The following is a 57,077-nucleotide window of genomic DNA, read 5'->3' as shown; positions in this document are numbered from 1 at the left end:
CCGCCCAGGCGATTCGGCCGTCGGCAATCGCGTCGACGAGCTCCGCGTTGGTGTCGAAGGTGACCACCTGGGCTTCCGCGCCCGACTGCTTCACCGATTCAGTGGCACGCATGGCTACTGGGGCCTGCAGCGCGAAAACGGTGTCGAAACTGGAGTCCTGGCTAAGCTTCGAGCTGATCGTCGCTTGCACCGAAGTCAGGTCTTGGCCGTTGACGTAGAGGTGCTCGACCTCGCCGTCGTCAAGCCCCTGTTTCACTCCGTTACAACGCGCTTCCTGCGAAGAATTTCCCTGCTCGTGAATGACGCAGAGAACCTTCTTCTTCCCTTCCTTTTTGAGACGTTCGCCCGCAGTCGTGCCGGCGATGGTCTCGTCCTGGCCGAAGAAACCGCTGAGCCCGTATTTCGTGTAATCGTCCATACCGGCATTCAGACCCACCGTCGGGATTCCCGCGTCGACGGCGTTCTGCGCCGCGGGTCCGATGGCTTCCGCATTCGGCATGGTCACCGCAATGCCGTCGACATTGGAATCGACTGCGGAGCGAACCAGGTTGGCCTGGTTCGGCGCTTGCGGGTCAGAGGAATACCGCAGCTCGATATTGTCTTTTTTGGCTGCGTCCTCCGCGCCCTTGCGCACAAGATCCCAGAAGGTGTCACCGGGTGCGCCGTGCGTGACCATCGCGACGACGTACCGCGGGGTGTCCACCCCGCCGGCGGTGCCGTCGGAATCGTCGTTGCGCGGCGCCCCACCGGTGGCCGAGCACCCCGCCGCAGTCAGTCCGACAACTGCAACGATAGACGCTGCCTTGAAAAGTCTTCCGATTTTTAACACCCATACAGTGTGCCCCGCGCAGCGAAGGAAACCCGCATTCCAGAGCGACTTGACCGATTCAGAAGACTGCTCGCCGCATGCGCGAACTTAGATATCGGAAAGGCCCGGCCCGATCGGCACATCATCGACGATCGGCGTGAGTTCTGCCATGGCCGCCTTCATGTCGGCGATGTCCGCCTCATCGCCCTTGGAGTGGCGGAACTGGTCGGTGGTCACCATCGCATTGCCCATATTCGTGGTGCAGAAGAACAGGCGAAGATCAGCCGGCGGGTTCTTGGCGCACGCAAAATAGCGTCCCTCGACAGTGAATTCGAGGTTGTCGAACGACACGACCTCTTCCCCGTTCTCCCGTTGCTGTCGCTGATAGTCCTCCGCGAGGACAGTCCGGAAATCATCGGCTGCCTGCTTCGGGTCGTCCGGACACACGCTGTACGCGTCACCCTCTTCGAGGTAAGCGGCGCCGACTGAATATTGCCACTGACCTGAGCCGTCCTGGTAGAACTTGTTCCAGCCTCCGTCCATATCGTTGCTGAAGTTCGGGTCATGCGGCAGCTGGGTGAAGAACTCAGGCATTTTGTCCTGTAGTGCGTTGATGCTCACTTCTCTGGCGCACGCTTCCGGGGCGGTCTCCTCTAATGTCGCCGAACCGGTCGCATTTTCCTGCGCAGGATTTTCGTGCCCATTCTCCGGCGCAATTGCCGAACCGTCCTCGTTCGCCGCGCCACCGTCATCGCTTGAGCAGCCCACCAGCAACGCCGACGATGCCACAAGTGCTAGTACGGCCGTGTTCACTCTTCGCATGCATCCCTCTTCGCTTGTGCTCAACGTACGGGCCTGTTTTGCCCGCAAGATTACACACGCGGGTCAATCTGGGAGGCGAAGTTTATGAAAGCGTTGTGCAACGTGGCTGCGACGCCGGCAGCATGGCTGCGACGCGGTTATGGTGTCCGGTCTTAGGACTCTTCGAGGCGCTTGAGTTCGGCCTCAGGGTCGAAGTCCGGCTCCGGCCACTCCAGGTCAAGCTCGCGCAGTGCTTTCAGCAGCAGGGTCTTGACCACGGTGCGGCAATAGTCCTTGTTGTCGGAAGGCACACAGTACCACGGGGCGACGTCGGTGGACGTGCGCTTGAGCGCGATCTCGTAAGCCTCCTGGAACTCGTCCCACAGCATGCGGTCTTCGATATCACCCGGGTTGTACTTCCAGTGCTTGTCCTCGCGTTCAATGCGCTCGCGCAGGTTCTCGCCCTGAAATTCCTTGGAGATATGCGGCATGACCTTGATGATCTTGGTGCCCTTCGCCGCTGCTTCCGCCTCGAAGTCCACAATCGCGCCGTAGCGGCGCTCGATCTCTTCCGGCGGTGCCATTTCGCGGACGCGCTGCACCAGCACATCTTCGTAGTGGGAGCGGTCGAACACACTCACCATGCCCGGTTCAGGCAGGTGCGGTGCGATCCGCCACAGGAAGTCGTGCTTCTTCTCTTCCTCGGTGGGTTTACCGAAGGCCGTGATCTGCACGCCCTGCGGGTCGAGCACATCGCCCACGACATTTCGGATGATCCCGCCTTTTCCGGAAGTATCCATTCCCTGGAGCACGAGCAAGATAGATCCAGTGCCCTCAACGCCGGCGCGGGCATTGGCGTACAAGCACTCCTGGAGATCGGCGATCTCTTCGTCGTACTTTTCAAATGCCTCGTCGACATTGCCCTTTTTCACACCAGGCGTGAAATCCGGGTCCACATCCGCGAGCACGAAATCTTCATCGACGCGGAGCGCCTCAGCTTCCTTGATCGATACCTTCGCCATGGCTCGGTGTACTCCTATTTATCGGCAGACGGGGTTGTTGTCTCGGGCGCATCCGGCTCCGGGGCAAGCTCGGCTACAGCAGTGGCGGAATTCAGTTCTGTTTCCTCAGTGACATCAGGCGCGACGACACCACCGGGTGTTTCAGACTGAGTATCGGTCAGCTCGACATCGCTGTCGGTGCCGGTGGCGGTGTCAGTATCGGTGTCGTCGTCGATACCGCTGTCTTCCCCGTTCACGATGTCGGGGGCATCGGCGGCATTGGCCTGGATGATGTCGTCGAGGACGGCGTGGATATACGGCGAGGCGTTATCGCCGGCGTACTCGGTGGACATCTCCATGGCGTTGGCGATGGAGATCGGCGGGGCGACCTCGTCGTTGTACAGGATCTCCCAGGTACCCACGCGCAAGATAGCGCGGTCGACCGCCGGGATGCGGTGCAGCTCCCAATCCTCCGACAGGAATCGCTCGATATAGTCGTCGATCTCGTCGAGGTTCTCCGCCGCGCCGGCGATGATCTCTCGCGTGTAAACAGCGATGGGTGCGACAGCGTTCACGGGGTCCTGTGCCAGTGCGGCACGTTCCTCGACGATGGCGACCGGGTCAAGGTCGCGGGTCTCCGCTTCGAAGAGGATGTCTACTGCGCGGCGGCGCGCACGGTAACGCGCACCATGACGTTTGTAATCAGGCATGTTCGCAAAAGAAGAATCAGGGGCAGGAACGATCAGGTGAAGTGAAAAATGAGGTGGACTCGGGGCTGAGTCCACCACAATCGGAGCAGTTGGAGACTGCTCCCGTCAAGGCACAAGGCCTTGCATAGGTCGTTTAGTGTATAGGTCGTTTAGTTGCTGACGCGGGAGAGGTACTCGCCAGTGCGGGTATCCACCTTGAGCACGTTGCCGGTCTCGATGAACAGCGGGACCTGGATCTCAGCACCGGTCTCCAGGGTCGCCGGCTTGGTGCCGCCGGAGGAGCGGTCGCCCTGCAGGCCCGGATCAGTGTGCTGGACCTTCAGGTCCACGGAGATCGGCAGCTCGGCGAACAGTGCCTCGCCGTCGTGGAAGGAAACCTGAACACGCATGTTCTCCAGCAGGAACTTAGCAGCGTCGCCGAACTTGTCAGCGGGGAGCTCGAACTGCTCGAAGGTCTTGTCGTCCATGACGACGTAGCTGGTGCCGTCGTTGTACAGGTAGGTCATGTCGCGGCGGTCCACCGTCGCGGTCTCAACCTTCACACCGGCGTTCCAGGTCTTGTCCACGGTCTTGCCGGAGACGACGTCCTTGAGCTTCGTGCGGACGAACGCGGGGCCCTTGCCCGGCTTGACGTGCTGGAACTCGATGATCTGCTGCAGCTTGCCGTCAACCTTGAGCACAAGGCCGTTCTTGAAATCAGCGGTCGTTGCCACGATATTCTCCCTTAATTCGGCTCGGTGGGTGATTCAAACACAGCTATGCTACACCACCGCCAACCGCCGACCACTAACTCTGGCGGATTGATTGACGATCAGTGGTGGCGGAGAGCTCACCGCTACAAAACGGTGAGTTCCTTCGGTGCCGGGGTGATCACCTTCGGCGCACCGGAGGTGATGATGAGAGTGTCCTCAATACGCACACCGCCCTTACCCGGCACATAAATGCCAGGTTCAATGGTGAGCGTCATGTTCTCCTCCAGCACGCCTTTGCCGCGCGTCGATGCCGCCGGACCTTCATGCACGTCGAGCCCGATACCGTGACCCGTGGAATGCACGAAGTAATCGCCGTACCCAGCAGCGTCGATAATGTCGCGGCACGCCTTATCGACGTCGACGAGTGCGCGCCCCGGCGTCGCCGCCGCGACTCCGGCCTTCTGTGCCTCGAGCACGATCTCGTAGATCTCCCGGTTGAAATCCGACGGCTCGCCGATACAGAACGTGCGCGTCATATCTGAATTGAAGCCGAGGTAATGGGCACCGAAATCAATGGTGACCAGGTCCCCGTCGGTCAGCTCCCGGTCGCCGGCGGCGTAGTGCGGCAACGCCGAATTGGGGCCCGAAGCGACGATGGTGTCGAAGCTGACGCGCTCAGAGCCCAACAGGCGCATCCGGTATTCGAGATCAGTAGCGACCTGCTTCTCAGTCCGGCCGGCGCGCAGCTCACCAGCGTCGATAAGCTCGCGCAGCGCAGTGACCGCGATATCTGCTGCTTCCTCAAGTTTCTGGAGCTCGAAATTGTCCTTGGTCAACCGGATCTGCTCAACAACGCCCTTGACGGGCACGAGCGTGACCGACTCCGGGGTGGCTTTGTTCAGGCTGTCGAGTTCATCCACCGTGGTCCGCGAAGGATCGAAGCCGACTCGCCACCCTTCCGGCACTGTCGCCAGGACAGCCGGACCGGCATCACGCTGAATGATCGCCTCGATATCCGGAACCTCCTCCGCGATCTGCGTGGTGTACCGGCCGTCGGTCGCGATCGCGGAGGACAGATCCTTATTCATCAGCAATGCGCCGTTGGAACCGCTGAAGCCGGAGAAATAGCGGACATTCGTCGGTTCCGTGATCACAAATGAGTCGATCCGCTGCGCGGCGAGTTTCGCCGACAGCTTGCGGCGGCGGGTGAGAAAACGGGAATCAGCGAAGCTCATTAGTGAACGTCCCTCCTCAAGAAGTAATCGAGCGCCATCTCGTAGCCTGCGGTGCCCAACCCGGCGATGACGCCGGTGGCAATCGGTGAGAGGTACGAGTGATGGCGGAACGGTTCGCGCGCGTGCACATTCGAAATGTGCACCTCGATGAAACCGGGGGTGCCCTGCAGCTCGACGAGAGCATCGCGCAGCGCCACCGACGTGTGGGTGAACCCTCCCGGGTTGATGATCACGGGCCAGGAGTGATCGGCTGCCTCGTGAACAGCATCGATCAATTCGCCCTCGTGGTTCGACTGGATGAATGCGATCTCGACCCCAGCCTGCTCGGCACGCTCGCGGAGGCGCTGCTCGATATCGGCCAGCGTCGTCGTGCCGTACACATCCGGCTGCCGCTTGCCCAACCTGTTCAAGTTGGGGCCGTTGAGTACCAGAATCTTCACGGTGGCCTCCTCACCGAGGGAGTTGATGTCAGAAAAGCGTCACGATGACAGTTCAGTGTACGCGGATCGGAGCTCCTCGATCCCCGCATCCTCGATTCGGGTGGTGCTGCCAATGTCATCCAGCACAACGAAACGGATCTGGCCGTTGCGGTTTTTCTTGTCGTGCGTCATGCCCTCGAAGAGCTCGTCGAATGCGTCGGCGTCGTAGGTGGTCGGCAGACCGATTCCTTCGAGGATCTCGCGGTGAAGCTCCACCACGTCGTCGTCGATAAGCCCGCGATTGCGCGCGAGAATAGCGACGAACATCATGCCCACCGCGACGGCATTGCCGTGACGCCAGCGGTAATTCTCGCGCTTTTCAATTGCGTGGCCGAGCGTGTGGCCGTAATTGAGGATCTCGCGCAGCGACGATTCCTTGAGGTCCTGGGCCACGACGGAGCCCTTCACCGCGACGGAACGCTCGATGAGCTCTGCGATTTTCTCGGCCGGGCTGCTGCCACCGGCGCGGTAGATATCCAAGATGATCGGGTCAGCGATGAAGCCGGTCTTGATGATCTCGGCCGAGCCTGCGATGAATTCCTCCTCCGGCAGCGTCTCCAGTCGGTCGAGGTCAATGAACACCGAATCCGGCTCGTGGAAAGCACCCACGAGGTTCTTGCCCGCGGCGGTATTGATACCGGTCTTGCCACCGACGGCCGCATCGACCATGGCCAGAAGCGTCGTGGGAACTTGGACGACCTTGATGCCGCGCATCCACGTTGCAGCGACGAAACCAGCCAGGTCGGTCGTCGCTCCCCCGCCCAGGCCCACGACAACGTCCTGGCGGGAGAAATTCTTCTCGCCGAGGGTGTCCCACAGCTTTTCTGCGACAGCGAGCGACTTGCCGTCCTCCGCATCCGGAATCGGGGCCAGCGTCGCGCTGATGCCGTTGCCCTCCAGCCGCTGTTGGAGAGATTCCGCCGCCGCGGTCAGCGGATCCTGGTGAACGATCAACGCCTGACGGGCACCGATCTCAGCGATGCGCTGCGCCACCTGGTCATCCAGGCCGTGATCGATCCGGACGGTATACGGCGATGGTCCTGCGACCTGAATATCAGCCATGGCGGTTCTCCTTGGTTGAGAGGCGGCGTTGTGTGTCTGTGCCACTGCTGGACTGTGCTGGACTGCCAGCTGGGCCAGGTTCTCCGCTAGCGGGTATCGATGAGAGCGAGAATTTCGGCCACGAGGCGCTGCGGCGGGCGCGAATCGGTGCGCACCCGGTGCATCGCCACCTCGCGGTAGTACGGCTCGCGGGACTCCAGCAGGGCGCGGTAGTGCGCCTCCGGATCGTCGGCCTGCAGCACCGGGCGGGAATCATTGCCCGAGGTGCGGCGCACGCCCTCCTCGACCGAGACATCGATCCAGACGACATGGTGCGCCTGAAGGAGTTTGCGAGTGGATTCGGTGAGCACCGCGCCCCCGCCAAGGCTGACCACGCCGCCGGACGCGAGCGAGCGTGCGACGTATTCTGCCTCGACCTCGCGGAAACGTTCCTCACCAAGCTCGCTGAAGACCTCACCGGTCGGCTTGCCTTCGCCCTTAGCAATCAGATCGTCGGAATCGACGAGTGGCAGGTTCATTGCGCGGGCGAGACGTCGCCCAATCGTGGATTTTCCGGCACCCGGCGGGCCGACGAGGACGACGCGGGGTGAGCCGTGGACGACGGGTTCCTCCGGGGCGCCGAACGCGGCGGCGTCGCCGTGGGAGCCGACTGGCTCGCCCCCGCCGGGCAAGATCTGACTACGTTGACGCGTGCTCGGTGCCGGGGTACCGGAGGTGGCCGGGAAGCGTGCCGGACGCTGATGGCCCGTTACTGAATTAGTCATTTCCGTTTCCTCCGAATGCGAGACGCTCAGACACGTAGTGCTTATACGCTTCGACGTTCCGTTTCGTTTCCTCAACACTGTCTCCGCCGAATTTCTCCAGCGTTGCGCGAGCTAACACGAGTGCGACCATTGCCTCAGCGACGACACCGGCAGCGGGCACCGCACACACGTCGGAACGTTGGTGGATGGCTGTGGCCTTCTCCCCCGTCGCCATGTCGAGCGTCTGCAGCGCGCGGGGCACGGTGGAGATCGGTTTCATCGCCGCGCGCACGCGCAGCTGCTCACCGTTCGTCATGCCACCTTCGAGCCCGCCCGCACGGTTGGTGGCGCGATGGACACCATTCTCATCGCGGAGAATCTCGTCGTGCGCCTCCGAACCGCGGCGGCGCGCTTCCTCGAAACCATCGCCGACCTCGACGCCCTTGATCGCCTGAATGCTCATCAGGGCCGCCGCGAGTTGCGCATCGAGGCGCGTCTCACCGGAGACATGGGAGCCGAGCCCGATCGGCAGACCGTCCACGATGACCTCGACAATGCCGCCCAAGGTGTCGCCCGCCTTCTTCGCCGACTCGATTTCGGCGATCATGGACTCCTCCGCGTCCTTGCCGAAGGCGCGCACGGGAGATTCATCGATCGCGTCAATGTCGCTGAACTGCGGGGACGGACCATCGTACGGATCCGAGGCACCGATGGAGATCACGTGAGAGTAGACCTCCACACCGAGCACCTCCCGAAGAAACGAGCGCGCGACAGTCGCGGCCGCCACGCGGGACGCAGTTTCGCGTGCCGACGACCGCTCCAGCACCGGACGTGCCGCATCAAAGCCGTATTTGACCATGCCGGAGAAATCCGCGTGGCCCGGGCGCGGGCGCGTCAGGGCTGCGCCGCGGCCGGAGTTCATGGCCTTGGCCACGTCGGGATCGTCGTAGTCCAACGCGTCCGGCGACATGATCGTCGTCCACTTCGGCCACTCAGTGTTACCGATCATGATGGCGATCGGACTGCCAATGGTCTTGCCGTGGACCACGCCGGTCAGCAGGGTCAATTCATCCTGCTCGAACTTCATGCGTGCGCCACGGCCGTAGCCGAGCCGGCGACGCGCGAGCTGGTGACCGATCTCATCCGCGGAGACAGTGACCCCAGCTGGCATATTCTCGACCAGTGCGACAAGCGCCTGACCGTGGGATTCACCTGCGGTAGTCCAACGAAGCATGCAGGCATTGTCTCATATTGATGTCAGGAAAGTGCTAGCAAACCCCACGATCCAAGCCGCAGCAAGCATAGATGGCCCGTGGGCCATGGCCTTCGCCTTGTTGATTAGTAGCGCTACCACGGTGAACATGCTGGCAAGAAGCATGGCCGCGAGCACTGCGCCCGCCCCTCCAACCAGCGCCATCGCTACCCCCAGGGGCACCGCCAGCTTCACGTCTCCCCCGCCGATCCCGCGGCCTGAGAACAGGTACGCCCCGGGCCAGATGAATCCGAACACACCGACCGGCATGGCCACGCACGTAAGAAGCGCCGCTCCAACTGCCGGCAAGGTCCACGCATCAGGCAGCCGCCGTTGCTCCACGTCCACCACCACGAGCACCACCGTCCACACCGCGACGAGAGCGCACATGATCACGGTGACCACGATCGCTGTCGCCGAGCTGACTGCTACGACCCCAGATGAATCCCCCATGAGCCTTACGCTAAAGCCACCACACCACAGTGCGCACGGCAAGAATGCGCACTGTAATGCGCAGTGCTTAATTTATTGGATCCGTTGACTCAGGCTGTGTCTGATCAACGGTTCATGCGCGTCAACGGTTCTTGCGCGTGACCCCGGTGGGTGCGACCCATCCGACGTGGCGGAAGAGCGCTTCGCGCATCTCTTCGCGCGGGGCAGGCACACCAGTGAACTGCTCGAATTGGGAATACGACTGGCAGGCGAGCATGACGAGCCCGCCGACGGTCAGGTGGCCGTTCGACGCAGCCCTGGTCGCCAGCGGCGTGGGCCAGGGGTTGTAGATGACGTCGAGAAGCGGAGCGTGCCCGAGCTCTTTTTCCCGTCCCTCGAGCGCGGCGGGAGGAACCGTGGAAATAATGAGGTCCACGCTCATCGCCAGCGGCTCGAGGTCACGGTTGAAATCAATGAAGTCCGCCTCCACGCCCCTAAGCAGCGGGAGCAGCTCATCCGAACGGTCGGAGCGATTGAGCACCGTGACCTTCTCCGCCCCGTGCTCGGCCAGCGACCACAGAGCGGGTCGCGCGGTTCCGCCGCCGCCGATCACGAGAGCATGCCCGATCGCAGTTTGCTTGCCGACGAGCTCATCCAGCGCCCCGGCGATTCCCTCACAGTCAGTGTTGTCGGCGCGCCACGTACCGCCGTCGCGGACGAGCGTGTTCGCCGAACCGATCGCCTGTGCGCGCTCCGAGACATCATCGGCGAATTCGAGGGCCGCGAATTTCCCCGGCATCGTCACTGAGAAACCGCGGTACTCTTCCCCCGCTCCGCCGACGATGCCGGGAAGCTGCTCGGCATCGCACTCGATGCGTTCGTAGGTCCACCCCTCAAGCCCGGCCGCTTCGTAACCGGCACCGTGCAGGACCGGCGACAAAGAGTGCTCGACCGGGCTGCCGAGGACGGCTGCTTTACCGCCGCCGGCGGGAATCGCTGTGCTCATGTGCTCGTGCTTCCGCTTCTAGAGCGCCTGTCTGACGCTGCCCGACCTAGCGCTGTGAATCGAGGATGCCGGAATCGTACGCCTTCTGGACGTTAGCCTGGTGCTCCTCGAAGGTGTTGCTGAACAGGGTCGTGCCCTTGTCGTCGACGGTGACGAAGAACAGCCACTCGCCTTCCGCCGGGTGCTCCATCGCCTGGATCGCTTCCTCGGACGGGGATGCGATCGGGGTCTTCGGCAGGCCGTCCATGGCGTATGTATTCCACGGCGTGACCTTCTGGCGGTCTGTGTCGCCAGTAGCCAGCTCAACCGATTCGAGGCCGTAGTTGACGGTGGAGTCGAACTCCAGTCGCATCGGCTCCTTGAGGCGGTTGAGGATCACGCGGGCGACCTTGTCGAATTCGCCTTCCGGCGCCTCGCGCTCAACCAGGGATGCTGCAGTGAGCAGATCGTACGGGCTCAGGCCCACGGCCTTGGCGCGGCCGACGATATCGGTGCCGTTGTACTTGTCCGCCGAGCGAGTGATCAGGTCCTTCAAGATCGTCTCTGCGTCTGCACCCGGGTCCACGATGTACTCGCCCGGAGCAATGAGACCCTCGAGGCGCTTCGGGTCCCCCTTGTGGGCGTTGACCCGCTCGATCGCCCATTCCGGCACACCGAGGCTGGCGGGATCGGAATTCGCCGCAACGTCGTGGAGGTCTTCCACCTTGACGCAGTCCTTGTTCTCGCCGTCGGAGCCGCACGAGACATTCGAAATATTGGTGTAAATACCGAACCGGGTGTCGCCGCCGACGACCTTGACGTCCATGAGCGTCAAACCGCCAGGGATTTTCAGCATGTCCACCTTGTTGGCGGGATCGAGCAGCGCGGCCACTGCCTCTTCGGCGCTCATTTTCTCCTGCAGGCGGTAGAAGCCCGGCTGGATACTGTCCGCATCCGGATTGGTCATCGCCGCATTCTGGAAGGCTTTGTCCGAGCGGACGATCCCCTTCTCGGCGAGCGCGGGGCCCATTGCAGTAAGCGAGGATCCTTCGGGGATCTCAACGACCTGCTCGACGCCATTGCCGGCACCTTTGAAGTCGCTTCCAGTGGAGTTGCTGCGTGCAAAAGCAATGTAGACGACGGCGCCAATGATCAACAGGATCGATGCGACCAACACCGCGACACCGCGGGTGCGCCCCCCAGACGTAGTTGCCGAGCTCACGTTCAGGTCTCCTTGGGTTCTGGCGACGTGCCCGCACCGTGTGCGGCAGACGTATCTGCCTGCTCCGGCGCGCCCATGTCGCGGTAGTTGTTTCGTCCGTCCAGCCAGGACTGGAGGATGGCCACTGCCGCGGCCTGGTCAATGACAGATCGTCCAGCTTTCTCACTCACACCGGACGCGCGCAGCGCGTGCGTCGCCTCCACGGTGGTGAGCCGCTCGTCGGCATACCGGACCGGTACATCGCTGCGGCGCGAGATCCGGAAGCCGATTTCCTTCGCGTGCTTGACGCTGGACGAACCATTTCCTTGCAAATCGCGCGGAAGCCCCACGACGACTTCAACGGCGTCGTACTCCTCGATGATCTCCAGCAACCGTTCAATATCCGCGCCGTCGCGGTCTTTGAAACCCGTGACGCGCTTGACTGTCTCCACCGGGGTGGCCAGGCGTGCATCACGGTCAGAGGAAGCGACGCCGATCCGGACGGTGCCCACATCGAGACCGATGCGGCGGCCGTTCCCCGGGTCGTCGACCCCGGGGGTATCCGGATGAACTTTCATCGTTGGCGGGTTCCCTTTTCTCGTGCTGGAAGTGCCGTCGTTTCCACGGTAGTGCCACTCGGCACGGTCGTGGACCATGGACAGGGCGTGTCACGTAATCAATTCGTGACCTTCCTGAACCCTATCCTATATCTGGGCGATGCGGTCCCGAAGGGCTGCGAAGCCGGCATCAATGCCTGCGGCATCCGAACCAGAGCCCTGCGCGAGATCCGGCTTACCGCCGCCCTTACCACCGACATATCCGCCGAACAGGCCCACGAACTCGCCGGCCTTAACGCCCTCGTCGACAGCTGCCTTTGTCGCAGCCACAGCGAACGGCACCTTGCCATCGGCATCCGCGGCCAGCACGATCACTGCCGGGGAATCGCCGAAGCGGCCGCGCAGATCCGTGGCGATGGTGCGCATGTCGCCGCCGGTCGTGCCGTCGGGAAGCTTCACGCTCAGGTAGCGGAATGCCCCGACTTCTTCTGCCTTATTCACCAGCTCACCAGTCTGGTTGGCCAGTTCCTTCTTGCGCAGATTCTCGATCTCCTTCTCAGCGGCGCGGAGGCGCTCGGTGAGCTGGGCGATGCGCTCCGGAAGATCCTCAGACGGGGTCTTCATCTCGCCGGCGAGCATGTTCGCGATAGCGGCTTCCTTGGAGAAGTACTGGAAGGAATCCATGCCCGAGTACGCCTCAATACGGCGTGCACCCGATCCGACAGACGACTCGCCGAGCACGGCCACCGGACCGATCTGCGAGGAGTGGTCCACGTGCGTGCCACCGCACAGCTCGATGGAGAACGGTCCGCCGATCTCCACGACGCGCACCTCGTCGCCGTAGTTCTCACCGAACAAGGCCATTGCGCCCATTGCCTTCGCCTCGTCCAGGGAGGTCTCGAAGGTGTTGACGGCGAAGTCCGCGTCGACCGCCTGGTTGGCGATGGTCGCGATCTCCTCCAGCTGCTCGGGGCTCAACTGGTCGGTGTAGTTGAAGTCGAAGCGCAAGTAGCCCGGCTTGTTCATCGAGCCAGCCTGCACAGCGGTCGGGCCGAGCACCTGACGCAGCGCCGCGTGAATCAGGTGCGTCGCGGTGTGCGCCTGACGGGCACCGTGGCGCCACGTCGGATCGACCTCCGCGCGGACGGTCTGGCCGACGTCGAGGCCGCCGTTTGCCACCGTCGCCTTGTGCACCCAGAGTTTCTTGTTGCCGACTTTCTGGACATCGTGCACGTCGAGGACCGTGTCGCCGACGATGATGCGGCCGCGGTCGGCGAGCTGGCCGCCGCCTTCGGCATACATCGGGGTGACATCGAGAATGACCTCGACCTCGTCGCCCTGGGCAGCCTCCCCGACCTTCTCGCCGCCACGGACGAGGCCCAGGACCTTTCCTTCGTGGCTCAGCTCGGTGAAGCCGACGAATTCGGTCGGGTGACCGTCGATCCACTCACGGTAGAGCGACTCGTCAATATTGCCGTGCTTCTTGGCCTTGTTATCGGCCTTGGCGCGCTGCTTCTGCTCGTCCATCGCGGCGTGGAAGGCATCCATGTCCACGTCCAGGCCAGCCTCGGCAGCCATCTCGAGAGTCAGGTCGATCGGGAAGCCGTAGGTGTCATGCAGCTCGAAAGCCTTCTCGCCCGGAACCGTCTTCTGGCCGGCAGACTTGAGCGCCGTGGCCGTCTCGTCGAAACGCGTGGTGCCAGATTCGAGGGTCTTCAAGAAGGCCTTTTCCTCGGCGATGGCGACGCGAAGGATGCGCTCGCGGTTGTCCGCGATCTCCGGGAAAGACGGTGTCATCGTGTCCATGATGGTGTTCATGAACGTCTCCAGCGTGTTGCCAGTGGCACCCAGCAGGCGCGCGGAACGCACGATGCGGCGCATCAGGCGGCGCAGGATGTAGCCGCGGCCTTCATTCGACGGGGTGACACCGTCGAGAATGATCATCATCGCGGTGCGGGAGTGATCGGCGATGACGCGGAAGCGCACATCGTCTTCCTGCTTGCCGGCGCCGTACTTCGTGCCGGTCAGCTTTTCGGTGGCCTGAATCACGGGTGCGAGCAGGTCTGTCTCGTAGACATTGTCCACGCCCTGCAGCAGGCAGGCGAGGCGCTCGATGCCCAGGCCGGTATCGATATTCTTCTTCGGCAGCTCGCCGACGATCTCGAAATTGCCCTTCTTATCGCCCTCGCCGCGGATGGACTCCATGAACACGAGGTTCCAGATCTCCATGTACCGGTTGTCGTCGGCGATCGGGCCGCCGTCGGCGCCGTATTCCGGGCCGCGGTCGTAGTAGATCTCGGAGCACGGGCCGCACGGGCCGGGGATGCCCATGGACCAGAAATTGTCCTCCATGCCCATGCGCTGGATGCGGTCAGCGGAAACACCGACCTTGTCACGCCAGATCTCGGCCGCTTCATCGTCGTCCGTGTAGACGGTCACCCACAACCGCTCTGGGTCGAGCCCGAAACCGCCATCGGCCTGCGACTTCGTCAGCAGGTCCCACGCGAGCGTGATCGCGCCTTCCTTGAAGTACTGGCCGAAGGAGAAATTGCCCGCCATCTGGAAGAAGGTGTTGTGGCGGGTGGTGATGCCCACTTCCTCGATGTCCAGGGTGCGCACGCATTTCTGGATCGAGGTGGCCTTGCCGTTCTCGAACGGCGGGTTCTGCTGCCCCAAGAAGTACGGCTTGAACGGCACCATGCCCGCGTTGACGAACAGCAGGGTCGGGTCGTCGAGAATCAGCGAAGCGCTAGGCACGGGCGTGTGCCCAGCGTCGACGAAGTGCGAGGTGAACCGGTCGCGGATCTCATGGGTCTGCACAGAAGAATCCTTAAGCGTTAGTAAAGCGTTGACAGTGCGTTTCTCGTCGTTACACCTTACCCGCGCTACGCCATCTCACGGTCACTAGCTCACGGGCACAACGCTTACCCGCGCCTATTCTCCCCGCACCATTTCCCTCAGCCTCTCCGCATAGGACTGAATGCGTTTCTCCGCTCCATGGTCGGTGGGCTGGTAGTACCGGGCATCGTCGAGCCCTTCCGGCATATACCGTTGCTCCACTACACCGCGCGGGTCGTCGTGCGGGTAGAGGTAGCCGACCGCATGCCCGATCTTTTTCGCTCCTTCGTAGTGGCCGTCACGAAGGTGCGGCGGAACGGCACCGGTGCGTCCGGCGCGGACGTCGGCAAGCGCTGCGTCGATCGCTTTGATCACCGACGGCGACTTGGGCGCGGTGGCCAAATGGATGGTGGCTTGTGCGAGCGGCAGTCGGCCCTCCGGCATGCCGATGAACTGCACGGCATTCGCCGCCGCGGTCGCCGTTTGCAGCGCCGTCGGATCCGCCATGCCGATGTCCTCGGACGCGTGGATGACCAGGCGACGGGCGATGAACCGCGGATCCTCTCCCGCTTCGATCATGAGCGCGAGGTAGTGGAGCGCCGCATCCACGTCGGAGCCGCGGATCGACTTGATGAACGCGGAGGTGATGTCGTAGTGCTGGTCGCCATCGCGGTCGTAGCGCACCACTGCACGGTCAACGCTGTTCTGCACGACCTCGAGGGTGATCGATTTATGCTCCCCGCTACCTGCGCCCTCGGCAGCCGCTTCGAGGTAGGTCAACGCGCGGCGCGCATCGCCCCCGGCGAGCAGAACAAGCTGCTCACGCGCGTCGTCGTCAAGCGTCACTGCTCCGCCTAGCCCTCGTTGGTCTTCGACCGCGCGGTCGATGACGGTCCTGATGCCGTCGTCGTCAAGCGATTCCAGCTTCAACAGCAACGAGCGCGACAGCAACGGCGCCACCACGCTGAAGGACGGATTTTCTGTCGTCGCTGCCACGAGCAGCACCGTGCGGTTTTCCACGGCGGCGAGCAACGCGTCCTGCTGCGTCTTCGAAAAGCGGTGCACCTCGTCGATGAACAGCACCGTGCGCTGCCCGCGCACGAGGTCCTGCTTGGCCCCCTCGAGCACCTCGCGGACTTGTTTGACGCCCGACGACAGCGCCGACAACCCCACGAAGTTCTGCCCCATGGCACCCGCGATGAGCGATGCGATCGTCGTCTTGCCGGTGCCCGGTGGGCCATAGAGAATCACCGATGCTTCGCCGGAGCCCTCCACCAATCTGCGCAGCGGACGGCCTGGGCCGAGGAGGTGCTCCTGGCCCACGAGCTCATCGAGGGTCCGCGGCCGCATCCGGGCTGCAAGCGGTGCTGAAGACCCCGCGTCGAAAAAAGCGGTGCCCCGCGCAGCGCTGCTGAGGCTCGCTCCGGATTGCCCCGAGCTACCCGAGCCCGACGGATCCGTGAACAAACCGCCCTGCGTCATACCAGCTGCTCCGCTACCCGGCGGGCGAAATCCGCCGTCACCGCATACGTCGGCTCCGTGCCCGTCGCCGCGTAGCGCGCCAGGGCGTCGAAGGTGCCGGCCACATCCCTGCGGATCACCCGCGCCTCAGCTTCGTCCTCGGGCGCCTCCCCGTCTCCTGCTGCATTCTCTACACCCCGCACGTACTCGAGCAACGAGGCACTGAAAAACGCCCAGCCGATGAGTGCCGCGGTGATCCGCGCTTGCAACGTGTCGTGGTTGAGCACCGACGGCCACACGTCGCCGACTTCCGCCACCCACGCTTCAACGAAGACTGCCGTTTCATGCTCGCTGATCGGCCGCGCCGAAATGTACTGCGGGAAGCCAGCGATCACCCCGGCGATATCCGCCACGACATCACGGAAACCAGCCCACTCGTAGTCGAGGAATTGCGCGCGCTCGGCGAAAATAATGTTGTCCGGCGACAGGTCGAACGGCGTGAACGCCCGCGACCCGCCGTGCAGCATGCGCACCTGCACCGTCTGGGCCACAGCAGCGACATCCGCGGGCACGTCAATGCCCATCTGTCGGATGATGTCCACGCCTTCTTCAATCCGGTTTTCTAGCATCGCTTCGCGCTGAATCTGGATCTCCCGCGCGCCGTCGATGGAGCGGAGCATGCGCGCCAGCAAAATATTGAAGCTCGTCTCCGCCCCTGCCGTTCCGGCATGCATTTTGCCCAACGACGTGCCCAGATTCCGCAGCAGACGCACGCGCGCCTCGTCGTCGGACTGGTCGAGCAGATCAGCGAAGGTCTCACCGTTGCCCACATCCGACAAGATCAGCGTGCGACGCTCGATGTCGTACCCCAGCAACACAGGACCAGGGCGCACATCTTCGCTTAACGACGTCGTGAACTGGTACGCCACCACTTCCCTCAAGAAAGCTGCGTCGTCCACCTCGTCATTCGACTCCGGCGAATATTTCACCACGACTGACCGGTGAGGAAACACCGGATTATTCGCCACACGTAGACGCAGCACCGTCGTCGCACCGGTACCGCTGAGCTCCTCAGGGTCCGTCAACTGCTGCTGCCCGCCGTAGCGGTTGTTCAACACCGCTTCGGCAGTGGCGATGATTTCTTGGTTATCCAGCATGTTCAGACAGCCGGCGCAGAGCACTCACGACCCCGGCCGGCCTCGCCCTTTTAGTTGTCCGCCTCGGCATTGTTCTCGGTCTCGGTCTTATCCTCGGCCGAGGCATCCTTCTTCTCCGGCTTGAAGTCCACGCCGGTCTCCTTGCGCTGGGCAGCCGGAATGGTGCCCGGGGCGTCGGTAAGCGGATCGACGCCACCGCCCGACTTCGGGAAGGCGATGACATCGCGGATCGAATCGAAGCCGCCCAACAGCGACACGATGCGGTCCCAGCCGAACGCGATGCCGCCGTGCGGCGGTGCGCCGTAGGAGAATGCGTCGAGCAAAAAGCCGAATTTCTCCTGCGCTTCCTTGTTGGTGATGCCCATGACGTCGAAGACTCGCTTCTGCACGTCCTGGTTGTGGATACGGATGGAGCCGCCGCCGATCTCATTGCCGTTGCAGACGATGTCGTAGGCGTAGGCGAGCGCCTCGCCCGGCTCCTTGTCGAAGGTGTCCAGGTACTCCGGCTTCGGCGACGTGAACGCGTGGTGCACAGCCGTCCACTGCGAGTGGCCGAGTGCGACATCGCCAGACGCCGTGGCATCGGCAGCCGGCTCGAACAGCGGTGCGTCGACGACCCAGGTGAACGCCCAGTCGCCTTCCTTGATCAGGCCGAGCTTGTTCGCGATCTCGCCACGAGCGGCGCCGAGCAGCGCACGGGAAGACTTGGTGTCGCCAGCAGCGAAGAAGATGCAGTCGCCCGGCTTCGCGCCGACGTGATCGACGATGCCCGCCTTCTCCTCGTCGGTGATGTTCTTCGCGACGGGGCCAGTGAGCTCGCCGTCCTCCTGCACGAGGATGTACGCCAAGCCCTTGGCACCGCGCTGCTTCGCCCAGTCCTGCCATGCGTCCAGCTGACGACGCGGCTGCGATGCGCCACCGTCCATGACAACAGCACCGACGTACTCGTTCTGGAACACGCGGAACGGGGTGTCCTTGAAGAACTCAGTGCAGTCCACCAGCTGGATATCGAAGCGCAGATCCGGCTTGTCCGAGCCGTACTTCTCCATCGCTTCCTTGTAGGTCATGCGCGGAATCGGCGTGGTGATGTCGTAACCGATCAGCTTCCACAGCTCAACCAGGATCTCCTCGGCGAGCTCAATGACGTCATCCTGGTCGACGAAGCTGGCCTCAATATCCAACTGGGTGAATTCCGGCTGACGGTCAGCGCGGAAATCCTCGTCGCGGTAGCAGCGCGCGATCTGGTAGTAGCGCTCCATGCCCGACACCATGAGCAGCTGCTTGAACAGCTGCGGGGACTGCGGCAGTGCGTACCATGTACCCGGACGAAGACGAGCCGGAACTAGGAAGTCGCGGGCACCCTCCGGGGTCGAACGCGTCAGAGTCGGCGTCTCGATCTCCACAAACTCGTGCTTGTTCAACACGTCGCGGGCAGCTTTGTTCGCCTTCGAACGCAGGCGCAGAGCCTCGGCCTGGCGCTCACGGCGCAGATCCAAGTAGCGGTAACGCAGGCGAGTCTCCTCGCCGACCTCGCTGGAGGAGAAATCCTCCACCTGGAACGGCAGCGGCGCAGAGGTGGACAGGACAGTCAACTCGGTCGCATTGACCTCGATCTCGCCGGACGCGAGATTCGGGTTAGCGGAGCCCTCCGGACGCGGCTCAACGACACCGGTGACCTTCACGCAGTACTCGCTACGCAGGTCGTGAGCGGCCTCAGCCACCTCGGATTCACGGAAGACGACCTGGGCGTAACCGGAACGGTCGCGCAAGTCGATGAAGATCACACCGCCGTGGTCACGGCGGCGGCCGACCCAACCAGTCAGCGTGACGGTCTGGCCGTCCATTTCTTTACGGAGATCCCCTGCAAGGTGAGTGCGCAGCACGGTTTCCTCCACGTCCTTCCACGTGTTGTCCAACTATTTCTCAACTCACGTGAGTCTACCGAATGGCCCCGGTGCATCTCCCTAGAAGGTTCCCACCCCCGGAACCTCCCTTAGTTATGGCATGATTTGGCCCATGACCTTTAAGAGTGGTGTGACGCCCTCCGGGCGTGGAGTCAGTACGAGCAGTGGCCCCAGCGGCGGCAGAGGCGGCGGCATGCCCATCATGCTCGGCGGCGGCGGCCTCGGCACGGTCGTCCTACTCGTCCTCTACCTGCTTCTCAGCCGCGGTGGTGGCCTTGGCGGTGGCCCGGCCGAACCCGGCCAGCAGGCTCAGCAACAGCAGCAGCAGGGCGAAAACAACCTCGAACACTGCAGTGCTGAAGGCGCCGTGAACGAGTACGCGGATTGCCGCGCTGCTGCCATGGCCGATTCGCTCAACGCTGTGTGGCCCACCGTGCTCTCCGAGCAGGCCGGCATCGAATACAGCGAGCCGGGTCTGCGTCTGTTCCAGAACAGTGTCCAGAGTGGGTGCGGTAATGCGTCGTCAAGCACGGGCCCCTTCTACTGCCCGCGCGATGAGCACATCTACCTCGACACCAGCTTCTTCGATCAGCTTGAACAGCTCGGCGGAAGCTCTGCTCCCCTGTCTCAGATGTACGTCGTCGCCCACGAGTGGGGCCACCACATTCAGAACCTCGAGGACACCCTCGGTCTGAGCAACTACGAAGACCCGGGCGAGGACTCCGCAGCCGTCGCCATCGAGCTGCAGGCTGACTGCTACGCCGGTATTTGGGCATCCCAGGCAGACAAGGGCGAAAACGCCCTGCTCGAGCCCATCACCGAGGATCAGCTGAAGTCGGCGATTGAGACCGCCCGCGCCATCGGCGATGACCACATCCAGCAGCACTCCGGCCAAGACGTCAACCCGGACGCCTGGACGCACGGTTCCTCCGAGCAGCGCCAAGAAGCGTTCCTCAGCGGCTACAACAGCGGTTCCATGGCCAAGTGCGACACCCTCAACCGCGGCGTGTACAAGGGCTAGATCGATATACAAGCGATGACCAAGGACGACAACAGCAGCGATCAGGACGCTCAGCACAGCGCACGGCCCAGCAATCGCGCTGTGCCGTTTCTCGCGGCGTTCAACGAGATCGAGAGTTTCCTGCGCTCCGCCTTGGATGCGAAGAAGACCGACGGCTTCAACTGGATGGTCTCCAAAGCGGAAAAGCGCCACATTGTCACCACCGGACAGGCCAACGATCTCAAGGAATTCGCCGGGCTTAGGAACGCCATCAGCCACGGCGAATACCAGGACTACCGGCCCATCGCCGAACCCCTGCCCGAGGCAGTCGCTGAGATCGAGGCCATCCGCGACCAACTCCTCCACCCAGCCCTGGCTATCGATGTCATCGGCCACCAGGACGTGATCACGTTCTCGCCCGACGAGGACATTCACGAGGCACTCCACGCCATCCGCGACACGGGCATCTCCCAGTTCCCCATTTACGACGACAAACAGTGCCGTGGCGTCCTGACCACCAACACGATCGCCCGGTGGCTCGCCGACGAGCTCGGCGAAGACGATTCCATCGCCAACTCGAGCATCGAGCACGTGCTCACCTTCAACGAGCGCAAGGACAAGGCCGTGTTCCTTCCCCGGACCGCCACAGCCACCGAGGTCATTGCCGCGCTCACCGCACCCTCGCGCAAGCAGGTCCTGCCCCGCCTCGTGATCATCACCGAGCACGGTCACAACAACCAGCAGCCCCTGCGCGTGATCACGCCCTCGAACCTGCCCGCGCTCTTCGACGCGGTCTAGTTCAGTGCCCGCGCGGGATGCTGGTGGGCCTGCACCAACTATTTTCCGGCAGATCCCCCAAGATCCCGCCCCACCAAAATCGGGCTTCAGTCCCCCAGCTCCTGCCCGAGCGGGCCTGCCAGCACAAGGCGCACGAGATACAGCGCCACCGCGGGCACGAAGAAGAACACCAGCGGCACGGAGAAAGCAAGCGGCAGCTTGACGACGAGCCACACTGCCCCGGCCACCACCGCCACCGCGATGAGCGTGCGGCCGAGGAACTGGAACGTGTGCTGGATCGACGATGTAGCGAGCTGAGCGAAACTTGGGGCCGGCGAGTTCTCAGCACCCGAACTGCCCGAACTACCCGAGTGAACTGAACCGACCGACGCCAGCGCAAAGAACCACACGCTGATTCCGGCGATGATGAATGCTCCGGCCAACGCCAGAGCTTGGATCACCGTGAGCGCGAAACCATCCACGCCGGCTTGGAAGACCACGAACTGCTGGTAAACCAAAAGCGCACCGGCAGCCAATAACAACACCCAAAACAGGGAGACAGCTTTCCACCGCACGGTGAGCTGGCGAATGAACATGAGAGCGTAGCGGGAGCCCCGGCCCTGCACCATCTCCCCGACCACGACATTCGCGGCACGCCAGGCGGCGCCGCCGGTGACCACCGGCAGCGAGGTGACCACCAGCAGCATATTCAGGATCACGATGTCCGCCAGCAGCGTGAACGCCGCCATGAACTTCGAGTCGGGGTGGAAAAACTGCATGACCGGACCGCTACCTGACCATTAGCCCTTCACAGCGCCGGCGGCGACACCCTCGATAATGTGCTTCTGCGCGGAGATGTAGAAAATGATGATCGGGGTGATCGCCAGCACGAGCATGGCCATCATGGCACCCAGGTCGCGGTCGCCCTGCGAGCCGATGAACTGCTGGATCACGACCGGGATGGTGCGGTACGGGGTGGACAGGCCGATCACGAGGTACGGCAGCAGGTAGTCATTCCAGATCCACATCGCGTTCAGAATCGCCACGGTGATGGCGGTCGGCTTCAGCATGGGCAGCACGACGCGGAAGAAGGTGGATAGCGGGGAGCAGCCGTCGATATGCGCGGCTTCTTCGATTTCCAGCGGGATGGATTTGATGAAGCCGGAGAACATGAACACACTCAACCCGGAGCCGAAACCGAGGTAAAGCACGACCATGCCAAGCGGATTAGCCAAGCCAAGGCGGTCGGCAATGACCACGGTCGGGAACATGACCATCTGGAACGGGATGACCATGGAGAACACGAATGCGTAGTAGAGCGCGCTCGTCCACCAGGTCTTTACGCGGGTGATGTAGTAGGCGGTCATCGCGGAGAAGAACACGACGGCGACAACGGAGCTGATCGTGATCACGAAGGACCACACGATCGCCCACCCGAATCCTTCGCCTTGAATACCGGTGATGTAGTTCGTCAGCCCGGCCCACAGTTCACCCGTCGGCAGCGCGAACGGGTTCGTGGAGATGGCGAAGCGGTCCTTGAACGAGTTCAACAGAATGAACGCGATCGGCCCGAGGAAAACGACGGTGAGAAACACCAGCACCGCGTAGATGAGAGCTTTGGAGCCGCCCGACACGGTCGATTCGTCCCCGGCCTTTTTCTTTTTGCTTATCGACGGCACGTTCCGGTCCGCCTTCTTATCCGCTTTGATACTCGTAGTCATGGTTTATGCCTCCACTTCCCTGCTGCGGGTGGCGCGCAGCTGGAACATAGCGATAGCGACGACAACGACGACGAAGATGACTGCCTTCGCCTGGCCGACGCCCTCGGCGCCCACTCGGTTGAACATGGTCTTGACGATGTTGAGGGCGACCATCTCGGTCTCGCCGCCGGGAGCGCCGTCAGTAAGAGCCAGGTTCTGGTCGTAGACCTTGAACGTGTTCGACAGCGTCAAAAACAGGCAGATGGTGATCGACGGCATCATCAGCGGAATGGTCACATGCCGCAGCTGCTGCCACTTGGACACACCGTCGATTTCTGCGGCCTCGATGAGCTCCGGCGGGACGTTTTGCAGGCCGGCGATGTAGATGATCATCATGTAGCCGATGAGCTGCCAATTCATAAGCATGATGAGGCCCGCGTAGCCGAAGCGCCAGTCGGCGGAGATCGTGGTCTCGTAATTAGCCAGCACGGCATTGATCATCGACTGCCAGGTGTAGCCCAGCACGATGCCGCCGATCAGGTTCGGCATGAAGAAGACCGTGCGGAAGAAGTTGGTGCCGCGCAGTTTGCGGGTCAAGATCCACGCGATGGCGAATGCGATGACGTTGACGGTGATGATGGACACCACCGCGACAAGGATCGTGAACAGCAGTGCGGAGACGAAGCCCTCGCGCTCGCTGAACACGCGGGCGTAGTTGTCCAAACCGACCCAGGTGGCGTCGGTGATGGTGGTGAATTTAGTGAACGATAGTGCCGTACCGACGATGAACGGCACGAAGAACGCGATGCCGAATGCGAGGAGCGTCGGCAGCACGAAGATCGGGAAATATTGCTTCAGTGTCTGTTGCATGATGTGATCCTGTGGTTGCTCCCGGCCCGCCTAATCCAACAGCGCGATCTGGTTGGCCATCTCGTAGTTCCAATCTTCCTTGAGCTTGTTCACCAAGTCCTGCCACGTGAGATTTCCGTTGGCGTACTGGGCGAGGTTCTGCCCGTAGAGGTCACGGAACTGCTGGTTCGGGGTGTACTGGAAGTCCCACGGAAGCGCTTCTGTCCCAGTGTCATTGAGTGCTTCCTGCACTTGGCGCGCCAGCGGGTCGTCCGGGACGTCGTCGACGTCGTAGTTTTCGAACGGGGCGATGAAACCGAGGTCGTTGACAACGAGTTCTTTGCCCCGCTCGGACAGGAAGAGCCACTTCAGGAAGTCCCTTGTGGCCTGCTGGTCTTCCTCGCTGGCTTTGTTGTTGACCGACAGGAAGTTCTCAGTGCCGACGTTGATACCGACGTTCTCCTCGTTCGGCAGCCCCATATACATCGGCATGAACTTGACCTTGTCTTCTTTGACCACGTTGCCGCCCTCACCGGAGATCTGACCCCAGGCCCAGTTTCCGTTCTGCACCATGGCTGCTTTGCCAGTGGCGAATTCAGCCATGGCATCGGACACAGCACGCGCAGATGCCAAGCTTGGCTTCACCGTGGAATTCTGCAGGTACAGGTCGAAGAGGTTGTGGTAGTTCTCCCCGTAGGTGAACTCCACATCGGCCATATCGGAGAAGTCCTGGATGTCGCGGTCGACGATCTCGTAATGGAGGGGACCGTTCATGAGGTGGTTGGTCCAGCGCCATTCCTCACCGGCACCGAGCGATGTCGCGGCGAATGCGCCCTCGATGCCCAATTCATCCTTGCGAGCCTGCATATCCTCGGCAACGGCCTTCAAGTCGTCGAAGGAGTTGAGCTCCTCCATGGAACCGACCTTCGCATTCGGCAGTGCGAAGTAGGCGTCCATGATCTCTTCGTTGTAGAGAATGCCGAAGCCCTCCATGGCGAAGGGAATGCCCACTACTTGGTCATTCGCATTGGTAATCGGCTGGGCATCGTCCTGCAGAGCTTGGGTGATCTCGTAGTCAGACATGTCGGCCAAGTAGTCCTTCCAAATGCCGTAGCCTTCTTGGCCATTGATCTGGAACAACGTTGGCGCATTGGACTTGGCCATCTCGGCCTTGAGAGTCTGCATGTAGGAACCAGATGCGGCGGTGACCACTTTGACCGGAACGCCGGTCTCGGCGGTGTACTCTTCCGCGATCTGCTCGAACTGCTCCGCCTGCTCCGGTTTGAAGTTCAGGTAGTACACGTTCGGGCCGTTGTTCTGCCCGCACGCGGTGAGCAGCGACGCGCTCAACCCGACAGCGGCGACGGCCGCTAGTGCTCGGGTGGTCGGTTGCATGGGGTGTACCTCAATCATTGTTCTAGGGGGTGTGGGATTCAGGGGCTATCGGATATATCGGGATTGTCGGCAGTGTAGATCCGCGCCTCATCGGGCCGCTCAGGCAAGATGGTGCGGAAATAGGATTCGGCGGCTTCTTCGAGGCGGACATAGCGTGACTCGTTCTCCGAGACGAACCAGCGGTGGTCGAGGATCTCGTGGAACACCTGAGCGGGCTCGAGCTTGGCTCGCAGAGCGGGCGGGGTGAGCGCCACGATCGGTTCGTATCGGTTCACCAACCAGTCCAGAGCGACGTCCTCCAAGGAAATGTCACCGTCGTAATGGAGTGCCCGGTAGACCTCCATTTCACCCAGCAGACGCTGCGCTTGACGGTCCTGGACATCGAGTCCGGTGAGCTGCTTGAGCTTGCGGCGGTGAAAGCCCGTAGAAAACACGGCAGGCTCAATGCTCACGCGGTACACGTCGACGTTGTCACCGGTGGGATTACCGTCGGCATCCACATCGGGCCGGGTGGCGTGGGTGATTTCAGTCTCCCCGATATCGAAACCCAGAGCCTGGATCTTCTCGATGTGCTCAGCGATCTGTCCGAACGCGTCGCCCTCGACGACCAGCTCGTCGGTCATCAGGCCCCACAGTTCGTGGTAGGTCGCATCGACGGCATTGCCGAGGGCGATGACGTCCACGGAGGCGTCGATAAGCCCGCCTGCTTGAAGGTCCATGAGTTCGCCGATGATGTTGACGCGGGCGAGCTCGACGTCGTAAAGCCTGCGCCCTTGGGACAAGGGGGCGTGGAACTCACCCGTCTCCGCGTCGACAAGGTACGCGGAGAATTCATCGGCGTCTCGGCGGAACAAGGTGTTAGACAGCGACACGTCGCCCCAATAGAAATTCAGCAGGTGGAGGCGCACAAGCAGAACGGCGAGCGCGCGGATGAGCTTATTCACTGTCGCTGGGCCCAACGCGCGGCTGAACACGTCGCGGTACGGCAAGGAGAACTCCAAGTGCTCAGTGACCAGGCACGGAGTGAGCTCCTCGTCGCGTGCGTCGTCGGTGCGGTGCGCGATCACCGCGACCGGCTTCACGCACGGAATGTCGAGATCCCGGAGCTTCTTCAACGTCCGGTACTCGTGATAAGCGACGGACTCTCCGATCTCCTTGATCGCTAGCGCCAATCCGCCTGCTGAAATGAGCCGCACCGTGTGGCGCGAAATACCGCGCGGGTACGCCGCGAGCAACTCTTCAGGCCAGTCCGCGAGAGGAACAGCCCACGGCAAGCCAAGCAGAACTTGTGCATACGCCGGCGACTGGACGCTCATTTTCTCGGACATGGGCTGTTCACCTCACGGCGCGCGGCAGGCGCCTAGATCCTCTTTCCTGTCGCCTTGGAGAACACGTGGAGTCCACCCTCGTTGACAGCGACGTGGATGATGTCGCCGCCCTTGATGCCGGACATCGGTGCCACGCGCACGACGATCTTGCCCGCGACGGAATCGTCGGTGCCCTCTTCGCGCCACTCGCCGCCCACGAGGTGGCCGTAGATATAGGAATCGGAGCCGAGCTCCTCCGTGAAGTCGACCTCGATGGGAACGGTGTGCTCGGTGCTCTCCGGCACGACGGTGAGCGCCTCCGGGCGGAAGCCGAGGATGACCTGGCCGTTATCTTCCGGAGTCAGGGCCTGGACATGCTCGGGCGCGAGCGGAATCGACGCACCGCCGAGTGTGGCCACATTGCCCTCGACATTGAAGGTGGACAGGTTCATTGCCGGCGAACCGATGAAGCCGGCGACGAAGACGTTATCCGGGTGTTCGTAGAGTTCGCGCGGGGTGCCCACCTGCTGCAGCACGCCGAAGTTGAGCACGGCGATACGGTCGCCCATCGTGAGCGCCTCAGTCTGGTCGTGCGTGACGTAGATCGTGGTGACGCCCATCCGGCGCTGCAAACTGGCGATCTGGGTACGGGTCTGCACACGCAGCTTGGCGTCCAGGTTGGACAGCGGCTCGTCCATGAGGAAGACCTGCGGTTCGCGCACGATCGCACGGCCCATGGCCACACGCTGGCGCTGACCGCCCGAAAGGGCCTTCGGCTTGCGGTCCAGGTACTCCGTCAGATCGAGGGTCTTCGCGGCTTCCTCGACACGGCGATCGATATCGCCCTTGTCCATGCCCGCAATCTTGAGGGCAAAGCCCATGTTCTCGCGCACGGTCATGTGCGGGTACAGCGCATAGTTCTGGAAGACCATCGCGATATCGCGGTCCTTCGGGGACTCGTGCGTGACATCACGGTCGCCGATCAGAATACGGCCCTCATTCGTTTCCTCCAGGCCCGCGAGCATGCGCAACGCGGTGGACTTGCCGGAACCAGAGGGGCCGACGAGGACGAGGAACTCACCGTCTGCAATTTCAAGATCAAGCTTATCGACGCTCGGTTTAACCGCCTTCGGATAAATCCTCGTCGCCTTGTCGTAGGTCACTGTGGCCATGTGCTTCTCCTCTTCCGGCGGGCGCGAACCGCCACCGGTCATCCATATTTCAAACCTTAGTTTGACCCTAACACCAGCTGGCCTGCGCTAAGTAGCTCACCTGCTCAAAGGTTTGTGCCCTTTTACCCCCGCGTTTACCCTCGTGGACATGACATCGCATCGTGTTAGCGTGATTGACCTGTTCAGCATCGGCATCGGCCCGTCGTCCTCGCACACCGTTGGCCCGATGCGCGCCAGCACCGCATTCGTGGAAAGACTCGGCCAGCTCCCCTCTGAAGTTCACATTGAACTGCGAGGTTCTCTCGCCGCCACCGGTGTCGGCCACGGCACCGACCGCGCCGTCCTTCTCGGCCTGGTGGGCTACACTCCCCTGACTACCGACCAGACCGTCGAGCCTGTCCCGGGAACACCGATTCCCGCGAAAGGCACCATCTCGGGCCCCGACGGCACCGTCACCTACGAGCTCACCTTCAACCCGAAGCCCGTCGCCGAACACCCCAATTGCCTCATCTTCGACGCATGGGCCGCTGACGGCACCCGCCTGGCCAGCCGCACCGAGTACTACTCCGTGGGCGGCGGCTTCATCATGGACCGCGCCGAGATGAACGAAGCCACCTCCGAAGGTGCTAGCACCGGCATCGCCGCCGCTACTGCAGTCGCTGAGGCGGAGGCTGAAGAGGCAGCTGGATCCGGGGCAGCTGACTTAGACGACGGCACATACGCTTATGATTCCTCCGCGGACCTCTTGGCTGTCTGCGACGACACCGGTCTGAGCATCGCCGAGGTCATGGCCCACAACGAAACCATCCAGCGCGGCGTGACCGAGTACACCACCCACTTGGACGAGGTCTGGTCCGTGATGCAGGAATGCGTGAAAAACGGCATCACCACCGACGGTTCCCTACCCGGTGGCCTCAATGTCCGCCGTCGCGCCCCGCGCATGCACGCGATGCTCACCAGTGAGCAGCAACGCCACAACTCCGAGGGACTCGACGCGATGGAGTGGGTGAACCTCTACGCCTTGGCTGTCAACGAGGAGAATGCCGCCCACGGCCGCGTTGTCACTGCCCCGACCAACGGCGCCGCCGGCATCATTCCCGCCGTGATGCACTACTGCCGGGACTTCACCGCCGATTTCACCCCGGAGCGCGCCCGGGAATTCCTGCTCACTGCCGGTGCCGTCGGCGCAATCATCAAGACCAACGCCTCCATTTCCGGTGCCGAGGTCGGCTGCCAGGGCGAAGTCGGCTCCGCCTCCGCCATGGCCGCCGCAGGAATGTGCGCCATCCTCGGCGGCACACCTGCCCAAGTAGAAAACGCCGCGGAGATTGCCCTCGAGCACAACCTTGGACTCACCTGCGATCCAGTCGGCGGCCTCGTTCAGGTCCCATGCATCGAGCGCAATGCCATCGGTGCCGTCAAAGCGATCAATGCCGCCCGCCTCGCCAAATGGGGCGACGGCACCAATATCGTCTCCCTCGACGACGCCGTGGAGACCATGGCCGCCACCGGCCGCGACATGATGACCAAATACAAGGAGACCTCCGTCGGCGGCCTCGCCGTCCAGCTCGGATTCCCGGTGAATATCACCGAGTGCTAGCCCCACTATGAGGCTTGGTTGGGTGTCACTGGGTACAGGGTGGATTTAGACGACGTTGCTTCCATATCAACCAAAACTGACCTGGGGAAACAGGTAGCCGATCCCCGGCGAGATGAAGGAAGATCCACGCGGGAATCTGACCGCGGTCGGCGGCCGCCTCCCGGCCGGCGATCAAAACGCCGCTGGGGCCCAATAAAGGGCAGGCCCGATTGCCCCCTAGCGTTCCGTGACCTCTGGGGCGGTATCGTCCTCCGGGAGGAAGATGGCGTCAATGATCGCACCGGCATCAAGGGAGACAGTCTTCTGCGACTGGTTCTCGAGATTCTTCACGGTGATCTCGCCGGCTTCGAGCTCGCGGTCGCCCAGGACGAGTGCGGTGTGGGCGCCGGAGCGGTCTGCACCCTTCATGGCGCCCTTGAGGCCGCGGCCGCCGTACGCCATGTCGGCGGAGATGCCGTTGTGGCGGAGTTCGTCGATAAGCTTGGCCATTTTCTTGGTCGCTTCGGGGCCAATTCCGACGCCATAAACCTGGACGCGCTGGTCGACCCCGTCGAGGGTGACGCCTTCCGCTTCGAGGGCGAGGACAGCACGGTCGACGCCGAGGCCGAAGCCGATGCCGGACAGGTCTTGGCCGCCGATCTGCGCCATGAGGCCGTCGTAGCGGCCGCCGCCGCCGATGCCGGACTGTGCGCCGAGGCCGTCATGGACGAATTCGAAGCAGGTCTTGGTGTAGTAGTCCAGGCCGCGGACCATGCGCGGGTTGATTACGTACTCGATGCCGAGGTCGTCGAGGGAGCCGGTGACGGTCTCAAAGTGCTCGCGGCACTCGGCGTCGAGGTGATCGAGCATCAGCGGAGCGTCAGCGGTCATCTCCTGGACCTCCGGGCGCTTGTCGTCCAGTACGCGCAACGGGTTGATCTGGGCGCGGTGGCGGGTCTCCTCGTCCAGCGGCAGATCGAGGAGGAAATCCTGGAGCTTCTGGCGGTAGGCCGGGCGGCAATTCCGGTCACCGAGGCTGGTCAGCTCGAGACGGAAGCCGGTGAGGCCAATGGAGCGGTAGCAGCGGTCGGCAAGGGCGATGACCTCGACGTCGAGAAGCGGATCGTCGACGCCGATCGCCTCGACGCCGACCTGCTGCAGCTGACGGTAGCGACCGGCCTGCGGGCGCTCGTAGCGGAAGAACGGGCCGTAGTAGTTGAGTTTGACCGGCAGCTGGCCGCGATCGAGATTGTGCTCGATCACCGAACGCATGACGCCTGCGGTGCCTTCTGGGCGCAGGGTGACGGAGCGGTCGCCGCGGTCGGCGAAGGTGTACATCTCCTTAGAGACGACGTCGGTGGACTCCCCCACGCCGCGGGCAAAGAGGGTGGTGTCTTCGAAGACAGGCAGCTCAATGTGCTGATACCCGGCAAGATGCGCCTGATTCACAAACTCGGAACGGACCGCGTGGAACGTGGCGGATGCCGGCGGAACATAATCCGGCACGCCCTTCGGCGCGGACAGGGGTTGGAACTTCTCGGCTTTCTGCTGGGTATCGCTCACGCCGGTCGATCTTAGCGCGAACGGCCAGCGGCGCTGAGATACGGGTTTGTGGCGCGTTCCTGTGCCACTGTGGTCGCAGGCCCGTGGCCGGGCAGAACAGTGAGTTCATCGTCGAGATCCCACACGGGACCGGCGAGGGTGCGGTCCATGGCGGCCGGGTCACCCAAGGGAAGGTCAGTGCGGCCGATGGAACCGGCGAACAGCACATCACCGGCAAAGACGACCTGCTCGTCGGCGGCAGCAATGAGAAGGCACGACCCCGGCGAGTGCCCCGGGGCGTGGACGATGCGGAAGTCCATGCCCGCGAACGTCATGGTCTCCCCCGCTGTAAGGTGCCGCAGGTCCTCGGGTTGCTTCATGGAGTCGACCTCGAAGATCCGGCCGAAGTCGCCGGGCGCGCCCCACTGCGGATCGAGCATCACCTCATCGTCGGGGTGGATGTAGACAGGCACACCGAACTCGGCACAGTCACGGGTGTGGTCGATGTGGCCGTGGGTGAGCACGACGGCGACGAGCTCTGCATCCGCTTCCTCGACGATCTTCATGACCTGGGCGTGGGAATCCTTGCCCGGGTCAATGACGAAAGCCTCGGGCTTGGAGCCCGAGGCGGAGTCCGCCGACGCAATGACGACGTAGGTGTTGGTCCCGAACGGCCCTGCGGTGAATCCTGCGATCTGCATGGCCGCCAGTGTAGACGGCATGCGCGACCATGCCGCCGGAAATTACTTCGACAGTGCTTCTACGGCAGCGTCATAGTCGGGCTCATCGGCGATGTCGTCTACGAGATGAGTGTGGATGATCTTGTGGTCCGCATCGGTGACCACCACGGAACGCGCGAGCAGCCCCTTGATCGGCGAACCTTCCATGATGATGCCGTAGTCCTCACCGAAGGTGGAGCGGAACGCGGAGGCGCTGACGACATTGTCGATGCCCTCGGCACCGCAGAAACGCTGCTGCGCGAACGGCAGGTCCTTGGACACGCACAGGACGACAGTGTTGTCGAGGCCCGCGGCGAGCTCGTTGAAGCGGCGCACCGATTGCGCACAAACGCCGGTGTCCACAGACGGGAAGATATTCAACACGATGCGCTTGCCAGCGAAGTCAGCGTCAGTAACGGTGTTCATGTCGCCGCCGACGAGCTCGAAGGACGGCAGCTTCTCACCAACGGCAGGAAGTTCGCCGGAGGTGGTGGTCGGTTCATTGCGGAAAGAAATATCAGCCATGGCGCCCAGCATAAATAAAGGCCCGGCCGCACGCACTGGCATGTAGTGCAGTACTGATACTGTAATTACCCATCTGACCACCAACACCTACCGATGGAGGCCGAAGTCCGTGAGCAATAACGCGCAGCGCGGCAAAGACGCCCTGAAGGAACTCGACCGCGAGCTCAAGGCACGCGACCGCAAAGAGAAGAACAAGCCCTGGTCGATCGCGGCCATGGCGCTGCTGGTCATCGCTCTTGTCGGCGGCGGCATCTACATGGCTGCCACCTGGGGCTCCGACGAAGATGTCGTTGCCGAGGAGGAAGCCGACAAACAAGACGAGCAGAAAGAGCAGGAGCAGCAGGAAGAGATGGAGCCCGTCGCGCTTAATAAGAAGCGCACGACCCCGCTCGATCCGACGGTCACCTGCACCTACACCGAGGACGGACAGGGCGAGTTCTACAAGGGCCTGCCCGAAGCAGAAGGCGTATCGACGGAGGGCACCGTCGACGTCACCCTCGACACCTCCGCCGGCCCCATCGGCCTGACCCTGGACCGCTCCGTCTCGCCGTGCACGGTCAACGCGATCGAGTACCTGGTCAAGGAGGGGTACTACAACGACACCGTGTGCCACCGCCTGACCACTGAGGGCCTCCACGTCCTGCAGTGCGGCGATCCGAGCGGCACCGGCAGTGGCGGCCCGGGCTTCCAGTTCGCGGACGAGTACCCGGCCGACGACCCGGCGGAGAAGGAGAACCAGAACGTCCTCTACGAGCGCGGCACCATCGCCATGGCGAACTCGGGCCCGAACACCAACGGCTCCCAGTTCTTCCTCAACTACGGCGATTCCCCGCTCCCGCCCGCGTACACCTACTTCGGCACGATCAACGAGGAGGGCCTGGCCACCCTCGACAAGATCGCCGAGGCAGGCATCGCTGAGCCGGAGTCCGAGGAAGAGGCCATGATGGCGAACCCCGGCGACGGCGCCCCCAAGGAGGAAGTGAAGATCAACAGCGCATCGATCGCTTAATCTCCGCTATCCCCACCCCGTCCAGTGTGAGCTTACTCACATTGGGCGGTTTTTCATTGCCCGAGCTTAAGGTTGCCGTAATCACGGCCAGCGCGCATACAGCTTATCGACGCCCACCCCTCCCCCTCTCCCATATTTCCCGCTTCAACTGTGTGTCTGTACAAATTCTCCGTCGCCAGAGCCTGAGAACGCGTCCGCCAAACCAGTCCCATTAGTCCCATTCGGCACATATTTTGACTACAAACACTTAAGAAAAGCCTGAGAGCCAGTCCCCCTACCTGGATAACCGCTCGTTAAAGCCCTTGCAGGGCCTATACCCCGACTGTAGAGTGTTCCACGTCATTGAGAGCTTCTTTCTGAAAGGGACATTCATGAAGATCCGCAAGAGCATCCTCGCTGCTGCCACCGCAGCTACCGTTTCCGTCTCCGGCGTCGTCGCTGCTCCGGCTTTCGCAGCTGAGCCGGCTCCGAAGGACGAGACCCCCGTCACCGCCGAGGGCACCAACGCCGACGAGGGCAAGGACGGCGACAAGGCCGACCAGCCGAAGGACGACGACAAGGCCGACCAGCCGAAGGACGACGAGGGCAAGGACAACACCGACCAGGACAACGGCAAGAAGAAGTCCTTCGGCGACAAGCTGAAGGCTAACTCCTCCGACAAGGATGGCGACTGGGATCCGAAGGCTATCACCGCTTGGATCAGCGTCTTCACCGCAGTCCTGGGTCTGGTCGGCTCCGTGCTCACCTTCGCTCAGAAGAACTTCAAGCTGCCGTTCTAAGGCTGCGCCGAGCATCTAGCTCACACGCCTATACCGCCACGACGCTGCGTCGTGGCGGTTTTCGCGTCTTTAGGCTTCTAAATCAGAGGTGCGCCGAGTCCGAGTTATCGGCTAAGCGTTGACACGGTAGACGTCGAAGACACCCTCGATATTGCGCACCTGGTTCATCAGCGTGCCCAACTGCTTGGTATCGGATACTTGGAAAGTGAACCGGACAGTGGCGATATGGTCGTCGTCGCAGTGGTGGTTGAAAGCAATGACTGGCAGCTTCTGCTCGTTGAGGACACGGGTGAGCTCAGCCAGCAGGCCCTGTTTGTCAAGTGCTTCCAGTTGCATCGTCGCCGTGGACGCGCCCTGTCGGGAACCGCTGTTCCACTCCACCTGGATGAGTCGGGCTTGTTCCTGCTTGAGTTTCTCTGCGTTGGTGCAGTCGACGCGGTGGACGGACACTCCCCCGCCACGGGTGACAAAGCCGAAGATTTCATCGCCGGGCACAGGCTGGCAACAGCGGGCCAGTTTGGCCATCACATCGGGGGATCCCTCGACGAGGATGCCGGGGCCGTCGGTACGCGTCGGTGTCTTGAGCTCCGCTATAGGCGCGCGTGCGGCAAGCGCGTCGACCGCGTCGTCCTCGTCGCCGAACATCTCCACCAGCAGGCTGACCACGTGCTTCGCAGAGGTCTGCCCGGAACCGATCGCGGTGTAGAGGGCATCGACACCGTCGTAGTGGAGCTGAGTAGCCACCTTGTTCATCGAGTCAGCCGTGAAGAGGCGGTGCAACGGCAAACCGCCGCGCTGGACCTCGGCAGCAAGGGCATCGCGACCGGCCTCGAGGTGCTCTTCGCGGCGCTCCTTCGCGAACCACTGGCGGATCTTGCTCTTGGCGCGCGGTGAGACGACGAAGTCTTGCCAGTCGCGCGACGGGCCCGCATTCGCGTCCTTTGATGTGAAGACCTCGACACGGTCACCTGACTTGAGTGTGGATTCAAGGGCGACGAGTTTTCCGTTGACCTTCGCGCCAATGCAACGGTGGCCGACCTCGGTGTGCACCGCGTAGGCGAAATCGACCGGTGTGGAGTCCGCCGGCAGATTGATCACATCACCTTTCGGTGTGAAGCAGAAGATCTGCGCGGAGGTGAGATCGTAGCGCAGGGAATCGAGGAACTCGTTCGGATCCGCCGCTTCCTTCTGCCAGTCGAGCAACTGACGCATCCACGTCATTTGATCAAGCTCAGCCTGGTCGCCTTTGTGGGAGCCCTTTGTTTCCTTGTACCGCCAGTGGGCGGCCACACCGAATTCGGCGTTGTAGTGCATCTCGTGAGTGCGCACCTGGATCTCCAGCGGGCGGCCGGAATCTGTCATCACGGTGGTGTGGAGTGATTGGTAAACACCGAAGCGCGGGTTCGAGATGTAGTCCTTGAAGCGCCCCGGCATCGCCGAATACAGCGAGTGCACGACACCAATGGCGGCGTAGCAGTCGCTGACATTATCCACCAGGACGCGAATGCCCACGAGGTCGAAGATCTCGTTGAAGTCGCGGCCGCGGACCACCATTTTCTGATAGATCGACCAGTAGTGCTTCGGGCGTCCCATGACCTCGGCCTTGACGCCGTTCTGCTTCAGCTCAGCCTGGATTTCACCGGTGACTTCTTTCAGAGCCCGGTCACGCGAGGGGGCGCGTTCAGCGACGAGGCGGACGATCTCCTCGTACTTCTTCGGGTACAGGATCGCGAATGCGAGGTCCTCGAGCTCCCATTTCACTGATGCCATGCCGAGGCGGTGCGCCAGCGGGGCGATGACTTCAAGGGTCTCACGCGCTTTTTTCTGCTGCTTCTCCGGCGGCAGGAAGCGCATGGTGCGCATATTGTGCAGACGGTCGGCGACTTTGATCACCAGTACTCGCGGATCCTGCGACATCGCCACGATCATCTTGCGGATCGTCTCCGCCTCAGCAGCGGCGCCGAGGGCGACTTTGTCGAGCTTGGTCACACCGTCGACAAGCCGGGCGACCTCCGGGCCGAAATCATTCGTGAGATCGTCGAGGGAGTATTCGGTGTCCTCCACCGTGTCGTGGAGAAGCGCGGCCATGATCGTGGTCGTGTCCATACCGATCTCAGCGCAGATCGTCGACACAGCCAGCGGGTGCGTGATGTACGGGTCGCCGGACTTGCGCTGCACGCCCTCGTGCAGGCGCTCCGCGGTCTCATAGGCGCGCGAGATATCCTCGACGCTCGCCTTCGGGTGGTATTTGCGGTGGATCGAGTACAGCGGCTCGATGACCGGGTTAGTTTTCGGTCGCCCACCTGTGAGCGACCGGGCGAGCCTGGCCGACACACTGCGCATCGACGAACCGGTGCTGCGCCGCTGCGATCGATCTTGGGACGTCATGCGCCCACTTTAAGCCACACTGTCAGTTCTATGCTGCGTCGCCGTTACTTTGGTTCAGAACGACCAGAGGAATACCGTCCAAGCGTTCGCGGCCGCCAAGGCCAGAAACTTCGAGCACGACGACGCAACCGGCGACGATTCCGCCAGCACGCTCAATCAGATCGCGGGCGGCGTGGAGGGTGCCGCCGGTGGCCAAGACATCGTCGACAAGCACGATGCGCTTTCCTTCGATATTCATGCCTTCCGCAGGAATCTCCAGCGCGGCGGTGCCGTATTCAAGGGAGTATTCCTCGCTGATCACCGGCGGCGGCAGCTTGCCCTTCTTGCGGATCGCCAGGATGCCGAGGCCCATGTCGTAAGCGACAGCTGAGCCGAGGAGGAAGCCACGCGCGTCGAGGCCGCCGATCATGTCGGCGCCGAGGTTCTTGGAGGCCTCCGCCATCTCGGCGATGACGACTTTCAGAGCTGCGCCGTCAGCAAGCACCGGCGTTAGATCCTCAAAGAGCACGCCTTCTTCAGGGAAGTCCTGCACATAGCGCATCTTCTCGGCCAAGGCCTCGCGGGCGGTGCGGTACGTGGGTTGAACAGAGTTCTCTGGGGAGGTCATGGTCTACTTGTCGTCTTTCTGTTCCGGTGTGGGTTCCAAACCGGGAACGTGCCAGCGGTCCATGTTCCAGCCGATCCCGACAGGGCCAGTGTAGACCACCACGTTCTTGATGCTGTTGTCCACGATGAAGGTGCGCGGCTGAGCAGACAGCGGAATAGACGGCACCTCGTCCCACAGGCGTTTTTCCTCCGCGCGGAGGCTTTGGAGTTCCTCGGAGCGTGAGGTCGCGGATTCGTATTCCATCATCGGGTCGACGGCGCCGAGGAAGGCATCGATCTTGCCGCCGCGGTCGAGCTCACCTTGCTCATTCCAGGTCGGCTCTTCGGTGAGGAGATCGCCGCGTGTCTTGCCGTTGGCAGTCACGTCAGTGATCGTGATGCCGGCGGGCTCGCACGATTTCTTCATCGCTTCGACCATGGCAGCCATGCGCTTATTCGGCGCGTTGTAACCGACGTGCAGCTCAAGTCCAGAGGCGACGCTGGCGCCCTCGATATCGACGCCGAGGTGCGGGTCCGCAATATCGGCGAGGCGACGCGACATCGGGTCATTCTGGGTGAGCACGTGCACGGGTGACGGCGGGAGCTCGATGCCAGCTTCGCGTGACGACGCCTCCGCCACCGCCCGAATGTCGATGCACTTGGCCAGAGCCTGCCGGTTGTCGTGATACGCCCACGAACCTGCGTCGGCGAAAACGAGCGTGTCGGTCATCTCGCCGATGACGGTCTGTAGTTCTTGGTGGCTCTCCGGGGAGTCCGAGTCTGCTCCATCGTCAGAAGGTGTCTCCCCCGCTGCGCTCGCCTCGGAGGCATCTGCTTGTTGGCCGTCCTTGCCCGTGCGCACATCGTCGGCATTGGCACCCTGATCGGGCTCAGGCGGAGCCTCGTACCAATCCGGATTGTGATCGCTCAGGTCACCGACCATGAGTGCGCCTGCTTCCTGGAGTTCCGCGGAATCCTTGGACGCCGGCCACACAACTACCTTCGGCACCTCGGGGGCGTCGCCGTAGTACTTCTCATTGGCGACGAGGACGACCTCGCCCTCCTCCCCGATCGATTCGATCTTGTACGGGCCATAAGACACCTGAAGCTCGGGATCGAATTTGCGGAGGCCGTAGCCGAAGCGCCACACCTCGGCAGTGCGGGCGAACAGATCTGGGTCGCCGGACTGGAGGCCGGTGGTGAAATCGGCGGTCTTCATGCCTAGGCGCTTAGCGATGGCGTGGGCGGGAAGCACCGTGCCCGCACCGAAAAGCTCGCGCCAGCGGCCGCCCTTGCCCGGCTGGAAGACGACGGTGAATTCCTTGGAGCCCGGCGTGCAATCGACACGCTCGACTTGCTCCATCTGCGGCATATGAGAGGAGAAGACATCCGGGTTGGAACCGGCGGCAAAAGCGAGGGCATAGTCGTCGCATGTCACCGGAACACCGTCGGAGAATTCAGCTTGATCCGACAAGGTGTAAATGACCTGTCGCTGCGGGCCCGGCAATACCTGCGTGGACACAAGGTCGGTATTCGGGATGCGCTGGCCGGACGGCCCGGGAATGAATGCCCCCGGGAACATGCGTCCGGAAAGACGCTGCATCTTCAAAGAATCGCCGATCTTCGTCGCCGCATTCGTGGTGATCAGCGGAACGGGTAGCTGGTACCCGAAATAGTCCAAGGCGGTCTGGTCCGTGGGCTCCTGCTCAGAATCGGAGCACCCCGCCATGAAGGTGGCTGCTGCGGTAAGCAGGGCGGCAACGCGCACAGAATTCCTTCGTCGCGTCCGATTTCCCGCCGTGGTTTTCATGGGGGTGTTCACGGTGTGCTCCTCTCGCCCTGTCTAATCCTCATCTACTTGCCACGGTGCACTACTTCTGGTTCGGCCGCCACGTTGCGGCGGACTGGCGTGCTGGCTCCGTCGCATGCGTTTCAGCGTCTAGGCGAGAAGAGGAACGCGGGGAGGTCACAGTGCGCTTCGCGGACACCGCTTCAGCCGCGTCGTCGTCCTGCTCGGAGGTAGAGGATTCGGTGGAAGCAGAGGTGCCGTCGATAAGCTCGCGCTCGCTCTTGCCCGCGCGGTAGTCAGCGACCTTCTTGTTGTGCTCCTTGTACTGGCTCTGCGCGTTGGTGAGAGTGACCAGCAGGGCGCTAGCGAGGAACAGGGAGGAGATAACGCCTTCCACGACGCCGATCAGCTGAATGAGTGCGAGGTCCTGGAGGGTGCCCACGCCGAGCAGCCACACAGCGACGATCATGAGCGCGATGATCGGCAGCGCCGAGATCACAGAGGTCGAAATCGAGCGCATCAATGTCTCGTTGACGGCGAGGTTGGTTTCTTCCGCATAGGTCGAACGGCGCGAATCAAGCACGCCCTCGGTGTTCTCCTTGACCTTGTCGAACACGATGACGGTGTCGTAAAGGGAGAACGTCAGCACGGTCAGCAGACCGATGATCATGGCTGGGGTGACTTCGATGCCGAACAGGGCGTAGATGCCCATGATGACCACGGCGTCGAAAAGCAGGGCGACCATGGCTGCGATCGCCATATTGCGCTGCAGACGCAGGGCGACGTAGATCGCGGCGGTGACGAGGAAGATCAACATCGACAGCAGCATGCGGTTCGTGATCGTCGAACCCCACGACTCGGACACCGTGGAATCGCCGATCGCGTCCGGTGTCGCCTCACCAGTAGCGTCCTTCGGCTGGTAGGCGTTGTAGATCGCTTCGCGTGCGCTGTCGATCTGCTCCTGGGTCAGGTGCTCGGAATTGATCTCCAGTGTGCGTGAATCACCCGCGCCGACGATCTGGGTCAGCTCGGGAGTCACGCCCGTTGCATCGACGAAGGTCTCCTCAACCTCCTCGACGACGAGTTCGCCGGCTGGCATCGACATCTTGGTGCCGCCCTCGAAATCGATACCGAGGTTGAAGCCGCGCAGCAGCATCGCAGCAGCAGAGATGACCACCAGAGCCACGGCGATGATGTACCAGAGCTTGGAGCGGCCGATGAAGTCGATCGCGCCCTTGCCTTCGTAAAGGCGCTCGATGCCCTTCGTGTGCGTTGCGGTCTCGTGTTCCGCTGCGGCAGTGCCTTTCGCAGCGCCGTTGCTTGCCGACGAATCAGCTGCGGCGTTCAGTGAGGTGGTCATGATTATTTCTCCTCTTTCCTGGTTGCCGTGGGCGTGGCGGTGTCGGTGTCTTCGTCTTCATCCACTGCTGTGACAGTATCCGCGGCGGTCAGAGTCGCCACGGTGGAGCCGCCGCCGGTGGCGTTGCTCATCGACGTGGTGATGGTGGACGCTTCGCTCGGCTTTGTCTCGGTAGCGCGTGCAGCATCGGACTCGGTCTCTGCGTCTGCACTCCGCTTGGAACGGCGCGCTGTGACGGTCTTGCCGCGGCCGGCCTCAAAGGCCTTGGCCATGCCGTTGACGGACGGCTTAGCCCAGAACGAGCTGCGCGAAGCCAGGATCATCAGCGGTGCGGTGATCAGGAACGTCACCAGCAGGTCGAAGATCGTGGTCAGACCCATGGTGAAGGCGAAGCCCTTGACCTCGCCGACGGCGAGGAAGTAGATCACGACTGCACCGATGAGGGTGACCATATTGCCTGTGACGATCGTTTCCTTCGCGCGATCCCAACCGTTGAGCGTCGCCGAGCGGAATGTTCTGCCGCGACGCACCTCGTCCTTGATGCGCTCGTAGAGGACGACGAAGGAGTCGGCGGTGGTACCGATACCGATGATCAAACCGGCGACACCGGACAGGTCCAGCGTGTAGCCGATCCAGCGGCCCAGCAGGACCAGCGCGCCGTAGACGAGCAGCCCCGCGGTCGCCAGAGTGAACAGGGAAATGAGGCCGTAGAGGCGGTAGTACACGAAGACGAAGATGGCAACGAGTGCCAGACCGACCAGGCCCGCAATGATGCCCGCCTTCAGGGAAGCGACACCGAGTGACGGCGGAACGGTCAGCGCGGTGCCACCCGGTTCACCGTTCTCACCAGCGAAGGAGAGCGGGAGTGCGCCGTAACGCAGGTTATTCGCTAGGTTCTCGGCTTCTTCCTGGGTGAACTGACCGGTGATCGAGGTTGCAGAGCCGACCGGCGTCGGCGACTTGATCTCCGGTGCAGAGATCACCTGGGAATCCAGGGTGATCGCGATCTGCTGACCAACCATGGCCGCAGTCAGCGCTGCCCAGGTAGAAGAACCATTGTGTTCGCCTTCCTGCTTGAAGGCGAAGTTGATCTCCATCTGGCCGGTCTCTGGATTGATGCCACCGGTAATGGGGCGATTGGTGTCGATCTCGCTACCGGTCAGACGCGGTCCGTCCTCGTCCTCGACGCCCTGGAGCAGCGGCACCGGGTCGAGCAGCAGCGCCTGGCCCTGGCTAGGATCGCAGGCCACGAGCGGGCGCTTCGGATCGTCAGTGCCCGCCAGCGGGTCCACCGGCGCCGGCTTTTCGGGGTCGGCCGGGGTGCACTTCATCAGCCAGGATGCCGCCTGAAGCTTCGTCATGTCATCGGACTGGCGGTCCTCGCGCAGCATCGCCGTTGCTTCCTTGCGCAGATCCGATGCTTCGAGGGAGTTGTCCGGCTCCGGCTTCGGGTCGGCGGTGATCTCCGGTGCCTCGATCGGCTCGAGGTTTATCTCGGTGGTGGCTTCCCCGCCCTGCTCCTCCTGAGCTTTTTTCATCGCCTCGGCCTGCTGGTTGAAGGCGTCGGCGAATGTCTGCATCGACGACTGCGCTTCTTCCTTGGTGATCACGCGGTACTCGACCCAGCGGTTCGCCATGTCTTCCAAAACCTTCGGGAAGTTGACTTGGTCGGCCTGCTGGGTCGGCTGGGCGACCGGGCGGAACAGCAGCTGGGAGGTCTGGCCGATATTGCGCACATCGGCGGAATCCTCGCCGGAGACCGTGATCACCAGCGTGTTGCCGTCGACGACGACAGATGCGTCGGAGACACCCATGCCGTTGACGCGGTTCTCAAGAATAGTGCGCGCCTGGTCCAGCTGATCCTTCGTGGGCTCCTCCCCTTGCGGGACGAGCGTGACACGGGTGCCGCCGCGAAGATCGATGCCCAGTTTCGGCGACGCCTCACGGTCGCCCGTCAAGAAAATAAGGGCATAAGTGGCCACCAAAATGAGTGCGAATAGCGCAATGGCCCGTTTGGGCCACGCTCGCTTCGATCCTCCCTCTCGGGCTGACCGCCTGCCTGACGTTTTCGAAGTCACGTACGTGCTCTCCTCGTTAACCTGCTTTATCCACCTCAGGCGGCTACGTTCCCCGCAGTTGCGCGGTGACGGCTGCGGCTACCCGTGCAAGGTGGTTGTGCTTCTGTCGTCTCTTCCCCAGCCCCGGCGTACTCGCATTTCTGGGGCACTGATTCCCGGGCCGGGAAAAGGTCCAGACAGTGATCGTACGTCATGGACGTGGAAATGATTAAGCCCGGCGTGCCTTTTTCTGATCGCACGCCGAGCTGCTCTGTCTTGCCGGTGGCGTTTGACGCCTACCGGTCGCCGTCTGCCGGATCAGTCTCGGTCTCGCGCACAGTGCTGCCTGTGCTGCCTGCAGCACCGTCGTTCTCAACCACCTTGTAGACACCCTCGCGCTCCATCGTGACAACGATGCCGGGAGCCAGCTCGATGTCAACGGTGGTGTCACCAGCGGAGACGATGTCGCCGTGGAAGCCCGAAACGGTGATGATGCGGTCGCCGGCCTTCGCCTTGGCCTGGACGGCGCGGGCTTTCTCCACCCGCTTCCGGTTCATGCGCGCCAAAAACAAGCTCGGCAGCGCGAACAGAACGAAGATTAGGAGAAGAGGTAAGTATTCCATGGTGAACCATTGTGGCACACCAATCCGAGGAGCTGGCAGCTAGTACAGGTGAAGCTGCCCCGGGGCTTCCGGCGGCGGTGTCATGCCGAGGTGGTGCCAAGCAGCAGCGGTAGCCACGCGTCCCCGGCCAGTGCGCGACATGAGTCCCGCACGCACGAGGTAGGGTTCGCAGACTTCCTCCACGGTGGAGGGCTCCTCCCCCACTGCGATAGCCAAGGTAGACACGCCGACGGGGCCGCCGCCGTGGCTCCGAATCAACGTGTCCAACACAGCACGGTCGAGACGGTCGAGGCCCAACTCGTCGACATCGAACACGGTGAGAGCCTGCTGGGCTGCCTCCACGGTGACGGTTCCGTCGCCGTTGACCTCGGCCCAGTCGCGCACGCGGCGCAGCAGGCGGTTGGCGATGCGCGGGGTGCCGCGGGAACGCGAACCGATCTCCACTGCGGCGTCGCGCTCGATCTCCACCCCGAGAATCGACGCCGCACGCGTGATCACATCGGTGAGGTCCTCCACATCGTAGAACTCCATCTGCGCGGTGAAACCGAAACGGTCGCGCAGCGGTCCGGTGAGCATGCCGGCACGCGTGGTGGCTCCGACCAGAGTGAACGGCGGGATTTCCAGAGGAATGGAGGTCGCACCCGGGCCTTTGCCCACGATCACATCGATGCGGAAATCCTCCATGGCCATGTACAGCATTTCCTCGGCCGGGCGTGCAATCCGGTGAATCTCGTCGATGAAGAGCACATCGCCCTCCATCAGGTTCGACAGCATCGCCGCGAGGTCGCCGGCACGCTCAAGCGCGGGGCCAGAGGTCATGCGTAGCGACGTCCCGAGCTCCTGCGCCACGATCATCGCCATCGTGGTCTTGCCCAGACCCGGCGGGCCGGAAAGAAGAATGTGGTCAGGTGTGACATTGCGCTTTTTCGCACCGGTGAGCACTAGGCTCAGCTGTTCGCGCACCTTCGGCTGGCCGATGAACTCGTCGATGGATTTCGGGCGCAGCGATTTCTCGAAGTCCTGCTCCCCGGTGTGCTCCGTCGCATCCACCGGCGAGTCCACCTGCCGGGCAAGGTCGGCCGGTAGCTCGAACTCTGTCTTCTCCACATCAGACATGTGCTGCACCCTCCATCTCCATGCCTTATGAAATCAGCTGCTTATTTCTTACCCAACCGGTTGAGCGCATTGCGCAGCAACGCCGAAGACTCCGCGTCCGGGGACTCCGCGGCAACAGCGTCGACCGCGCTGCGGGCACCCTTTTCCGGAAAGCCCAACCCGACGAGTGCTTCGACGACCTGTTCCGTCGCCAGCGACGCGCCCTGCGTCTGCGGCGTGGCAGCCTGCCCAGCCGCCTGACCTGGCTGCGTGCCGTACACTCCGGCGAGCTTGTCTTTGAGTTCCAGAACGAGGCGGTCAGCCATTTTCTTGCCTACACCGGGAATGGACTGGATCGTCTTCGAGTCACCGGCTGTGATGTGGCCGGCCAGTTCAGCAGGCTCGAAAACGGACAGTGATGCCAACGCCAGCTTCGGGCCGAGTCCTGTGACCGAGGTCAGGCGATCGAACATCTCACGTGCATCGTCGTCGCTGAAGCCGTAGAGCGTCATCGCGTCTTCCTTGACCACCATCGTGGTCAGCACACGGGCGTTCTCACCGCGGACCAGCCGGCCCAGCGTCGGCGGGGTGGCGAGGAAGCGGTAGCCGACGCCGCCGCATTCGATCACGCCGTGATCCAAACCGATGGAGATGACCTCACCGTTGAGCGAATCAATCACTACTTCCAACTCCTTTTACCAGTCTTATTCCCGGCAGCATTCCGTCCCGCGCTTCCCGTCAACGACGCCGCCGCCTGAGTGCGGGCCAACAGAGGTGCGCGCCAGCAGTGGCACACCCCGATGGCGAGTGCGTCAGCTGCATCCGCTGGCTTCGGCGGCGCACCGAGCCCGAGAATGCGGGTGATCATAGCCGTCATCTGTTTCTTGTCCGCCCGGCCGTTGCCGGAGATGGCTTTCTTCACCTCGGAGGGTGTGTACATGTACACGGGAAGCCCGCGCTGTGCGGCGGCGAGCACCATCACCCCCACGGCATGGGCGGTGTGCATGACGGTGGAAACGTTGCTGCGTTCGAAAATACGCTCCATCGCGACAACATCCGGTTTGTAATCGTCCAGCCATTCGTTGACCGCATTGGACAAACGCAACAGGCGTTCAGACAGCTCCGCATCGGACGGTGTGCGCACCACTCCGACAGCAATGGGAATCACCTGCCGCCCCTTGCCCGTTTGCAGCACGGAGAGGCCGCACCGGGTCAACCCCGGGTCAATCCCCATCACGCGCAGGCCCTCCGTCGTAGTCACACATTTGTTCTACCACACGACCCAGACACCACTCGCGAGCCATGCCGTGCCGCGCACGACAAAGCGGACCCGGCAACAGCCAGATCCGCTTCGGTAATGCTGTGCTCAGGCCCCGTCAACGACGCCCGCGCACGCTGTGTTCTACTCGTTGGCGAGTGCTTCAGCGACCTCGTCCGACATGGTCGAGTTGGTGTAGACGTTCTGGACGTCGTCGGCATCCTCAAGCGCGTCGATAAGCTTCTCGAGCTTCTTCGCGGCCTCAAGATCGAGATCGACCTCCACCGAGGCGCGGAAGTCCTGCTCCGTGTCCTCGATTTCGATGTCGGCCTCGCGCAGAGCATCACGCACGGCGTACAAATCGGTCGCCTCGGAGACGACCTCGAAGTGCTCGCCCAGGTCGTTGACCTCTTCAGCGCCTGCCTCGAGCACGGCCATCAGCACGTCGTCTTCGGTCAGGTCGCCCTTGACCACGGTGTTCACGCCCTTACGGCTGAACATGTAGGCGACCGAACCGGACTCGCCCAAGTTACCGCCGTTCTTGGTCATCGCGGTGCGGACATCGGTGGCCGCACGATTGCGGTTATCGGTCAGGCACTGAATGAGCATGGCGACACCATTCGGACCGTAGCCCTCGTAGGTGATGTCTTCCCAGTCGGAGCCGCCGGCTTCCTCGCCGGAGCCGCGCTTGCGGGCGCGCTCGATATTGTCCTTCGGGACGGAGGCCTTCATGGCCTTCTTCATCATGTCGTCGAGGGTGGGGTTGCCCGCCGGATCACCGCCGCCGGTGCGTGCCGCGACCTCGATGTCCTTGATCATCTTCGCCCACATCTTGGAGCGCTTTGCGTCGTTAGCGGCTTTCTTGTGCTTCGTTGTAGCCCATTTCGAGTGGCCTGCCATGCGCCATCTCCCCTTTCCTCCGGCTGAAGTTTCGGCTGTCCACTATACGCCCACCCCGGGAAACGACATTCAGGGGCGGACTAGTTGCGTTAGGAAAACGCCTTCCCGCCCTCTTTGAGCGTGCGGGTGAGTCCTTCCTGCACGGTCATGGCGACAAGGTTGCCCTGCCTGTCGAAGATCCGGCCCTGGGTCAAAGCGCGTGCGCCGTGAGCGGACGGAGAGACCTGGTCATAGAGCATCCACTCGTCGGCGCGGAACGGGCGCATGAACCACATGGCGTGGTCGAGGGACGCCATCTGCACCTTGTGATCGCGGTGCGGCACCAGCGCGGAGTGCAGCAGCGTCAGGTCCGACATGTAGGCCAGGGTGCAGATGTGGAAGGTCTGATCGTCGGGAAGCTCGCGCTTCGACCTGAACCACACGACCTGCTGGCTGGGCGTGTACGGGTTGTGCTCGAATTGGTCGTCGGGCACGACGCGGACGTCCCAGTCCTTTGCCCACATGGAGAAGAATTTCAACGGTCCGTCGGTCTCCTCGAGCGGCACGACATCGTCCGGTTCGGGCACGGACCGCATCGCATCGGAGTGCTCGATGCCTTCATCGTCGGTGATGTGGAAGCTCGCTTCGAGCGAGAAAATCGTCTTCCCACCTTGAACCGCGTCGACGATGCGTGTGGCGAAGCTGCGCCCATCGCGCACGCGGTTGACCACGAAGACGATGTCCCGGTCCGCCTGACCGGGGCGGATGAAGTAGCTGTGCAGGGAGTGGACGAGCTTGACGTCCTCGACTGTCTTGGTCGCCGCCGACAGCGCCTGCGCCGCCACCTGGCCGCCGTAAGTGCGCTGCAATCCGGAGTAAACGCTGGTGCCGCGGAAGACGTTGTCGTCCAGCTGCTCCAGATTCAAAATATTGTCGATGCTGGGAATGTCGAATGGCATGGGTCACAGCTTAAACGGCGCACCCGCTTCACGGCCGTGAAATTCCGGCATCGGTGCCGTGCCGGCGAGCCGCAATGCGCGCACTCCGGGTTTCAGCCGCACCGCGCGTGTCGCGGCCACGGCACCGTTGTACAGGCGCAGGGAGAGCTCAACCCGGTCTTCCGCGACGGCCAGCGCTGTCCGCGCCGCTTCATCGTCACGGGTATTCGCAACGATGTCCGCGACGGCATCCCGATGCTCGACCGCCGAATCGAGCGCTGCCCGGGCCCGGTCAAGCCGGATATGCAGACGGTCGAGCCGGCGTGCGGTGAGAATCGCCCACACCACGACAGCGAGCACAACAAACACCAGTGCCACTATCAGCACAGACACACCGCTCATCACGCACTCGCTCCCCCGCCAGCTGCGGCTTCGTAGACAGCTTCGACGCGCCCCGCGACGACATTCCAGTCGAAAGTCCGAGCACGCTGCGTTCCAGCGGCCGTAAGTTCAGCGCGGGCTGCAGGTTCACGGACCAATCGCTGCAGCGTCACCGCGAGGGCGTTCGCATCCCCCACCGGGAACAGGGCGCCCGCGGGGATATCGCTATCCGCCGCGCACACATCGGCGAAGGCTTCGATATCGCTGGCCACGACCGCGCATCCCGCCGCCATCGCTTCAACGAGCACGATGCCGAAGGATTCGCCACCCGTATTGGGCGCGACATAAAGATCGGCCGATGCCAGCAACCGCGCTTTCTCAGCCTCACTCACGAGCCCGACGAATTCCACATTCGCCGTCGCAGCAACAGGACGGCCGGAACCGCCGCCGATCACGGTCACGCGCGGTGCATCATCCATGATCGACAGCGCATCCAGAAGAATCGGCAGACCTTTGCGCGGCTCGTCGTAGCGCCCCAGAAAGACGATGTGCGCGCCTTTATCAGGAGCATCGCTTATCGACGCCGCAGTTGCCGTCCCCCGCGCCCTGCGTGCCTCCCGGTAGATGCTCGTTTCCACTCCATTCGGAATGAGCAATGGGTCCCCGCCGAGTTGTTCCACTTGCCAGCGGCGCGACATCTCGCTCACGGAAATGCCCGCCTGAATCTTCTCGAGCGTCGGGCGCAAGACCGGTCGCACGAATTGCAGTGCGCGCGATGACGTCGCAGAGGCGTGGTAGGTGGCCACGACTGGTTCGGAAGCCAGAAGCAATGCGGCGAGGGAATAACTCGGTGCATTGGGCTCGTGAATGTGGATGATGTCGAATCCGCCCTCGCGCAAAAAGCGTCGTGTGCGTTGAAAAGTCCTCGGCCCGAAAGAAATCCGTGCGACCGAGCCGTTGTACCGCAGCGGAATAGTTCGTCCGCCGAGGGTGACATAATCCGGCAGGTCGTAGGCCGAACCTGACCGAGTTCCTGGCCCAAGCACGCGCACGTCGTGCCCGCGTTCAGTAAGAATCCGGGCAAGATCGAGGATGTGCGCTTGCACCCCGCCGGGGTGGTCGAAGGAATACGGGCACACCATGCCGACGCGCACGACGCATCACCGCTTCCGCTTCTCACGGTCGGCAGGCCACATCGGCTGGAGGGCGTGCCAGTCTTCCGGATGCGCAGCGATATTTGCCGCGAAGCCGTCGGCGATCCGCTGAACGGTCTCTTCCACATCGGTCACCTCGATCTCCGGTGAAACCGAATGACCCCAGTCCGGCTGAGTTGTTGAACCCGCGAACCAGGAGTGCGCCACGTGCAGCCCGGCACCGGTGTCTAGCGCGAGCTTCGCCGGCCCGGCCGGCAAGGTGGTCTCCTCCCCGAAAAACGTGACCGGAACACCGCGGGGAGTCATGTCACGCTCCCCCATCAGGCAGACGATTCCGCCGGAGACGAGCACCTCTTTCAATCGCTCGTAGGGTGGCACGGATGAACCAGTAGCGGCGAGCACCTCGAAGCCCATGGATTCGCGGTAGTCCACGAAGGCGTCGAAAAGCGCCTCGGGCCGCAAGCGCTCGGCCACAGTGGCGAAACCGCCGTAGCGCGACACGAGCCACATGCCCGCCATGTCCCAATTACCGGAATGCGGGAGGGTGAGAATGAGACCTTTGCCGCGAGCCAGGGTCTCTTCCAGGTGGTCGCGGCCACGCACGCCGGCATCGAGGCGTGACAGCAGTTCAGGATCACCTGCGATCGCCGGCAAACGGAAAGCCTCGTTCCAATAGCGCGCGTACGAGCGCATCGAGTCGCGCACGAGCGCCCGGGTGACATTTTCCGCACCGACGACGCGTGTGAGGTTGCGCCGTAGCATCTCCGCCCCGCGCCCTTTATCCGACGCGAAATCGGCGCCGGCGTTGAATAGTTTCGCGGCCACTCGCGGCGGCAAATGCCGCACGGCTTTCCACCCGGCGATATACCCGGCAGCTGCCAGTCGCTCGGAGAATGGTGCTTTTGCCGCTGCCGTCACTAGCGCGTGCCCTCCGGTTCAGGAACGCCTGCGGGTGCGGCGATGTGCTGGTTCGCTTTCGGGTCGCGCGAGGCCATGTACAGCCGTTGGACCACGGTGATCACCGAGCCCACTGCGAGCGTCCACAGCGCCACTTCAATTGCCAGATCCACTCCGAAGCCTTCAAGAACAAGGCCAGCTACAGCGACGATCAGGCGTTCGGGTCGCTCAATGAGCCCGCCGTTGACCTCAAGGCCGCCGGCTTCGGCTCGGGCTTTGATGTAGCTAATCGTCGGCGACAACGCCAGGACGACCAGCGCACCAGCAACCGTCGATGCCTCTGCTTGATCGACGTAGATGAGCCAGTAGACGATGGCACCGAACAACGCGCCGTCGGTCAGCCGATCGCACGATGCGTCGAGCGTCGCGCCGTACGCCGTGCCTCCTCCGCGCAGCCGCGCCATTGTGCCGTCCACCACGTCGAACGCCGCGAAGAACGCCATGAGCGCGCCGGCCCACACCAGATGCCCGGTGGGAATCAGCACGACAGCGACAGCGATGGTGGCCAGCGTCCCTAAAATCGTCACGGCATTCGCGGACAAACCAAGGCGCAGCAACAGCTTTGCGACGGGCGCTGCCACCACCGACGCCGGTTTCCTTCCATAAAGACCGAGCATTTAGGCGCCGTCCTCTCTGACGATCTCCGCCCAGCCCTCGGCCAACAGCGAGCGCGTCTCCCGAAGCAACTGCGGAAGGACCTTGGTGCCGTCGATGACCGTCATGAAATTGGAGTCCCCCGCCCACCGCGGAACCACATGCAGGTGCAAGTGATCGCCGACCGAGCCACCTGACGCTTTCCCGAGGTTGAGCCCCACGTTGATCGCTTCAGGCCGGGAGACGCGTTTGAGGGTGCGCACCGCCAGCTTGGCGAATGCCATGAGCTCGGCCGTTTCGTCATCGGTCAACTCTTCTAAGTCCGCGACCTTGCGGTACGGCACGACCATGAGATGGCCAGCGTTGTAGGGGTACAGGTTCAGCAGCGCGTAGACGCTCTCACCGCGGGCGATGATCAGCGCATCTTCGTCGGATTGCTCCGGCGCCGCAAGGAAAGGATCTGCCTTGCGCTCTTTTCCACCAGGGATAGACGAGATATACGCCGAGCGGAACGGCGCCCACAGCCGCACGAGGCGGTCGTGGTCGCCCACGCCGGAGTCGACATACTCTCTCGGGGCATGGGTCTCCCCCGGCGCAGCGACGTCAGCCTCCCTTTCGGGAATGCCGCCGTTGCTATCCTCGGCGTGCCTCAAAGGACACCTCATTCGGCTGCTCGTTGAGCTGGTCGCCCACCCAGGCGCTGATGAGTTCGACTGCCTCATCCACCGGCACACCGTTGACCTGGCTGCCGTCGAGGAAGCGGAAGCTCACTGCATTCGCCTCGACATCGCGTGCTCCGGCCAGCAGCATGAACGGCACCTTGCCCTGCGTGTGGGTGCGGATCTTCTTCTGCATGCGGTCGTCGGAGTGGTCGACCTCCGCACGGATGCCGCGGGCGCGCAGCTGCTCAGTCAGGGCGTCGAGGTGCGGTGCGAAGTCGTCCGCGACCGGAATGCCCACCACCTGGTGCGGTGCCAGCCATGCTGGGAATGCACCGGCGTAGTGCTCGAGCAGCACACCGAAGAAGCGCTCGATAGAGCCGAAGAGAGCGCGGTGAATCATCACCGGGCGCTTTTTCGTTCCGTCGGAAGCGGTGTATTCGAGATTGAAGCGCTCCGGCAAGTTGAAGTCCAGCTGCACGGTGGACATCTGCCAGGTGCGGCCGATGGCATCGCGTGCCTGGACGGAGATCTTCGGACCGTAGAACGCGGCACCAGCCGGATCCGGAACGAGCTCGAGGCCGGATTTCTCCGCGACGGACTGGAGAATATTCGTGGAACGCTCCCAGATCTCGTCGTCGCCGATGTACTTCTCTGGGTCCTTGGTGGACAGCTCGAGGTAGAAATCGTCGAGGCCGTAGTCCTTGAGCAGGGAAACGATGAACTCGAGGACGTCGGTCAGCTCCTGTTCAAGCTGATCTTCGGTGCAGTAGATGTGCGCGTCATCCTGGGTGAAACCGCGGGCGCGGGTGAGGCCGTGAACCACACCGGACTTCTCGTAGCGGTACACCGTGCCGAACTCGAACAGGCGCAGCGGCAGCTCGCGGTAGGAGCGTCCGCGGGAGTCGAAGATCAGGTTGTGCATCGGGCAGTTCATCGGCTTGACGTAATAGTCCTGCGCCTGCTTGGTCACCTCACCGGCGTCGTTGGTCTCGCCGTCGAGCTGCATCGGCGGGAACATGCCCTCTGCGTACCAGTCGAGGTGGCCGGACTGCTTGAACAGATCGCCCTTGGTCACGTGCGGAGTGTTCACGAAGGAGTAGCCAGCCTGGATGTGGCGGTTGCGGGAGTGGTTTTCCATCTCCATGCGCACGATGCCACCGTCCGGGTGGAAGACTGGCAGGCCGGAGCCGACCTGGTCTGGGAAGGAGAACAGGTCCATCTCGGAGCCGAGACGACGGTGGTCGCGCTTCTCGGCCTCCTCGATCATGTGCTGGTATTCCTCCAGCTTCTCCTTGGACTCCCACGCAGTGCCGTAGATGCGCTGCAGACCGGCGTTGTCCTGGTCGCCGCGCCAGTACGCGGCGGACGAGCGGGTCAGTGCGAAAGCCGGAATGTACTTGGTGGTGGGCACGTGCGGGCCGCGGCACAGGTCGTGCCAGACGACCTCGTTGGTGCGCGGGTTGACGTTGTCGTAGTGCGTCAGGTCGCCGGCGCCGACCTCGGTGGCCTCGTCCGAGTTCGGGTCCACAGACCCCTTGTCTTGGATGAGCTCGAGCTTGTACGGCTCGTTTTTCAGATCTTCGGCGGCTTCTTCGGCGGAGGCGTAGACACCACGGACGAATTTCTGCCCCTGCTTGATGATCTTCTTCATCCGCTTCTCCAGCGTCTTCAGATCCTCAGGAGTGAAAGGCTCGGTGACATCGAAGTCGTAGTAGAAGCCGTCGTTGATGGCGGGGCCGATGCCCAGCTTGGCGTCGGGGAATTCCTCCTGCACTGCCTGTGCGAGAACGTGCGCACACGAGTGGCGGATGACGCTGCGTCCCAGCTCCGTGTTCGCCGCGACCGGCATGAACGTTCCGGTCTCCTCCGGGGTGTGGGAAAGATCCTTCAAATTCCCTTCGGCGTCCTGCACGCAGACGATGGCATCTTCGCCCTTATTGGGCAGTTCCAGCTCACGCATCGCTACACCGACAGGTGTGCCGGCGGGAACCTCGAAAGGCTCGTGATTCATCTGAGTTGGGGCAATCCCGCTGGACATATGTTCTTCAGCGCTCCTTTGCGCTCGTGCGGGACGGCATACCTGGCCGCGCCCGCGGTGTGTTCATGTCTCGCCCCCGCGGGCCGGCACAAAAATAACCGCCGCGTGGGCACTGGGGGCGATCTTACCCCTGCCCGCCGCGGCGGTAATCGGCGCGTTGCTTACTTGCGTTCGCTATCGCCGTCGAGCTCCTCCATTTCGCGCACTCGCTGCGTCGCATCGTCGTTCTGGCGGCGACGGCTCAAAGCGACGATCACGACACCGCCGAGGAACAACGCGCCGAGCAGCAGCCACAGCCAGGTGTAGCCGGAGCCAGCGTCTTTCTCGGCGGAATCGGTTGCTTGAGTTCCTTCGGTCTCGCCTTCGTTATCCCCTCCGCCCGGCGCGGCGGACTCCTCAGATGCATTTGCCGGGGTGAAGTTGAAGTCAGTGTGCCCCTTGGTGGCATGGCCATCGGAGGAAGTGATCTGGTAGCCGATGCGGTACTCGCCCGGCTGCGCATCTACATCGTCCGGAACGTCAATGGAAACCGTGCGGTCATTGACTTCGGGCTCGCCGTTGAACAGGACTTCGCCGTCGGAAACGCGTGACAGCGCGACGGTGTTGAAGTCTTCTTTCGGCTGCCCGGAAAATTCCAGGACGAGCTCTGTCGGGAATTCCGTGACGGTCTCGTCGATGCCTGGACGCGCGGAGATCACTGAGTCGTGTGCAAACGCTGCGGGCGCCGTGCCTACGGCGAGCATTGCTGCGGCGGTTCCTGCAAGCAGTGTGCGGGTGGTGGCGGATTTGATCCTGCGTGCCATCAGTGGGTTTCTCCTCTTTCCAGGTCAGTTTCAACAGTTCCAACGTCATCACTTCTGCGATGCGTTGGTCTGCCGTAGTAGTCCCCACGCTAGGCCCGAAAGTTCCTGGGATTTTCATGTGGACCTACCTAATCGTGACAAACCACTGGTTAAGCGGTAGGTTGACCGGGTGATTTCCCGTGATCGTCGTTCTCGTAGAAAACCGGCCAACCCGAACCGTTGGCCATTTTTCATTGTCGTGTCGCTTGGCCTGTTGATGGTCGCGCTGGATAACTCGATCCTCTATACCGCGCTTCCTGCCTTGGATGAACAGCTCGGCGCGACCGCGTCCCAGTCCTTGTGGATCATCAACGCCTACCCGCTGGTGATCACGGGCCTTCTTTTGGGTTCGGGGTCTTTGGGCGACCGCATTGGTCACCGCCGCATGTTCATGGTGGGGCTCGTCATTTTCGGTATCGCGTCTCTTGCTGCGGCATTCTCCCCCACTGTGTTGTCGCTCGTGATCGCGCGCGGTTTTCTCGGCGCCGGTGCGGCGACAATGCTTCCCGCCACGCTTGCCCTGATCAACCAGATTTTTCCGGAAGAGCGCGAACGCAACCTCGCGATGAGCATCTGGGTTTCCGCCGCGGTCCTGGGTGCCGCGCTCGGCCCTGTGGTGGGCGGTGCACTGCTGCACTTCTTCTGGTGGGGCTCGGTCTTCCTGATCAATGTTCCGGTCGTTGTGCTGGCCCTCGTGTGCACGCTGCTGATCGGCCCGCGCAACAAGCCGAACCCGGACAAGCACTGGGACCTTATTTCCTCCGTATTCGCGTTGTTCGCCCTGTCAGGATTGACGCTGACGATTGAGGAAGCCGCCCGCCTGGACACTCACATGCCGGTTCTCATCGGCGCCACTGTGGTCATGGTCTTCGGTGCCGTCATGTTCGGCCACCGCCAGCAGAAGCTCGACGACCCGCTGTTGACTTTCGACATCTTCAAAAACCCAGTCTTTACCGGCGGTGCGGTCTCGGCTGCCGGCGCCATGTTCGTGTTGGTGGGCATGGAGATGACCTCCACGCAGCGCCTACAGCTTGTCGACGGCTTCTCTCCCTTCCACGCCGGCCTTGCCATCGGTGTGATCGGCTTTGCGGCTTTGCCGTTCACGATCGCCGGCGGCGCACTGTTGCACCGCCTCGGTTTCCAGACCATCGTGTCGGGCGGCTTCGCCGCATGCATCGCCGGCGCGCTTATTTGCTGGTGGGGTTCCGCAATCGATAGCTTCCCCGTGTTCCTCACCGGTGGCATTCTCCTCGGTGCCGGCGCGAACTTCGCAATGTCGGTCTCCTCCACCGCCATCATTGGTGCCGCTCCCCCTGAGCGCGCCGGTATGGCCGGCGGCGTGGAGGAAGTGTCGTACGAGTTCGGCACCCTCATCACCGTCGCCGTCTCCGGATCGATGCTGACCTCGCTGCTGCTATCGTTCCTCCCGCCGGAGCTAGCCGACAAGGGCATGAGCGCGATTTACGATCCCGCCACCCACGATGCCGCCGCTCCGGCCTACGCCCATGCCCACGAGCTGACCATGGCCTTCCTTGCCGCAACCGCCGTGGCCTTTTGCGCGATCACCGCGTGGTGCTTCCGCGGGAACCCCAAGTCGCCGAGCATGCATCAGGACGCTTAAAATCCCCACGAAACTTGTCTCAGTGATGGAACCGTGGGGCGCTGGATCGAGTCTAAGTGGGTATGAACAGAACACCCGCGCTCCCTTGGCTAATTACAGGACTATCAGTTGCAACGTCGATTTCGTATGCAGTCGTACTTTCACTAGGCCCGCCTGACTCGGCGGAAGCAGTTCTAGATTTCAGCGGCAAGGTGTTGGGCCCCGTCGGAGCGGCACTCATCGCGTGGGCTGGGGTCGCTCAGACCGTCAAGAGCTCCCGTAGACAGGACGCTTCAAAGGAGTGGCATCAAGATGTCCGATGGGCCACGGAGCTCTGCTTCTCCCGAAAGCCACTCGAAACCGCTGTCGGCGTCGCCGTTCTCACCGAACATGATGACCATAGTTACCTAGACAAAGAGCAGGTTAAAATGGTGAACAGAATCCTCGACGTGGTGCTCGAACCCATACTTGAAGTCGATGACAGGGAGGGATCAAACTCATGACGTTCCGCTTCGCTTACAAGGAGAACACGACCCTTGAAGGGCTTCGCCTGAAGCGCCCGCCACACATGGGTGAAGTTCTCGCTGCCCAGGCAGTCATCAAGCAGATCGAGGACGGCAAGCGCCCCGGTGAGCGGGTGACTCCCTTCCTCCGCTGGGTGGCCGATTACGGCATGCCCGGCTTCGAGATGGGACCGGTGGTCATCGAGAACCAGGAGGATCAGCCGTAGCTAGCTTGCAGCTGCCGTGCCTGCTATTTCCCTCTGAGCACTGCCCCAGTGCCTATTCCGCTAGTTAGTACTTGATTGCTCCGAAGGCCGCGAGCTGGCAGATTTCATCGGCCGCACGGGGCGGAACATGTTTGGGAACGTTGTCGTCTAGGAGGGCGGCGGTGAAGGCATCGTCGGGGTTGTCCGTAGCCCATGTGTCGGCTGCGCACTGAATGTCCGCGGCGGTGACGCGGTGGTCTACCTCGTCAAAGTCCGTGAAGACTACGGCATTCGGGCCGTGTTCATCTTTGCCGACGACGACCGGCCTCGACCACATGGCGCCGACGACAAGGCCGCTTCGCAGGATTGCGCTTGCCATTTCTGGGCTGACGGACATCCGCTTCTCCCCTTTCGTTCCAGGCCAATTCTAGGCGCTGTTCGTCGGGGTCATTGGCAATGACATCGCCGCTGTCGTAGTCATTGAGTCCAGCCCGATGGCCGCATATGGCCCCGACAGATCCGTGACAAGCGCGCGAGCGCTAACCCACTTCCTGCGTTCTTCAAAGCAAAGAACCTCAGATGATTTCTCACCTGAGGTCCTGCAATTCTGTGGTCCCAGCTGGGATCGAACCAGCGACCTTTCCGGTGTGAACGGAACGCTCTTCCACTGAGCCATGGGACCGTTGCGTTTTTGGCGCGAGGGATACATTAACACTGCTGTGGTGAAAGCCCCTAATCGCGTGCACAGACACGGTGGACGTAGGCTCCGGGCGTGGCGGCGGGGTACGGGGAATGTGCGGCCGGGGTCCGGCGCTGGGATGAGGGCGGGGTGGAAAGCAGGCGGCGTCGATAAGCGCGCGCTTTGGCGCACTAAAAACAAGTCACAACGACGGGATTTGGTCGAACGCGGGGCAACACATTAGAGTTTCTAGTCGCACAAGTTCACATCGGAACGAATGCATGCGGATGTAGCGCAGTTGGTAGCGCATCACCTTGCCAAGGTGAGGGTCGCGAGTTCGAGTCTCGTCATCCGCTCCAAGTCCCCTCACGGGGGCTTAAGCGCGATTAGCTCAGCGGTAGAGCACTACCTCGACACGGTAGGGGTCACTGGTTCGATCCCAGTATCGCGCACCAGGGCGAAAGCCCCGATGCGGATGTAGCGCAGTTGGTAGCGCATCACCTTGCCAAGGTGAGGGTCGCGAGTTCGAGTCTCGTCATCCGCTCCAAGTACCTGATTGGTACTGTGAAAGAGGCGGAAATCGCCCACGGTGGAATGGCCGAGTGGTGAGGCAAAGGTCTGCAAAACCTTGTACACGGGTTCGATTCCCGTTTCCACCTCCATATTCATTTGAATATCATCTGAATATCCCGCGCGATTAGCTCAGCGGTAGAGCACTACCTCGACACGGTAGGGGTCACTGGTTCGATCCCAGTATCGCGCACCAGGGCGAAAGCCCCGATGCGGATGTAGCGCAGTTGGTAGCGCATCACCTTGCC

The 57,077-nt window shown here is 62.5% G+C and carries 53 protein-coding genes, 6 tRNA genes and 1 pseudogene (1 of these 60 running past the window's edge); 13 read left to right on the top strand and 47 right to left on the bottom strand.

The window, feature by feature from the left end; translation table 11 throughout:
- The 18 genes and pseudogenes from ACUY2Y_RS09935 to aspS all read right to left on the bottom strand — a co-directional run.
- Window positions 1-820 carry the 5' portion of a substrate-binding domain-containing protein gene (locus ACUY2Y_RS09935; protein WP_448326193.1) on the bottom strand. The gene continues 170 nt to the left of window position 1, outside the view, so 820 of the gene's 990 nt are visible here — the first part of the coding sequence; it begins with the start codon at window positions 818-820; its stop codon lies off the left edge, out of view.
- A 96-nt stretch (window positions 821-916) separates the two neighbouring features.
- Window positions 917-1,621 carry a hypothetical protein gene (locus tag ACUY2Y_RS09930; RefSeq protein ID WP_448326127.1) on the bottom strand — a complete coding sequence of 235 codons (705 nt, stop codon included), beginning with the start codon at window positions 1,619-1,621 and terminating at the stop codon, window positions 917-919.
- 161 nt (window positions 1,622-1,782) lie between these two features.
- Window positions 1,783-2,631, bottom strand: a complete 849-nt coding sequence (locus ACUY2Y_RS09925; protein WP_448326126.1) for a PPK2 family polyphosphate kinase — start codon at window positions 2,629-2,631, stop codon at window positions 1,783-1,785.
- Between the two features lie 242 nt (window positions 2,632-2,873).
- Window positions 2,874-3,320, bottom strand: a pseudogene (gene nusB / locus ACUY2Y_RS09920) (transcription antitermination factor NusB); the annotation flags it as partial.
- Between the two features lie 149 nt (window positions 3,321-3,469).
- Complete coding sequence (efp, locus tag ACUY2Y_RS09915; RefSeq protein WP_210573453.1) at window positions 3,470-4,033, bottom strand: elongation factor P; 564 nt, start codon at window positions 4,031-4,033, stop codon at window positions 3,470-3,472.
- A 122-nt stretch (window positions 4,034-4,155) separates the two neighbouring features.
- Window positions 4,156-5,247, bottom strand: coding sequence for a M24 family metallopeptidase (locus ACUY2Y_RS09910; protein WP_448326124.1), 1,092 nt, complete (start codon window positions 5,245-5,247; stop codon window positions 4,156-4,158).
- The gene (aroQ, locus tag ACUY2Y_RS09905; protein ID WP_448326122.1) at window positions 5,247-5,687 is read right to left on the bottom strand and encodes a type II 3-dehydroquinate dehydratase; all 441 of its coding nucleotides are present in this window, start codon (window positions 5,685-5,687) and stop codon (window positions 5,247-5,249) included. The genes ACUY2Y_RS09910 and aroQ overlap by 1 nt, the downstream gene beginning before the upstream one ends.
- A 39-nt stretch (window positions 5,688-5,726) precedes the next feature.
- On the bottom strand, window positions 5,727-6,788 hold the full coding sequence (aroB, locus tag ACUY2Y_RS09900) for a 3-dehydroquinate synthase (protein ID WP_448326120.1): 1,062 nt from the start codon (window positions 6,786-6,788) through the stop codon (window positions 5,727-5,729).
- An 86-nt stretch (window positions 6,789-6,874) separates the two neighbouring features.
- Window positions 6,875-7,552 (bottom strand): shikimate kinase, encoded by a 678-nt coding sequence (locus tag ACUY2Y_RS09895; RefSeq protein ID WP_448326118.1) that lies wholly within the window; start codon window positions 7,550-7,552, stop codon window positions 6,875-6,877.
- The gene (gene aroC, locus ACUY2Y_RS09890) at window positions 7,545-8,765 is read right to left on the bottom strand and encodes a chorismate synthase (protein ID WP_210573462.1); all 1,221 of its coding nucleotides are present in this window, start codon (window positions 8,763-8,765) and stop codon (window positions 7,545-7,547) included. Before aroC ends, ACUY2Y_RS09895 begins: the two co-directional genes overlap by 8 nt.
- A gap of 12 nt (window positions 8,766-8,777) precedes the next feature.
- Entirely contained in the window at window positions 8,778-9,236 is a 459-nt protein-coding gene (locus ACUY2Y_RS09885; protein WP_448326115.1) for a prepilin peptidase, read from the bottom strand.
- 121 nt (window positions 9,237-9,357) lie between these two features.
- On the bottom strand, window positions 9,358-10,221 hold the full coding sequence (locus ACUY2Y_RS09880; RefSeq protein WP_448326113.1) for a shikimate dehydrogenase: 864 nt from the start codon (window positions 10,219-10,221) through the stop codon (window positions 9,358-9,360).
- A 46-nt stretch (window positions 10,222-10,267) separates the two neighbouring features.
- A complete protein-coding gene (gene mltG / locus ACUY2Y_RS09875; RefSeq protein ID WP_210573466.1) occupies window positions 10,268-11,422 on the bottom strand; it encodes an endolytic transglycosylase MltG in 1,155 nt (384 codons plus the stop codon).
- 2 nt (window positions 11,423-11,424) lie between these two features.
- Window positions 11,425-11,979 carry a Holliday junction resolvase RuvX gene (gene ruvX / locus ACUY2Y_RS09870; protein ID WP_210573468.1) on the bottom strand — a complete coding sequence of 185 codons (555 nt, stop codon included), beginning with the start codon at window positions 11,977-11,979 and terminating at the stop codon, window positions 11,425-11,427.
- 126 nt (window positions 11,980-12,105) lie between these two features.
- Window positions 12,106-14,778 (bottom strand): alanine--tRNA ligase, encoded by a 2,673-nt coding sequence (gene alaS, locus ACUY2Y_RS09865; RefSeq protein WP_448326111.1) that lies wholly within the window; start codon window positions 14,776-14,778, stop codon window positions 12,106-12,108.
- A gap of 114 nt (window positions 14,779-14,892) precedes the next feature.
- Complete coding sequence (locus ACUY2Y_RS09860) at window positions 14,893-16,278, bottom strand: replication-associated recombination protein A (protein ID WP_448326109.1); 1,386 nt, start codon at window positions 16,276-16,278, stop codon at window positions 14,893-14,895.
- A complete protein-coding gene (locus ACUY2Y_RS09855; protein WP_448326108.1) occupies window positions 16,275-17,414 on the bottom strand; it encodes a phosphotransferase family protein in 1,140 nt (379 codons plus the stop codon). The genes ACUY2Y_RS09860 and ACUY2Y_RS09855 overlap by 4 nt, the downstream gene beginning before the upstream one ends.
- Window positions 17,415-17,464: 50 nt before the next feature.
- Window positions 17,465-19,297 (bottom strand): aspartate--tRNA ligase, encoded by a 1,833-nt coding sequence (gene aspS / locus ACUY2Y_RS09850; protein WP_448326192.1) that lies wholly within the window; start codon window positions 19,295-19,297, stop codon window positions 17,465-17,467.
- 133 nt (window positions 19,298-19,430) lie between these two features.
- On the opposite strand from aspS, the gene ypfJ reads away from it, so the two are divergent.
- Together ypfJ and ACUY2Y_RS09840 are read left to right on the top strand one after the other, a co-directional pair.
- Entirely contained in the window at window positions 19,431-20,339 is a 909-nt protein-coding gene (gene ypfJ, locus ACUY2Y_RS09845) for a KPN_02809 family neutral zinc metallopeptidase (protein ID WP_210573473.1), read from the top strand.
- A 15-nt stretch (window positions 20,340-20,354) separates the two neighbouring features.
- Window positions 20,355-21,116, top strand: a complete 762-nt coding sequence (locus ACUY2Y_RS09840) for a CBS domain-containing protein (protein WP_448326105.1) — start codon at window positions 20,355-20,357, stop codon at window positions 21,114-21,116.
- Window positions 21,117-21,202: 86 nt separating this feature from the next.
- Here the strand turns inward: ACUY2Y_RS09840 and ACUY2Y_RS09835 are convergent, their stop codons facing one another.
- From ACUY2Y_RS09835 to ACUY2Y_RS09810, 6 genes are read right to left on the bottom strand one after another with little or no spacing between them, the layout of a single operon-like run.
- Window positions 21,203-21,874 (bottom strand): MusI family membrane protein, encoded by a 672-nt coding sequence (locus ACUY2Y_RS09835; protein ID WP_448326104.1) that lies wholly within the window; start codon window positions 21,872-21,874, stop codon window positions 21,203-21,205.
- Window positions 21,875-21,895: 21 nt separating this feature from the next.
- A complete protein-coding gene (locus ACUY2Y_RS09830) occupies window positions 21,896-22,816 on the bottom strand; it encodes a carbohydrate ABC transporter permease (protein ID WP_448326103.1) in 921 nt (306 codons plus the stop codon).
- Between the two features lie 3 nt (window positions 22,817-22,819).
- Window positions 22,820-23,665, bottom strand: a complete 846-nt coding sequence (locus ACUY2Y_RS09825; RefSeq protein WP_448326101.1) for a carbohydrate ABC transporter permease — start codon at window positions 23,663-23,665, stop codon at window positions 22,820-22,822.
- 30 nt (window positions 23,666-23,695) lie between these two features.
- Window positions 23,696-25,039: an ABC transporter substrate-binding protein gene (locus ACUY2Y_RS09820; protein ID WP_448326099.1), complete on the bottom strand. Its 1,344-nt coding sequence runs from the start codon at window positions 25,037-25,039 to the stop codon at window positions 23,696-23,698.
- A 38-nt stretch (window positions 25,040-25,077) separates the two neighbouring features.
- Window positions 25,078-26,367 (bottom strand): DUF4032 domain-containing protein, encoded by a 1,290-nt coding sequence (locus ACUY2Y_RS09815; protein WP_448326097.1) that lies wholly within the window; start codon window positions 26,365-26,367, stop codon window positions 25,078-25,080.
- A gap of 32 nt (window positions 26,368-26,399) precedes the next feature.
- Window positions 26,400-27,518 (bottom strand): ABC transporter ATP-binding protein, encoded by a 1,119-nt coding sequence (locus ACUY2Y_RS09810; protein WP_448326190.1) that lies wholly within the window; start codon window positions 27,516-27,518, stop codon window positions 26,400-26,402.
- A 148-nt stretch (window positions 27,519-27,666) separates the two neighbouring features.
- Here ACUY2Y_RS09810 and ACUY2Y_RS09805 point away from each other — a divergent pair, with 148 nt between their 5' ends.
- The gene (locus ACUY2Y_RS09805; protein ID WP_296144273.1) at window positions 27,667-29,118 is read left to right on the top strand and encodes an L-serine ammonia-lyase; all 1,452 of its coding nucleotides are present in this window, start codon (window positions 27,667-27,669) and stop codon (window positions 29,116-29,118) included.
- A 216-nt stretch (window positions 29,119-29,334) separates the two neighbouring features.
- Here the strand turns inward: ACUY2Y_RS09805 and hisS are convergent, their stop codons facing one another.
- From hisS to tpx, 3 genes are read right to left on the bottom strand one after another with little or no spacing between them, the layout of a single operon-like run.
- Entirely contained in the window at window positions 29,335-30,660 is a 1,326-nt protein-coding gene (hisS, locus tag ACUY2Y_RS09800) for a histidine--tRNA ligase (RefSeq protein WP_448326096.1), read from the bottom strand.
- 11 nt (window positions 30,661-30,671) lie between these two features.
- Window positions 30,672-31,340 carry an MBL fold metallo-hydrolase gene (locus ACUY2Y_RS09795; protein WP_448326094.1) on the bottom strand — a complete coding sequence of 223 codons (669 nt, stop codon included), beginning with the start codon at window positions 31,338-31,340 and terminating at the stop codon, window positions 30,672-30,674.
- Between the two features lie 42 nt (window positions 31,341-31,382).
- Window positions 31,383-31,883 (bottom strand): thiol peroxidase, encoded by a 501-nt coding sequence (gene tpx / locus ACUY2Y_RS09790; RefSeq protein ID WP_448326092.1) that lies wholly within the window; start codon window positions 31,881-31,883, stop codon window positions 31,383-31,385.
- Between the two features lie 109 nt (window positions 31,884-31,992).
- Between tpx and ACUY2Y_RS09785 the strand changes: the two genes are divergently transcribed.
- Window positions 31,993-32,892 carry a peptidylprolyl isomerase gene (locus tag ACUY2Y_RS09785; RefSeq protein ID WP_448326090.1) on the top strand — a complete coding sequence of 300 codons (900 nt, stop codon included), beginning with the start codon at window positions 31,993-31,995 and terminating at the stop codon, window positions 32,890-32,892.
- Window positions 32,893-33,263: 371 nt separating this feature from the next.
- Window positions 33,264-33,671: a hypothetical protein gene (locus ACUY2Y_RS09780; RefSeq protein ID WP_448326088.1), complete on the top strand. Its 408-nt coding sequence runs from the start codon at window positions 33,264-33,266 to the stop codon at window positions 33,669-33,671.
- Between the two features lie 111 nt (window positions 33,672-33,782).
- On the opposite strand, the gene ACUY2Y_RS09775 is transcribed toward ACUY2Y_RS09780, so the two are convergent.
- The 18 genes from ACUY2Y_RS09775 to ACUY2Y_RS09690 form a co-directional block, all read right to left on the bottom strand.
- The gene (locus ACUY2Y_RS09775; RefSeq protein ID WP_448326087.1) at window positions 33,783-36,059 is read right to left on the bottom strand and encodes a RelA/SpoT family protein; all 2,277 of its coding nucleotides are present in this window, start codon (window positions 36,057-36,059) and stop codon (window positions 33,783-33,785) included.
- Window positions 36,060-36,087: 28 nt separating this feature from the next.
- Window positions 36,088-36,666: an adenine phosphoribosyltransferase gene (locus ACUY2Y_RS09770; protein ID WP_210573493.1), complete on the bottom strand. Its 579-nt coding sequence runs from the start codon at window positions 36,664-36,666 to the stop codon at window positions 36,088-36,090.
- A 3-nt stretch (window positions 36,667-36,669) separates the two neighbouring features.
- Window positions 36,670-38,412, bottom strand: coding sequence for an ABC transporter substrate-binding protein (locus ACUY2Y_RS09765; protein ID WP_448326086.1), 1,743 nt, complete (start codon window positions 38,410-38,412; stop codon window positions 36,670-36,672).
- Window positions 38,413-38,515: 103 nt separating this feature from the next.
- A complete protein-coding gene (gene secF / locus ACUY2Y_RS09760; RefSeq protein ID WP_448326084.1) occupies window positions 38,516-39,793 on the bottom strand; it encodes a protein translocase subunit SecF in 1,278 nt (425 codons plus the stop codon).
- Window positions 39,794-39,795: 2 nt separating this feature from the next.
- Window positions 39,796-41,871 (bottom strand): protein translocase subunit SecD, encoded by a 2,076-nt coding sequence (gene secD / locus ACUY2Y_RS09755; RefSeq protein WP_448326082.1) that lies wholly within the window; start codon window positions 41,869-41,871, stop codon window positions 39,796-39,798.
- A 275-nt stretch (window positions 41,872-42,146) separates the two neighbouring features.
- Complete coding sequence (gene yajC / locus ACUY2Y_RS09750; RefSeq protein WP_210573496.1) at window positions 42,147-42,473, bottom strand: preprotein translocase subunit YajC; 327 nt, start codon at window positions 42,471-42,473, stop codon at window positions 42,147-42,149.
- 39 nt (window positions 42,474-42,512) lie between these two features.
- Window positions 42,513-43,589 carry a Holliday junction branch migration DNA helicase RuvB gene (gene ruvB, locus ACUY2Y_RS09745; RefSeq protein WP_448326080.1) on the bottom strand — a complete coding sequence of 359 codons (1,077 nt, stop codon included), beginning with the start codon at window positions 43,587-43,589 and terminating at the stop codon, window positions 42,513-42,515.
- Window positions 43,590-43,630: 41 nt separating this feature from the next.
- Entirely contained in the window at window positions 43,631-44,248 is a 618-nt protein-coding gene (gene ruvA, locus ACUY2Y_RS09740; RefSeq protein WP_448326078.1) for a Holliday junction branch migration protein RuvA, read from the bottom strand.
- Window positions 44,248-44,802, bottom strand: a complete 555-nt coding sequence (gene ruvC / locus ACUY2Y_RS09735; protein WP_448326188.1) for a crossover junction endodeoxyribonuclease RuvC — start codon at window positions 44,800-44,802, stop codon at window positions 44,248-44,250. Before ruvC ends, ruvA begins: the two co-directional genes overlap by 1 nt.
- 168 nt (window positions 44,803-44,970) lie before the next feature.
- Window positions 44,971-45,726 (bottom strand): YebC/PmpR family DNA-binding transcriptional regulator, encoded by a 756-nt coding sequence (locus ACUY2Y_RS09730; protein ID WP_448326076.1) that lies wholly within the window; start codon window positions 45,724-45,726, stop codon window positions 44,971-44,973.
- A gap of 89 nt (window positions 45,727-45,815) precedes the next feature.
- A complete protein-coding gene (locus ACUY2Y_RS09725) occupies window positions 45,816-46,664 on the bottom strand; it encodes an acyl-CoA thioesterase (RefSeq protein WP_448326075.1) in 849 nt (282 codons plus the stop codon).
- Window positions 46,665-46,667: 3 nt separating this feature from the next.
- Window positions 46,668-47,045, bottom strand: coding sequence for a hypothetical protein (locus tag ACUY2Y_RS09720; RefSeq protein ID WP_210573503.1), 378 nt, complete (start codon window positions 47,043-47,045; stop codon window positions 46,668-46,670).
- Window positions 47,045-48,178, bottom strand: coding sequence for a glycosyltransferase family 4 protein (locus tag ACUY2Y_RS09715; protein WP_448326072.1), 1,134 nt, complete (start codon window positions 48,176-48,178; stop codon window positions 47,045-47,047). The genes ACUY2Y_RS09720 and ACUY2Y_RS09715 overlap by 1 nt, the downstream gene beginning before the upstream one ends.
- A gap of 6 nt (window positions 48,179-48,184) precedes the next feature.
- A complete protein-coding gene (locus ACUY2Y_RS09710; RefSeq protein WP_448326070.1) occupies window positions 48,185-49,096 on the bottom strand; it encodes a phosphatidylinositol mannoside acyltransferase in 912 nt (303 codons plus the stop codon).
- Complete coding sequence (gene pgsA, locus ACUY2Y_RS09705) at window positions 49,096-49,752, bottom strand: phosphatidylinositol phosphate synthase (protein ID WP_448326069.1); 657 nt, start codon at window positions 49,750-49,752, stop codon at window positions 49,096-49,098. The genes ACUY2Y_RS09710 and pgsA overlap by 1 nt, the downstream gene beginning before the upstream one ends.
- Window positions 49,753-50,394 carry an HIT family protein gene (locus ACUY2Y_RS09700; RefSeq protein ID WP_448326067.1) on the bottom strand — a complete coding sequence of 214 codons (642 nt, stop codon included), beginning with the start codon at window positions 50,392-50,394 and terminating at the stop codon, window positions 49,753-49,755.
- Complete coding sequence (gene thrS / locus ACUY2Y_RS09695; RefSeq protein WP_448326066.1) at window positions 50,363-52,429, bottom strand: threonine--tRNA ligase; 2,067 nt, start codon at window positions 52,427-52,429, stop codon at window positions 50,363-50,365. Before thrS ends, ACUY2Y_RS09700 begins: the two co-directional genes overlap by 32 nt.
- Window positions 52,430-52,590: 161 nt before the next feature.
- Window positions 52,591-53,232 (bottom strand): copper resistance CopC family protein, encoded by a 642-nt coding sequence (locus tag ACUY2Y_RS09690; protein ID WP_448326065.1) that lies wholly within the window; start codon window positions 53,230-53,232, stop codon window positions 52,591-52,593.
- A 169-nt stretch (window positions 53,233-53,401) separates the two neighbouring features.
- Between ACUY2Y_RS09690 and ACUY2Y_RS09685 the strand changes: the two genes are divergently transcribed.
- The 3 genes from ACUY2Y_RS09685 to ACUY2Y_RS09675 all read left to right on the top strand — a co-directional run bounded on the left by ACUY2Y_RS09685 (window position 53,402) and on the right by ACUY2Y_RS09675 (window position 55,601).
- Window positions 53,402-54,892 carry an MFS transporter gene (locus ACUY2Y_RS09685; RefSeq protein ID WP_448326063.1) on the top strand — a complete coding sequence of 497 codons (1,491 nt, stop codon included), beginning with the start codon at window positions 53,402-53,404 and terminating at the stop codon, window positions 54,890-54,892.
- A 62-nt stretch (window positions 54,893-54,954) separates the two neighbouring features.
- Window positions 54,955-55,374 carry a hypothetical protein gene (locus tag ACUY2Y_RS09680; RefSeq protein WP_448326061.1) on the top strand — a complete coding sequence of 140 codons (420 nt, stop codon included), beginning with the start codon at window positions 54,955-54,957 and terminating at the stop codon, window positions 55,372-55,374.
- Complete coding sequence (locus ACUY2Y_RS09675; RefSeq protein WP_259899771.1) at window positions 55,371-55,601, top strand: hypothetical protein; 231 nt, start codon at window positions 55,371-55,373, stop codon at window positions 55,599-55,601. Before ACUY2Y_RS09680 ends, ACUY2Y_RS09675 begins: the two co-directional genes overlap by 4 nt.
- 64 nt (window positions 55,602-55,665) lie before the next feature.
- Here ACUY2Y_RS09675 and ACUY2Y_RS09670 read toward each other — a convergent pair whose 3' ends face one another.
- Both ACUY2Y_RS09670 and ACUY2Y_RS09665 read right to left on the bottom strand, forming a co-directional pair.
- Window positions 55,666-55,977: a hypothetical protein gene (locus ACUY2Y_RS09670; RefSeq protein ID WP_448326059.1), complete on the bottom strand. Its 312-nt coding sequence runs from the start codon at window positions 55,975-55,977 to the stop codon at window positions 55,666-55,668.
- A gap of 213 nt (window positions 55,978-56,190) precedes the next feature.
- Window positions 56,191-56,262, bottom strand: a tRNA-Val gene (locus ACUY2Y_RS09665).
- A 280-nt stretch (window positions 56,263-56,542) separates the two neighbouring features.
- On the opposite strand from ACUY2Y_RS09665, the gene ACUY2Y_RS09660 reads away from it, so the two are divergent.
- The 5 genes from ACUY2Y_RS09660 (at window position 56,543) to ACUY2Y_RS09640 (ending at window position 57,025) form a co-directional block, all read left to right on the top strand.
- Window positions 56,543-56,618: transfer RNA gene (locus ACUY2Y_RS09660), tRNA-Gly, on the top strand.
- Window positions 56,619-56,639: 21 nt separating this feature from the next.
- Window positions 56,640-56,714, top strand: a tRNA-Val gene (locus ACUY2Y_RS09655).
- A 16-nt stretch (window positions 56,715-56,730) separates the two neighbouring features.
- Window positions 56,731-56,806 (top strand) — tRNA-Gly (locus tag ACUY2Y_RS09650).
- Window positions 56,807-56,847: 41 nt separating this feature from the next.
- Window positions 56,848-56,921: transfer RNA gene (locus tag ACUY2Y_RS09645), tRNA-Cys, on the top strand.
- A 29-nt stretch (window positions 56,922-56,950) separates the two neighbouring features.
- A tRNA-Val gene (locus ACUY2Y_RS09640) sits at window positions 56,951-57,025 on the top strand.
- The last annotated feature ends 52 nt before the right edge of the window (window positions 57,026-57,077 follow it).

This window comes from Corynebacterium sp. 20-84, assembly GCF_053479455.1.
The sequence above is the reverse complement of the archived record's forward strand: the minus strand, read 5'-3'. Positions and strand labels throughout refer to the sequence as shown.

Coding starts and splice junctions, on each gene's coding strand:
- pgsA (WP_448326069.1), bottom strand. CDS start 49,752: ATGCTCGGTCTTTATGGAAGGAAACCGGCGTCGGTGGTGGCAGCGCCC.
- ACUY2Y_RS09810 (WP_448326190.1), bottom strand. CDS start 27,518: ATGGCCACAGTGACCTACGACAAGGCGACGAGGATTTATCCGAAGGCG.
- ruvX (WP_210573468.1), bottom strand. CDS start 11,979: ATGAAAGTTCATCCGGATACCCCCGGGGTCGACGACCCGGGGAACGGC.
- ACUY2Y_RS09720 (WP_210573503.1), bottom strand. CDS start 47,045: ATGAGCGGTGTGTCTGTGCTGATAGTGGCACTGGTGTTTGTTGTGCTC.
- ACUY2Y_RS09680 (WP_448326061.1), top strand. CDS start 54,955: ATGAACAGAACACCCGCGCTCCCTTGGCTAATTACAGGACTATCAGTT.
- ACUY2Y_RS09700 (WP_448326067.1), bottom strand. CDS start 50,394: ATGAGGTGTCCTTTGAGGCACGCCGAGGATAGCAACGGCGGCATTCCC.
- ACUY2Y_RS09675 (WP_259899771.1), top strand. CDS start 55,371: ATGACGTTCCGCTTCGCTTACAAGGAGAACACGACCCTTGAAGGGCTT.
- ACUY2Y_RS09840 (WP_448326105.1), top strand. CDS start 20,355: ATGACCAAGGACGACAACAGCAGCGATCAGGACGCTCAGCACAGCGCA.
- ACUY2Y_RS09860 (WP_448326109.1), bottom strand. CDS start 16,278: ATGACGCAGGGCGGTTTGTTCACGGATCCGTCGGGCTCGGGTAGCTCG.
- ACUY2Y_RS09885 (WP_448326115.1), bottom strand. CDS start 9,236: ATGGGGGATTCATCTGGGGTCGTAGCAGTCAGCTCGGCGACAGCGATC.
- ACUY2Y_RS09895 (WP_448326118.1), bottom strand. CDS start 7,552: ATGACTAATTCAGTAACGGGCCATCAGCGTCCGGCACGCTTCCCGGCC.
- ACUY2Y_RS09855 (WP_448326108.1), bottom strand. CDS start 17,414: ATGCTGGATAACCAAGAAATCATCGCCACTGCCGAAGCGGTGTTGAAC.
- ypfJ (WP_210573473.1), top strand. CDS start 19,431: ATGACCTTTAAGAGTGGTGTGACGCCCTCCGGGCGTGGAGTCAGTACG.
- ACUY2Y_RS09910 (WP_448326124.1), bottom strand. CDS start 5,247: ATGAGCTTCGCTGATTCCCGTTTTCTCACCCGCCGCCGCAAGCTGTCG.
- aroC (WP_210573462.1), bottom strand. CDS start 8,765: ATGCTTCGTTGGACTACCGCAGGTGAATCCCACGGTCAGGCGCTTGTC.
- ACUY2Y_RS09780 (WP_448326088.1), top strand. CDS start 33,264: ATGAAGATCCGCAAGAGCATCCTCGCTGCTGCCACCGCAGCTACCGTT.
- aroB (WP_448326120.1), bottom strand. CDS start 6,788: ATGGCTGATATTCAGGTCGCAGGACCATCGCCGTATACCGTCCGGATC.
- ACUY2Y_RS09835 (WP_448326104.1), bottom strand. CDS start 21,874: ATGCAGTTTTTCCACCCCGACTCGAAGTTCATGGCGGCGTTCACGCTG.
- ruvC (WP_448326188.1), bottom strand. CDS start 44,802: ATGGGGATTGACCCGGGGTTGACCCGGTGCGGCCTCTCCGTGCTGCAA.
- ACUY2Y_RS09925 (WP_448326126.1), bottom strand. CDS start 2,631: ATGGCGAAGGTATCGATCAAGGAAGCTGAGGCGCTCCGCGTCGATGAA.
- ACUY2Y_RS09730 (WP_448326076.1), bottom strand. CDS start 45,726: ATGGCAGGCCACTCGAAATGGGCTACAACGAAGCACAAGAAAGCCGCT.
- ruvB (WP_448326080.1), bottom strand. CDS start 43,589: ATGTCTGATGTGGAGAAGACAGAGTTCGAGCTACCGGCCGACCTTGCC.
- secF (WP_448326084.1), bottom strand. CDS start 39,793: ATGACCACCTCACTGAACGCCGCAGCTGATTCGTCGGCAAGCAACGGC.
- tpx (WP_448326092.1), bottom strand. CDS start 31,883: ATGGCTGATATTTCTTTCCGCAATGAACCGACCACCACCTCCGGCGAA.
- ACUY2Y_RS09770 (WP_210573493.1), bottom strand. CDS start 36,666: ATGACCTCCCCAGAGAACTCTGTTCAACCCACGTACCGCACCGCCCGC.
- ACUY2Y_RS09795 (WP_448326094.1), bottom strand. CDS start 31,340: ATGCAGATCGCAGGATTCACCGCAGGGCCGTTCGGGACCAACACCTAC.
- ACUY2Y_RS09670 (WP_448326059.1), bottom strand. CDS start 55,977: ATGTCCGTCAGCCCAGAAATGGCAAGCGCAATCCTGCGAAGCGGCCTT.
- ACUY2Y_RS09725 (WP_448326075.1), bottom strand. CDS start 46,664: ATGCCATTCGACATTCCCAGCATCGACAATATTTTGAATCTGGAGCAG.
- yajC (WP_210573496.1), bottom strand. CDS start 42,473: ATGGAATACTTACCTCTTCTCCTAATCTTCGTTCTGTTCGCGCTGCCG.
- ACUY2Y_RS09690 (WP_448326065.1), bottom strand. CDS start 53,232: ATGGCACGCAGGATCAAATCCGCCACCACCCGCACACTGCTTGCAGGA.
- ACUY2Y_RS09805 (WP_296144273.1), top strand. CDS start 27,667: ATGACATCGCATCGTGTTAGCGTGATTGACCTGTTCAGCATCGGCATC.
- ACUY2Y_RS09775 (WP_448326087.1), bottom strand. CDS start 36,059: ATGACGTCCCAAGATCGATCGCAGCGGCGCAGCACCGGTTCGTCGATG.
- ACUY2Y_RS09825 (WP_448326101.1), bottom strand. CDS start 23,665: ATGCAACAGACACTGAAGCAATATTTCCCGATCTTCGTGCTGCCGACG.
- ACUY2Y_RS09830 (WP_448326103.1), bottom strand. CDS start 22,816: ATGACTACGAGTATCAAAGCGGATAAGAAGGCGGACCGGAACGTGCCG.
- ACUY2Y_RS09815 (WP_448326097.1), bottom strand. CDS start 26,367: ATGTCCGAGAAAATGAGCGTCCAGTCGCCGGCGTATGCACAAGTTCTG.
- ACUY2Y_RS09880 (WP_448326113.1), bottom strand. CDS start 10,221: ATGAGCACAGCGATTCCCGCCGGCGGCGGTAAAGCAGCCGTCCTCGGC.
- ACUY2Y_RS09820 (WP_448326099.1), bottom strand. CDS start 25,039: ATGCAACCGACCACCCGAGCACTAGCGGCCGTCGCCGCTGTCGGGTTG.
- thrS (WP_448326066.1), bottom strand. CDS start 52,429: ATGTCCAGCGGGATTGCCCCAACTCAGATGAATCACGAGCCTTTCGAG.